The sequence below is a fragment of the Pseudomonas sp. genome (assembly GCF_051660785.1).
Taxonomy (GTDB): Bacteria; Pseudomonadota; Gammaproteobacteria; order Pseudomonadales; family Pseudomonadaceae; genus Aquipseudomonas.
This window is the reverse complement of record NZ_JBOFQE010000004.1, coordinates 1-55309: the sequence shown is the minus strand read 5'-3', so window position 1 is coordinate 55309 and position 55309 is coordinate 1. Positions and strand designations below refer to the sequence as shown.

The 55309-nt window shown below is 58.4% G+C and carries 54 protein-coding genes, 3 tRNA genes and 1 pseudogene (1 of these 58 cut by a window edge); 27 read left to right on the top strand and 31 right to left on the bottom strand.

What is annotated here, in order from left to right:
• Together ACRC4F_RS01255 and ACRC4F_RS01250 are read right to left on the bottom strand one after the other, a co-directional pair.
• Nucleotides 1–651: the 5' portion of an esterase/lipase family protein gene (locus tag ACRC4F_RS01255; protein WP_438657732.1), read on the bottom strand. 231 nt of this gene lie to the left of the window's left edge; 651 of the gene's 882 nt are visible here — the first part of the coding sequence; the start codon lies at nucleotides 649–651; its stop codon lies beyond the left edge, outside the window.
• A 288-nt stretch (nucleotides 652–939) separates the two neighbouring features.
• Nucleotides 940–2028, bottom strand: a complete 1089-nt coding sequence (locus ACRC4F_RS01250) for a 3-deoxy-7-phosphoheptulonate synthase (RefSeq protein ID WP_438657731.1) — start codon at nucleotides 2026–2028, stop codon at nucleotides 940–942.
• 626 nt (nucleotides 2029–2654) lie between these two features.
• On the opposite strand from ACRC4F_RS01250, the gene ACRC4F_RS01245 reads away from it, so the two are divergent.
• The 8 genes from ACRC4F_RS01245 (at nucleotide 2655) to ACRC4F_RS01210 (ending at nucleotide 7560) form a co-directional block, all read left to right on the top strand.
• Nucleotides 2655–3413, top strand: coding sequence for a carbon-nitrogen hydrolase family protein (locus tag ACRC4F_RS01245; protein ID WP_438657730.1), 759 nt, complete (start codon nucleotides 2655–2657; stop codon nucleotides 3411–3413).
• Nucleotides 3413–3856: a GNAT family N-acetyltransferase gene (locus ACRC4F_RS01240; RefSeq protein WP_438657729.1), complete on the top strand. Its 444-nt coding sequence runs from the start codon at nucleotides 3413–3415 to the stop codon at nucleotides 3854–3856. The genes ACRC4F_RS01245 and ACRC4F_RS01240 overlap by 1 nt, the downstream gene beginning before the upstream one ends.
• Before the next feature lie 127 nt (nucleotides 3857–3983).
• Complete coding sequence (gene gacA, locus ACRC4F_RS01235) at nucleotides 3984–4625, top strand: response regulator transcription factor GacA (RefSeq protein ID WP_008015884.1); 642 nt, start codon at nucleotides 3984–3986, stop codon at nucleotides 4623–4625.
• A 9-nt stretch (nucleotides 4626–4634) separates the two neighbouring features.
• Entirely contained in the window at nucleotides 4635–6458 is a 1824-nt protein-coding gene (gene uvrC / locus ACRC4F_RS01230) for an excinuclease ABC subunit UvrC (RefSeq protein ID WP_438657728.1), read from the top strand.
• Between the two features lie 32 nt (nucleotides 6459–6490).
• A complete protein-coding gene (gene pgsA / locus ACRC4F_RS01225) occupies nucleotides 6491–7051 on the top strand; it encodes a CDP-diacylglycerol--glycerol-3-phosphate 3-phosphatidyltransferase (protein WP_109632018.1) in 561 nt (186 codons plus the stop codon).
• A 63-nt stretch (nucleotides 7052–7114) separates the two neighbouring features.
• Nucleotides 7115–7190 (top strand) — tRNA-Gly (locus ACRC4F_RS01220).
• A gap of 46 nt (nucleotides 7191–7236) precedes the next feature.
• Nucleotides 7237–7310: transfer RNA gene (locus tag ACRC4F_RS01215), tRNA-Cys, on the top strand.
• A gap of 163 nt (nucleotides 7311–7473) precedes the next feature.
• Nucleotides 7474–7560: transfer RNA gene (locus ACRC4F_RS01210), tRNA-Leu, on the top strand.
• Nucleotides 7561–7567: 7 nt separating this feature from the next.
• Here ACRC4F_RS01210 and ACRC4F_RS01205 read toward each other — a convergent pair.
• From ACRC4F_RS01205 to ACRC4F_RS01195, 3 genes are all read right to left on the bottom strand, one after another.
• The gene (locus ACRC4F_RS01205) at nucleotides 7568–7768 is read right to left on the bottom strand and encodes a hypothetical protein (RefSeq protein WP_438657727.1); all 201 of its coding nucleotides are present in this window, start codon (nucleotides 7766–7768) and stop codon (nucleotides 7568–7570) included.
• Between the two features lie 571 nt (nucleotides 7769–8339).
• Nucleotides 8340–8798 carry an acyltransferase family protein gene (locus tag ACRC4F_RS01200; RefSeq protein ID WP_438657737.1) on the bottom strand — a complete coding sequence of 153 codons (459 nt, stop codon included), beginning with the start codon at nucleotides 8796–8798 and terminating at the stop codon, nucleotides 8340–8342.
• On the bottom strand, nucleotides 8735–9391 hold the full coding sequence (locus ACRC4F_RS01195; protein ID WP_438657726.1) for an acyltransferase family protein: 657 nt from the start codon (nucleotides 9389–9391) through the stop codon (nucleotides 8735–8737). Before ACRC4F_RS01195 ends, ACRC4F_RS01200 begins: the two co-directional genes overlap by 64 nt.
• 178 nt (nucleotides 9392–9569) lie before the next feature.
• Between ACRC4F_RS01195 and ACRC4F_RS01190 the strand changes: the two are divergent.
• A pseudogene (locus ACRC4F_RS01190) lies at nucleotides 9570–9656 on the top strand (cell wall hydrolase); the annotation flags it as partial.
• Between the two features lie 248 nt (nucleotides 9657–9904).
• Here ACRC4F_RS01190 and ACRC4F_RS01185 read toward each other — a convergent pair.
• On the bottom strand, nucleotides 9905–10999 hold the full coding sequence (locus tag ACRC4F_RS01185; protein WP_438657725.1) for an acyltransferase family protein: 1095 nt from the start codon (nucleotides 10997–10999) through the stop codon (nucleotides 9905–9907).
• Between the two features lie 236 nt (nucleotides 11000–11235).
• Nucleotides 11236–12072, bottom strand: a complete 837-nt coding sequence (locus ACRC4F_RS01180; protein WP_438657724.1) for an NAD(P)H-binding protein — start codon at nucleotides 12070–12072, stop codon at nucleotides 11236–11238.
• Nucleotides 12073–12251: 179 nt separating this feature from the next.
• On the opposite strand from ACRC4F_RS01180, the gene ACRC4F_RS01175 reads away from it, so the two are divergent.
• A complete protein-coding gene (locus ACRC4F_RS01175; RefSeq protein ID WP_438657723.1) occupies nucleotides 12252–12917 on the top strand; it encodes a TetR/AcrR family transcriptional regulator in 666 nt (221 codons plus the stop codon).
• A gap of 45 nt (nucleotides 12918–12962) precedes the next feature.
• Here the strand turns inward: ACRC4F_RS01175 and ACRC4F_RS01170 are convergent, their stop codons facing one another.
• The 7 genes from ACRC4F_RS01170 to modA form a co-directional block, all read right to left on the bottom strand.
• Nucleotides 12963–13247 (bottom strand): hypothetical protein, encoded by a 285-nt coding sequence (locus tag ACRC4F_RS01170; protein ID WP_438657722.1) that lies wholly within the window; start codon nucleotides 13245–13247, stop codon nucleotides 12963–12965.
• 300 nt (nucleotides 13248–13547) lie between these two features.
• On the bottom strand, nucleotides 13548–13778 hold the full coding sequence (locus ACRC4F_RS01165; RefSeq protein ID WP_010460746.1) for a hypothetical protein: 231 nt from the start codon (nucleotides 13776–13778) through the stop codon (nucleotides 13548–13550).
• Between the two features lie 115 nt (nucleotides 13779–13893).
• On the bottom strand, nucleotides 13894–14115 hold the full coding sequence (locus tag ACRC4F_RS01160; RefSeq protein WP_438657721.1) for a hypothetical protein: 222 nt from the start codon (nucleotides 14113–14115) through the stop codon (nucleotides 13894–13896).
• Nucleotides 14116–14187: 72 nt separating this feature from the next.
• Nucleotides 14188–15228, bottom strand: coding sequence for a DNA topoisomerase IB (locus tag ACRC4F_RS01155; protein WP_438657720.1), 1041 nt, complete (start codon nucleotides 15226–15228; stop codon nucleotides 14188–14190).
• A 77-nt stretch (nucleotides 15229–15305) separates the two neighbouring features.
• Nucleotides 15306–16385 carry a molybdenum ABC transporter ATP-binding protein gene (gene modC / locus ACRC4F_RS01150; protein ID WP_438657719.1) on the bottom strand — a complete coding sequence of 360 codons (1080 nt, stop codon included), beginning with the start codon at nucleotides 16383–16385 and terminating at the stop codon, nucleotides 15306–15308.
• Between the two features lie 3 nt (nucleotides 16386–16388).
• Complete coding sequence (gene modB / locus ACRC4F_RS01145) at nucleotides 16389–17069, bottom strand: molybdate ABC transporter permease subunit (RefSeq protein ID WP_131058708.1); 681 nt, start codon at nucleotides 17067–17069, stop codon at nucleotides 16389–16391.
• A complete protein-coding gene (gene modA, locus ACRC4F_RS01140; protein WP_438657718.1) occupies nucleotides 17070–17837 on the bottom strand; it encodes a molybdate ABC transporter substrate-binding protein in 768 nt (255 codons plus the stop codon). It lies immediately after the preceding gene.
• Nucleotides 17838–18074: 237 nt separating this feature from the next.
• Between modA and ACRC4F_RS01135 the strand changes: the two genes are divergently transcribed.
• Nucleotides 18075–18662, top strand: coding sequence for a LysE family translocator (locus ACRC4F_RS01135; protein WP_438657717.1), 588 nt, complete (start codon nucleotides 18075–18077; stop codon nucleotides 18660–18662).
• Nucleotides 18663–18696: 34 nt separating this feature from the next.
• Here ACRC4F_RS01135 and ACRC4F_RS01130 read toward each other — a convergent pair whose 3' ends face one another.
• From ACRC4F_RS01130 to ACRC4F_RS01120, 3 genes are all read right to left on the bottom strand, one after another.
• Nucleotides 18697–22374, bottom strand: coding sequence for a hypothetical protein (locus ACRC4F_RS01130; protein ID WP_438657716.1), 3678 nt, complete (start codon nucleotides 22372–22374; stop codon nucleotides 18697–18699).
• Between the two features lie 160 nt (nucleotides 22375–22534).
• The gene (locus ACRC4F_RS01125; protein WP_438657715.1) at nucleotides 22535–23368 is read right to left on the bottom strand and encodes a helix-turn-helix domain-containing protein; all 834 of its coding nucleotides are present in this window, start codon (nucleotides 23366–23368) and stop codon (nucleotides 22535–22537) included.
• A gap of 35 nt (nucleotides 23369–23403) precedes the next feature.
• Nucleotides 23404–23901: a VOC family protein gene (locus tag ACRC4F_RS01120; RefSeq protein WP_438657714.1), complete on the bottom strand. Its 498-nt coding sequence runs from the start codon at nucleotides 23899–23901 to the stop codon at nucleotides 23404–23406.
• A 265-nt stretch (nucleotides 23902–24166) separates the two neighbouring features.
• Between ACRC4F_RS01120 and ACRC4F_RS01115 the strand changes: the two genes are divergently transcribed.
• Both ACRC4F_RS01115 and ACRC4F_RS01110 read left to right on the top strand, forming a co-directional pair.
• Nucleotides 24167–24415, top strand: coding sequence for a transmembrane sensor/regulator PpyR (locus tag ACRC4F_RS01115; protein ID WP_438657713.1), 249 nt, complete (start codon nucleotides 24167–24169; stop codon nucleotides 24413–24415).
• Nucleotides 24415–25569: an NnrS family protein gene (locus tag ACRC4F_RS01110; RefSeq protein WP_438657712.1), complete on the top strand. Its 1155-nt coding sequence runs from the start codon at nucleotides 24415–24417 to the stop codon at nucleotides 25567–25569. The genes ACRC4F_RS01115 and ACRC4F_RS01110 overlap by 1 nt, the downstream gene beginning before the upstream one ends.
• On the opposite strand, the gene ACRC4F_RS01105 is transcribed toward ACRC4F_RS01110, so the two are convergent.
• Nucleotides 25566–26483: a LysR family transcriptional regulator gene (locus ACRC4F_RS01105; RefSeq protein ID WP_438657711.1), complete on the bottom strand. Its 918-nt coding sequence runs from the start codon at nucleotides 26481–26483 to the stop codon at nucleotides 25566–25568. The genes ACRC4F_RS01110 and ACRC4F_RS01105 overlap by 4 nt on opposite strands.
• A 112-nt stretch (nucleotides 26484–26595) precedes the next feature.
• Between ACRC4F_RS01105 and ACRC4F_RS01100 the strand changes: the two genes are divergently transcribed.
• The 5 genes from ACRC4F_RS01100 to ACRC4F_RS01080 all read left to right on the top strand — a co-directional run bounded on the left by ACRC4F_RS01100 (nucleotide 26596) and on the right by ACRC4F_RS01080 (nucleotide 31707).
• Nucleotides 26596–27441 carry an oxidoreductase gene (locus ACRC4F_RS01100; protein WP_438657710.1) on the top strand — a complete coding sequence of 282 codons (846 nt, stop codon included), beginning with the start codon at nucleotides 26596–26598 and terminating at the stop codon, nucleotides 27439–27441.
• Between the two features lie 368 nt (nucleotides 27442–27809).
• Nucleotides 27810–28265 carry a (2Fe-2S)-binding protein gene (locus tag ACRC4F_RS01095; protein WP_438657709.1) on the top strand — a complete coding sequence of 152 codons (456 nt, stop codon included), beginning with the start codon at nucleotides 27810–27812 and terminating at the stop codon, nucleotides 28263–28265.
• Between the two features lie 25 nt (nucleotides 28266–28290).
• The gene (locus tag ACRC4F_RS01090; protein WP_438657708.1) at nucleotides 28291–30459 is read left to right on the top strand and encodes a molybdopterin cofactor-binding domain-containing protein; all 2169 of its coding nucleotides are present in this window, start codon (nucleotides 28291–28293) and stop codon (nucleotides 30457–30459) included.
• A gap of 1 nt (nucleotide 30460) precedes the next feature.
• Nucleotides 30461–31039, top strand: coding sequence for a hypothetical protein (locus ACRC4F_RS01085; RefSeq protein ID WP_438657707.1), 579 nt, complete (start codon nucleotides 30461–30463; stop codon nucleotides 31037–31039).
• 74 nt (nucleotides 31040–31113) lie between these two features.
• Nucleotides 31114–31707, top strand: a complete 594-nt coding sequence (locus ACRC4F_RS01080; protein WP_438657706.1) for a GGDEF domain-containing protein — start codon at nucleotides 31114–31116, stop codon at nucleotides 31705–31707.
• Here ACRC4F_RS01080 and ACRC4F_RS01075 read toward each other — a convergent pair.
• Nucleotides 31698–32981: an amidase gene (locus ACRC4F_RS01075; protein ID WP_438657705.1), complete on the bottom strand. Its 1284-nt coding sequence runs from the start codon at nucleotides 32979–32981 to the stop codon at nucleotides 31698–31700. The two genes, ACRC4F_RS01080 and ACRC4F_RS01075, sit on opposite strands and share 10 nt — an antisense overlap.
• Entirely contained in the window at nucleotides 32978–33403 is a 426-nt protein-coding gene (locus ACRC4F_RS01070) for a VOC family protein (protein WP_438657704.1), read from the bottom strand. Before ACRC4F_RS01070 ends, ACRC4F_RS01075 begins: the two co-directional genes overlap by 4 nt.
• A 114-nt stretch (nucleotides 33404–33517) precedes the next feature.
• Between ACRC4F_RS01070 and ACRC4F_RS01065 the strand changes: the two genes are divergently transcribed.
• Nucleotides 33518–34384: a LysR family transcriptional regulator gene (locus ACRC4F_RS01065; protein ID WP_438657703.1), complete on the top strand. Its 867-nt coding sequence runs from the start codon at nucleotides 33518–33520 to the stop codon at nucleotides 34382–34384.
• 181 nt (nucleotides 34385–34565) lie between these two features.
• On the opposite strand, the gene fabI is transcribed toward ACRC4F_RS01065, so the two are convergent.
• The 8 genes from fabI to gloB form a co-directional block, all read right to left on the bottom strand.
• Nucleotides 34566–35360, bottom strand: a complete 795-nt coding sequence (fabI, locus tag ACRC4F_RS01060) for an enoyl-ACP reductase FabI (RefSeq protein ID WP_008152082.1) — start codon at nucleotides 35358–35360, stop codon at nucleotides 34566–34568.
• A 21-nt stretch (nucleotides 35361–35381) separates the two neighbouring features.
• Nucleotides 35382–36992: an ABC transporter ATP-binding protein gene (locus tag ACRC4F_RS01055; RefSeq protein WP_438657702.1), complete on the bottom strand. Its 1611-nt coding sequence runs from the start codon at nucleotides 36990–36992 to the stop codon at nucleotides 35382–35384.
• 1 nt (nucleotide 36993) lies between these two features.
• Nucleotides 36994–38013 (bottom strand): ABC transporter permease, encoded by a 1020-nt coding sequence (locus ACRC4F_RS01050; RefSeq protein ID WP_010459784.1) that lies wholly within the window; start codon nucleotides 38011–38013, stop codon nucleotides 36994–36996.
• Between the two features lies 1 nt (nucleotide 38014).
• A complete protein-coding gene (locus tag ACRC4F_RS01045) occupies nucleotides 38015–39088 on the bottom strand; it encodes a microcin C ABC transporter permease YejB (protein ID WP_438657701.1) in 1074 nt (357 codons plus the stop codon).
• Between the two features lie 4 nt (nucleotides 39089–39092).
• On the bottom strand, nucleotides 39093–40934 hold the full coding sequence (locus ACRC4F_RS01040) for an extracellular solute-binding protein (RefSeq protein WP_438657700.1): 1842 nt from the start codon (nucleotides 40932–40934) through the stop codon (nucleotides 39093–39095).
• On the bottom strand, nucleotides 40931–42763 hold the full coding sequence (locus ACRC4F_RS01035; RefSeq protein ID WP_438657699.1) for an extracellular solute-binding protein: 1833 nt from the start codon (nucleotides 42761–42763) through the stop codon (nucleotides 40931–40933). The genes ACRC4F_RS01040 and ACRC4F_RS01035 overlap by 4 nt, the downstream gene beginning before the upstream one ends.
• 320 nt (nucleotides 42764–43083) lie before the next feature.
• Nucleotides 43084–44544 (bottom strand): transglycosylase SLT domain-containing protein, encoded by a 1461-nt coding sequence (locus ACRC4F_RS01030; RefSeq protein WP_438657698.1) that lies wholly within the window; start codon nucleotides 44542–44544, stop codon nucleotides 43084–43086.
• Between the two features lie 99 nt (nucleotides 44545–44643).
• Nucleotides 44644–45411, bottom strand: a complete 768-nt coding sequence (gloB, locus tag ACRC4F_RS01025; RefSeq protein WP_438657697.1) for a hydroxyacylglutathione hydrolase — start codon at nucleotides 45409–45411, stop codon at nucleotides 44644–44646.
• Nucleotides 45412–45476: 65 nt separating this feature from the next.
• Here gloB and ACRC4F_RS01020 point away from each other — a divergent pair, with 65 nt between their 5' ends.
• Nucleotides 45477–46235 carry a class I SAM-dependent methyltransferase gene (locus tag ACRC4F_RS01020; protein ID WP_438657696.1) on the top strand — a complete coding sequence of 253 codons (759 nt, stop codon included), beginning with the start codon at nucleotides 45477–45479 and terminating at the stop codon, nucleotides 46233–46235.
• A gap of 91 nt (nucleotides 46236–46326) precedes the next feature.
• The gene (gene rnhA, locus ACRC4F_RS01015; protein WP_008028618.1) at nucleotides 46327–46779 is read left to right on the top strand and encodes a ribonuclease HI; all 453 of its coding nucleotides are present in this window, start codon (nucleotides 46327–46329) and stop codon (nucleotides 46777–46779) included.
• 111 nt (nucleotides 46780–46890) lie between these two features.
• Here the strand turns inward: rnhA and ACRC4F_RS01010 are convergent, their stop codons facing one another.
• Complete coding sequence (locus tag ACRC4F_RS01010) at nucleotides 46891–47193, bottom strand: DUF2388 domain-containing protein (RefSeq protein ID WP_438657695.1); 303 nt, start codon at nucleotides 47191–47193, stop codon at nucleotides 46891–46893.
• A 188-nt stretch (nucleotides 47194–47381) separates the two neighbouring features.
• Between ACRC4F_RS01010 and dnaQ the strand changes: the two genes are divergently transcribed.
• The 3 genes from dnaQ to ACRC4F_RS00995 all read left to right on the top strand — a co-directional run bounded on the left by dnaQ (nucleotide 47382) and on the right by ACRC4F_RS00995 (nucleotide 51327).
• Nucleotides 47382–48140: a DNA polymerase III subunit epsilon gene (gene dnaQ / locus ACRC4F_RS01005; RefSeq protein ID WP_403097283.1), complete on the top strand. Its 759-nt coding sequence runs from the start codon at nucleotides 47382–47384 to the stop codon at nucleotides 48138–48140.
• Between the two features lie 302 nt (nucleotides 48141–48442).
• Nucleotides 48443–50698: an Orn/Lys/Arg decarboxylase N-terminal domain-containing protein gene (locus ACRC4F_RS01000; protein WP_438657694.1), complete on the top strand. Its 2256-nt coding sequence runs from the start codon at nucleotides 48443–48445 to the stop codon at nucleotides 50696–50698.
• Nucleotides 50699–50712: 14 nt separating this feature from the next.
• Nucleotides 50713–51327, top strand: coding sequence for a GNAT family N-acetyltransferase (locus ACRC4F_RS00995; RefSeq protein WP_438657693.1), 615 nt, complete (start codon nucleotides 50713–50715; stop codon nucleotides 51325–51327).
• Here ACRC4F_RS00995 and ACRC4F_RS00990 read toward each other — a convergent pair.
• Both ACRC4F_RS00990 and ACRC4F_RS00985 read right to left on the bottom strand, forming a co-directional pair.
• A complete protein-coding gene (locus ACRC4F_RS00990) occupies nucleotides 51293–52186 on the bottom strand; it encodes a LysR family transcriptional regulator (RefSeq protein WP_438657692.1) in 894 nt (297 codons plus the stop codon). The genes ACRC4F_RS00995 and ACRC4F_RS00990 overlap by 35 nt on opposite strands.
• Nucleotides 52187–52274: 88 nt before the next feature.
• On the bottom strand, nucleotides 52275–52535 hold the full coding sequence (locus ACRC4F_RS00985) for a hypothetical protein (protein WP_438657691.1): 261 nt from the start codon (nucleotides 52533–52535) through the stop codon (nucleotides 52275–52277).
• A gap of 173 nt (nucleotides 52536–52708) precedes the next feature.
• Here ACRC4F_RS00985 and ACRC4F_RS00980 point away from each other — a divergent pair, with 173 nt between their 5' ends.
• The 3 genes from ACRC4F_RS00980 to ACRC4F_RS00970 all read left to right on the top strand — a co-directional run bounded on the left by ACRC4F_RS00980 (nucleotide 52709) and on the right by ACRC4F_RS00970 (nucleotide 55199).
• Nucleotides 52709–53269 (top strand): NADPH-dependent FMN reductase, encoded by a 561-nt coding sequence (locus ACRC4F_RS00980; RefSeq protein WP_438657690.1) that lies wholly within the window; start codon nucleotides 52709–52711, stop codon nucleotides 53267–53269.
• Nucleotides 53270–53536: 267 nt separating this feature from the next.
• The gene (locus tag ACRC4F_RS00975; protein WP_438657689.1) at nucleotides 53537–53884 is read left to right on the top strand and encodes a metalloregulator ArsR/SmtB family transcription factor; all 348 of its coding nucleotides are present in this window, start codon (nucleotides 53537–53539) and stop codon (nucleotides 53882–53884) included.
• 31 nt (nucleotides 53885–53915) lie between these two features.
• A complete protein-coding gene (locus ACRC4F_RS00970) occupies nucleotides 53916–55199 on the top strand; it encodes an arsenic transporter (protein ID WP_438657688.1) in 1284 nt (427 codons plus the stop codon).
• The last annotated feature ends 110 nt before the right edge of the window (nucleotides 55200–55309 follow it).

The window sequence follows — 55309 nt, the reverse complement described above, 5'->3', positions numbered from 1 at the left end:
ATTGATTGCCTCCAGACCCTTATCGAAGAGATCGCCCTGCAATGTGCCGCTCCAGGAGTAATAACGCACGCCGTTAACCAGCTCCCGGCCCTTGCCGCCCCAGGTTTTCGGCAGCCCTTGCGGGTACTTGTCGTTGAAAGCGCCGACACCTTCAGTGGTCAATGCGTTGAGGGCGGCGATGGCGTTCTGCGGCAAATGCCGATGGCCACTGAGCAACGAAAGAAAGTCGGCAAACAGCGTGGCGACCGTGTCCGCAACATGCTCCGGCAGGCGTCCTGGCGTCAGGGCCTTGCGCAGGAAATCGGCCAGTTCCGAGCCGTGGTTCGGTCCGCTGACCGAGGTCACCGAAGCGATTTTTTCCGGCGCGATCGCTGCGGCGTAACGGGCCGCGAGAGCCCCTTGACTGTGACCGATCAGGTTGACCTGGTGGGCGCCGGTTCCTTCCAGCACCCGTTCGATCTGTGCCAACAGTTGGTCCCCACGCACTTCGTTGCTGTGAGTCGCCGAGAGGTGGGGGATAAACACGCGTGCGCCGGCACTTCTGAGGGCCAGCTTGACGTCATGAAAGAGTTCGACGTTGCCAATGCGATCAAAGCCGAAGAGCCCGTGGATCAGCAGGATTGGATACTGAGTGGTTGCATTCCGTAGCATGTTCATTCCCTTTTTCGCGGTGGTTCAGAGGTGTGAATATGGGCTCACTCTAAAGCACACCGACAGCTCGGCGATGTATGAGGAATCCGCTGTAAGCTGATGAAAAAGGTATAGAAAACGTAGGAAAGTTCGAAAGAGAATGAGGTCCTGTTCGGAATATTTGGACATCTTTTTGTCGATTGCGGAGCACATCATTGCAACGGCCTACCGAGCGCAGGCCGTTTACCCGTAAACCGATTCGCTTTTCAGACGCCCAGCCCTCGAGCGAGGGCTGGAGGTCGGCAGTGGTTATGCCGGTTGTTGAAGGCTGTTCTGCGCCCGCAGCCGGGCAGCGGCCTGGCGCAGCAATTGTTCGGTTGCGGTCCAGCCAAGGCAGCCATCCGTTACCGATACGCCGTAGTGCAGCGAAGCACTCAAGGGCTGGCAGCCTTCGAACAAATGGCTCTCGATCATCATGCCGATCAGCGAACGATCGCCTTGCAGCCGTTGCTCAAGTACATCGTTGAACACGGCCGGCTGGCGTGCCGGATCTTTGCCGCTGTTGGCGTGACTGCAGTCGACCATGATCCGCGCCGGGATCGTGAGACGGGTCAAGTCGCTGTTCACCTGGGCGACGCTGTCGCGATCGTAGTTCGGCCCGCGATGACCGCCGCGCAACACCAGATGGGTGTCGGGATTGCCCGGGGTTTGAATGATCGCTGGGTGCCCTTGACTGTCGACGCCGAAATGGCGATGCGGATGGGCGGCCGAACGCATGGCGTCGCTGGCGACGGCGACGCCGCCATCGGTGCCGTTCTTGAAACCGACTGGCATGCTCAGGCCGCTGGCCATTTCCCGGTGGATTTGCGACTCGGTGGTGCGGGCGCCGATGGCGACCCAGCTCAACAGGTCGTCGAAGTAGCCGGCCGCCATGGGTTGCAGCAGTTCGGTGGCAATCGGCAAGCCGAGGCGCAGCATTTCGCGCATCAGTTCGCGTGACAGCGTCAACCCGCCGGCCATGTCATCGCTGCCGTCAAGTTGCGGGTCGTAAGCCAGGCCTTTCCAGCCGACGGTGGTGCGGGGTTTTTCGACGTAGGCACGCATCACCAGCAGCATTTCATCGCTGACCTCAGTGGCGAGGCGAGCGAGATTGGCGGCGTATTCGAGGGCGGACCGGGGGTCGTGAATCGAGCAAGGACCGACGATGACCAGCAGACGGGAATCTTCACCGTTGAGGATCGCGCGGACCGCATCGCGGTGAGCGGCGACTTGCCGGGTCAGGGCATTGTCGAGGGGCAATTGCTGTTTGAGCTGCAACGAGCTGGGCAGACGCAGGGTCAGCGCTTCATTGGCAGGGTTCAAGGTAGATAGCGGCAAGGCAGAGACGGACGAGTTCATAGTCAGGCTTCCTGGGCTGGCGGCGGGTTCGTTCCCGCGCGCTCGGCCCTACTGGGGTGTTCGACAATTGGCCGGATTGGCTGCGTGTGTGTGCTTGCCACCTGTGGGTGACCGATCGGAGGCGGCAGGCTGTCCCGAGCGGAGGCTGCTAAATCGCCAGGCGGAAAAACTGTCGTGACGGTAATAAGTGGCGTAGTTCATTTCGTGAATCCTCGGTTGTCTGGTGTGTCGCTAAAAATGTGTGGGGCTGAAAAAACAAAACCCCCGGTCGGGAAGCCGACCGGGGGTTGAGAATTCTCTGGTGGCGACCCGTTTAAAGTGGGCGCCGTGTGGGTATCAGGCGCGCCAGTGGCTAAACCAATACCCAAAATAAAAGCTGACCGGAGCACAAACGTCAGTCACCCGGGCAGCCGCAACCGAGCGCGAGGCGCTGGCGGTACGAAGCTGTGAGAGGGCGTTGAACATGGTCTGTCTCCGATGAATGCGCCGAGCTTACTAGAGGCCGGTGCGCGGTTTCAATCAGAAAATGCTATCGCTCGGCGGCGGTGCTTTCTATCGCTTGAGTGCCTCAGGGTTTATGACACACTTCGCCTTCCACCCAATTCGTAACGTCACAAGGGCGAAACATGACGACACTGACCATCGCCGCTGCACAATCAATCTCCATCGCAGGTGATCTTGCCGCGAATATGGCCTGGCATCAGCGCTTTATGCAGGTGGCCGCGGAGCAGGGCGTCCAGTTGCTCGTCTTTCCGGAATTGTCGCTGACCGGATACGAGCGCGGGCTCGCCGCTGAGTTGGCGATTGACCCGAATGCGCAGGTGCTGCAACCGCTGCGGGATTTCGCGCAGGAGATGGGCGTGACGTGTGTGGTCGGAATGCCGATTCGTCTGTCGGATGATTCGCCGGTACTGATCGGTGCGTTGGTCCTGGGCGCCGAGGGTTCGCTCGGGGTGTATAGCAAGCAGCATCTGCATCCGGGCGAGGAGGTGGCGTTTGCGCCTGGCACGGGCGGCTCGACGTTGACGATCGGCAGCGACACGGTCGCGTTGGCGGTGTGCGCCGATTTTTCTCACGCGTGTCACGCAGCCGCGGCGGCGGAACAAGGCGCCGACCTCTATGCCGCCGGCGTACTGATCACCGAAAACGGCTATGCGCCGGATACTGCACTGTTGCAAGGCTATGCCGGCAGTCATTCGATGGCCGTGCTGATGGCTAATCATGGTGGAGTGACGGGAGGTTGGGAGTCAGCAGGGCGCAGTGCAATCTGGGCGGCGGACGGGTCGCTGATTGCAGCGGCACCCGGCACGGGCAACCTGCTGGTCGTTGCTCGCCGAGACGCTGATGGCTGGGAAGGGCAAGTCGTGGCGGTCGTGGAGGCTTGATGGGGTTCGAACTGCGTCCGGCGACCGCCCGGGATCTGGATTTCGCTCGTGACCTGACCTGTCGAACCATGCTTCGCTATTACATTCAGCATGATCTGCTGTGGCAGGACGAGGCGTTCGATGTGGCCTGGGCCGGGCGCGAGAACTGGTTGATCGTCCGTGACAATGTCTTGCAGGGTTATGTGAGCCTCAGTCGCGATGCTAGAGCTTTATATATCCGCGAGTTGCACGTGCTCGAAGCGTTTCAGGGGCAGGGTGCCGGTTCCTGGGCGATCGATCAGGTTTTCGCCATGGCGTGCCAGGAACGGCGTCCGGCTTTACGCCTGACAGTTTTTGAAACGAATCCGGCAAAAGCACTGTACGAGCGAAAAGGGCTGAAGGTGGTCGGCCAAGACGAGTGTTTCCTGAGAATGCAGCGTGATGTCGATGAGCTACTTCGCTGAAACACGCTTGCGACAAGCCTTTCAAGATGTAATGAAACTTTTTATATAGCGCTTGCCGCTAGGTCTGCCAGTCGCTTTTTGCTAAGGTGTCCGGCAACCCAATAAGACCATATCGCGAGGTGTCTGCTTGATTAGGGTGCTAGTAGTCGATGACCATGATCTCGTTCGTACAGGCATTACACGAATGCTGGCTGACATCGATGGCCTGCAAGTAGTCGGCCAGGCTGAGTCGGGGGAGGAATCCCTGCTTAAGGCGCGTGAGTTGAAACCCGATGTGGTGCTGATGGACGTCAAGATGCCCGGGATCGGCGGTCTTGAGGCCACGCGCAAATTGCTGCGCAGTCATCCGGACATCAAAGTCGTTGCGGTCACCGTGTGCGAGGAAGATCCGTTTCCTACGCGGCTGTTGCAGGCCGGTGCCGCAGGTTATCTGACCAAGGGCGCCGGGTTGCCGGAAATGGTCCAGGCGATTCGCCTGGTATTTGCCGGTCAACGCTACATCAGCCCGCAGATTGCACAGCAACTGGCGATCAAATCCTTTCAGCCGACCAATGATTCGCCGTTCGACGCATTGTCGGAGCGCGAAATCCAGATCGCATTGATGATTGTCGGCTGCCAGAAAGTCCAGATCATTTCCGACAAGCTCTGCCTGTCACCCAAAACGGTCAACACTTACCGTTACCGCATTTTCGAGAAGCTTTCGATCAGCAGTGATGTCGAGCTGACGCTGTTGGCGGTGCGTCACGGCATGGTCGATGCCAGCCTCTGAATTCTGAAAATGACTGAAGTCTTTGATCCAGGCGCTTTTCTGTCGACCGTCAGTGGGCGCCCCGGCGTGTACCGCATGTTCGACAGTGATGCACGCCTGCTGTATGTCGGCAAGGCCAAGAATCTAAAAAATCGCCTGTCGAGCTATTTCCGAAAATCCGGCCTCGCGCCCAAGACGGCCGCGCTCGTCGCCCGTATCGCCCAGGTGGAAACCACCATCACGGCCAACGAAACGGAAGCCTTGCTGCTTGAGCAGACGCTGATCAAGGAATGGCGCCCGCCGTATAACATCCTGCTGCGCGACGACAAATCCTACCCTTACGTCTTTCTCTCGGATGGCCAGTTTCCTCGATTGAGCATCCATCGCGGTGCGAAAAAGGCCAAGGGCAAGTATTTCGGTCCGTACCCCAGCGCGGGCGCCATTCGCGAAAGCCTGAGCCTGCTGCAAAAGACCTTTTTTGTTCGCCAGTGCGAAGACAGCTATTACAAGAACCGCACGCGTCCTTGTCTGCAATACCAGATCAAACGCTGCAAGGCCCCGTGCGTCGGGCTGGTGGAGCCCGAGGTGTATGCCGAGGACGTTCGCCACTCGGTGATGTTCCTTGAAGGCCGCAGCAATGCGCTGACGGACGAGTTGTCCGCGGGCATGGAAGAGGCGGCGATCAACCTCGAGTTCGAGCGCGCCGCCGAGTTGCGCGATCAGATTTCACTGCTGCGCCGGGTCCAGGACCAGCAGAGCATGGAAGGCGGCACTGGCGATATCGACGTGATTGCCGCGTTCGTCAATCCGGGTGGTGCCTGCGTCCATTTGATCAGCGTGCGCGGTGGTCGAGTGCTGGGCAGCAAGAACTTCTTCCCTCAGGTCGGTATCGACGAAGACGTGTCCGAGGTCATGGCTGCGTTTCTCGGCCAGTACTTCATTACCAGTCCCGAGCGGGACTTGCCGAGCGAACTGATCGTCAACGTGGTTCACGAGGACTTCCCGACCCTGATTACGGCCATCGAAGAGCTGCGCGGTCGCGAGTTGACCATCAGCCATCGGGTACGCGGTACGCGAGCGCGCTGGCAACAATTGGCGGTCACCAATGCCGAGCAAGCGTTGAGCGCGAGGCTGGCCAACCGTCAGCACGTCGCCGCACGTTTCGATGCCCTGGCAGAAGTGTTGAACCTGGACGAGCCGCCACAGCGGCTTGAGTGCTATGACATCAGCCACTCCAGCGGCGAAGCCACCGTTGCGTCTTGCGTAGTGTTCGGCCCGGAAGGCCCGATCAAGTCCGACTACCGTCGTTACAACATCGAAGGCGTGACCCCGGGCGACGACTATGCGGCCATGCACCAGGCCCTGACCCGACGCTTCAGCAAATTGAAGGACGGGGAGGGCAAGCTGCCAGACATTCTGTTGGTGGACGGCGGCAAGGGTCAGCTGTCGATGGCTCGCGATGTGCTCAATGAGCTGGCAGTGCCGGACCTGATTCTGTTGGGCGTGGCCAAGGGTGCGACGCGCAAGGCCGGTTTTGAAACCCTGTACCTCAACGACGCAGCCCACGAATTTACCTTGCGCGGCGATTCCCCCGCGCTGCATTTGATTCAACAGATACGCGATGAAGCCCACCGTTTCGCAATTACCGGGCACCGCGCTCGCCGGGGCAAAACACGGCGCACCTCGACGCTTGAGGGCGTTGCAGGCGTCGGACCGACACGGCGGCGTGATTTGTTAAAACATTTTGGTGGATTGCAGGAGCTGTCTCGTGCCAGCATCGAAGAGATCGCCAAAGCACCCGGGATCAGTAAAAAGCTCGCAGAGTTGATTTATGCAAATCTGCACAGCGAGTAGAATGCCACCTCACCTCGTAGCCAGTTGTGCCGATGAATATCCCTAATCTGATTACCGTTCTACGCGTCCTGCTTATCCCGATCTTCATTTTACTGTTCTACCTGCCTTACCAATGGAGCTACCTGGCCTCCGCCTCGGTCTTCGCATTTGCCGCCGCTACAGACTGGCTGGACGGTTATCTGGCCCGTCGTCTGGAACAAAGCACGCCGTTCGGGGCTTTTCTCGATCCCGTGGCTGACAAGCTGATGGTTGCCGTTGCGCTGGTGTTGCTGGTGCAAGAACACGGCAACCTGTGGCTCACGCTGCCGGCCGCCGTCATCATCGGTCGCGAAATTGTCGTCTCGGCACTGCGCGAATGGATGGCCGAACTCGGCGCCCGCGCTCACGTCGCCGTGTCGAACCTGGGCAAATGGAAAACCGCCGCGCAGATGCTGGCGCTGGTGATCCTGCTGGCCAATCCATCGGACTTCACCTTCTGGGTCTTGATCGGCTACGCCTTGCTTCTGGTGTCCGCCGGCCTGACATTGTGGTCCATGGTCCAATACTTGCGGGCGGCCTGGCCGCATCTGAAGACCGACGTGGAAAAGAAATAAAACTTTTTTGAATCAAAGGGTTGACGGGGCTTCTGGATTCTATAGAATGCGCCACACCAAGACGCGGGAATAGCTCAGTTGGTAGAGCACGACCTTGCCAAGGTCGGGGTCGCGAGTTCGAGTCTCGTTTCCCGCTCCAAGTTTGTACGCAGTTGGTGTTGAGCAACATGGCACCAAGTGTAAGTGGCCGAGTAGCAAAATGGTTATGCAGTGGATTGCAAATCCACCTACGCCGGTTCGATTCCGACCTCGGCCTCCACTATAAACAAGCTCCGTAGATCTATGATTTACGGAGCTTTTTTATTTGCGCAGCCTTGCAAGATTTTGTCTTGAAAAGGGTATTTGCGAACTTGCTTCACCGGGGCGGGATGTATATATTTCCTCCCTCGGTTGCACATGCCAGACAGCTTCACCGCGCTACCGCCCGAATGGCGAAATTGGTAGACGCATGGGACTTAAAATCCCCCGCTCGTAAGGGCGTGCCGGTTCGATTCCGGCTTCGGGCACCATCTTAAATCAAGGGTTTGCGGACGAAAGCTGATGCAAGCCCTTGATTGCTTCTGGTCCGCTATTTTGGAGTTGGTCGCGGTTCACTTGGTCGGAGAGACTTTCTTGCCCAGCGATTTCGGGCGTATTGCTCAGTCCTAACCATGCCTTGGCGCGTAAATCGCGCACCTGAAATTCAGACTTCGCATCACCGGCCGCTTCGCTGGCCAAAATCGAACCTTTTCAGCAACATCACCACCGTCATCGGTATGCCATCCTCTGTAACGATGAGCCGCGTCGAGCGGACTTTGTTTTCTGTTATTCCCAGGCCTTTAAGGCAGACAACAGGTTTACGGATGGAGACCCGGTCAGTACTCAGGCAACTATAGTCACTGACGATGGGGCAAATGATGTTTAGGTAGAATGCACAATTTCACTGTCCGGCAGATCTGCTGGAGTTGGTCCGAGAGACCTTGGCGCCCCTGTCGTCGCTGGAAATCTCGTTCAAGGGCTATTTTCTAATTTGCTGATAGGGACAACTCGAACACTCGGCTACTCCGCAAACCCGCGGTAGGGCGCACTAAACTCAGTGGCTAATGTGACTTCACGATTCAGTCGGGGGTGTCTATGTGCATTGAATTTGATAATACTACCAAAGAGAAGATCATAGCGGTGTTCGCCAGCCCGCAAGATCCGAACACCCAACTGAATTGCGCTTTGTTGGATACAACGGACGAGCGCTGGCGAGTATTTATGACATGCTAAATTCGTTTCAGCAGAAGATAGTGCCTGGTCAAAACGTCTAGTCGGAAATAATAATTTTGTTTCTGCTGCCCATCGCTCGAATGTAGCTTCGGCACGGCTTCTCTATTAGCGCGTAGGTGAATGCGGAAAGTGCAACGAGTATCGTTATGTAGATATAGAATTCGCTGGTTTTGTCCGTTTGTATTCGTGGGGCGATATAGCTTAAAAATATCAAATACAATGGGAAGTGTAATATGTATAGCGAATAGCTGGCCTCTCCGAGGAATATTGCCGACTTGGAGGATAGGAAGCTTGGGCTTTTGCTGTGTGTTAAAGCCAAAATCAGAATTCCATAAGGAATCATTATTAATGGTAGTCTGAAATAAAGCCAGGAAATTAAGACTACCATAGCCACAGTGACTGATGATGTTGCTGATCGAATAATCGGTGGTATCAAGTTGTGCTTTGCAAGCGCTGCGAGGACGCAGCCTGCAAAGAAGAACGGGAAACTGAGGATGGGAAAGTAGGGTTCGATATAAGTTTTATTGGGTTAATTGGAAGGCTGTTCTTTACAGAATGAATCAAGTACATGTTCAAGGATTCATGTAGAAAGCAAAGCGCTACAGCAATAACGGATGAACGTATTAGATTTCTTCTAGTGAGTAGGAAAAGAAGCGCTGGAAACATCGCATAAAAGAACACCTCCACAGACAATGACCAGCCAGGATTATTCATGGATAGCGCATGCGGTGCCGACCATGCCTGTAACAATGAAACATTTAACGCTAATGTAAGCATGTCTGGGGTCGTCAAGGTCGCAGCTAAGGCCAGTCCAATTAAATAGACTGGGTAGATTCTTGCAAAGCGCGCCACCCAGAATTTTTTTCTGTTGAATTTTTCCGGGGCGTCAGTAGCGTAAACAGTCGCCATGATGAAGCCAGAAAGAAAAAAGAAATATTGAACGGCGTAAGGGCCTTGACGAAATACCCCGCCGAAAAAATCACCATCAAATGGTGTCGTGTTAGCACCGAAATGAAACGCCACAACCATTAATGCAGCAATGAACCTTGTGAAGGTCAATCGAGAGAGGTTCTTGGTAGCCAAGTCCATGCTTAATATTTCCAATAGCGTTTGAAGAATTTTAAGGCGGACTATTTACCATATTTGTCGATGTAACGCCAAAGCACTTCTTGATTAAAACCCGCCACGAGCGGGAATTTGCCTGGAGAAAAGTAAATGAGCGCAACCGAGAAAGCTCTGAGGGTGAGGTTCGCGGCGATCACAGGTCGGCCAGATTGCCGTGGCCCGCACCATCCGCAATCGCGTGAATGATGGCGACGACAAGTTCTGGTGGGGGTATGGGTATGCCGGGGTGAGCCCGCATGTTCAGCGCCCATGTAATCCGCCGTGTACCGCTTTGGACTTCCGTCGCATCCGCCGTCTCCGCCGTCTCCGCCGTATCGCCGTATCGCCGTATCGGGTCGTTGGTTCTATCCTGAAAACCGGATTGAAGTCTCCATCGCCGATGAGCTTTAGCTGCCGCTCCGTATTGCCAGTCAGACGGGCTAGTCCGTCACTGTGAGTTGGCCGACACAGCCTGCCTATAGGATGGACCTTACGATATCAGCCTCTGCTCGGAGTTTTTTCAAGACTGATGCTGTGCTTGGTTTTGCTGCGCGCAAACTCGGTAAGTCGCTTGCCGAGTTTTATAGAATTTATTTCTATGACTCGATGCGCAACGAAACACCCTATGAATAAAAGAAGCGTTATCTGTATTTTTTCATTTGCGTATGGCAGCCCGTACTTGGCGACTCCGAGCGCAATAAATCCCCATGCCCAATTATGGAACAGATAAATTGAATAGGTCATGCTTGATAGAAGGCGCAGACCGCTACTGTCTGCCAGCTTGTTTCGCATCGCCCATGCTGAAATAAAAATACATACTGCTGGTATTGCAAAGTTAAAGGTCGCCCAGGTCGGGTGAAAGACTGGAAGTTTCTTTACAAAAAAAGTGACAATGATCGCGATTGTAGAAACGCATAATAACAGCGAGGCTTTCCGCTCTTGAAGTAAGTAGATGCATACTCCGACAAATAGAAACGGGGCATACAGAGTGAAATATCCAGTTACCCATATGTGCGGGCCGGGGAACTGTGGTAGCGCATAGAGAGCCAAGGTTGAAGTCAGCATGATCAAAGGCAGCCACGTCTGCTTGTCGAGTAGGCCGGTGGCCTTTAAGATCGCCATGAAGGCATAAAACATGATTTCAATTCGAAGCGTCCACTCTACGTTAGCCAGCGCCAAAGGCGTATCGAAGAAGTCACCAATCAGAAGCAGCCTGGGAATCCAGATCGAGAGAGATGCTTCGGTTGTTCCGACCAGTGCATAATATGAAATGTACTCCATGATAACGGCTGCAATATAAAGAGGGTAGATTCTGAATATTCGCTTAATTATAAACTCTGTAGATGATTCCTTCTGAAGTACGTATGTGATTATATATCCAGATGTCAGGAAGAAAACTATTACCCCGGCAGCGCCGCCATAGCAAATGTTATACAGAAATCCGGTGAATGCTCTTAATAGAGGGTTGTCAGCGTAGGCCGAGTGAAGCGCTGCAAGTTCTTCCTGGAATTTGTGGCCGACGAGAACACTTATAAACGCAAAAACTCTCATGTAGTCAAGAAAGACAATGCGTCCCTTCATATTGTCGGACATCTATTCACCGGATATTAGTATTGTTCGTAGGCTGGAGAGCGGATTGTACCCGAATGGACTGACACTGCTCGGAGAAAAAATTATGCCTGTCACCGCGCAGCAATCATTGGCTAGCTAGGTCATAGATTAGGTTCCGGCTTCGGGCACCACACATTTCATAGGAGTGCATGAGGACACTCATGCAGTCCTTTGTCGTTTCTGCTCGGCCATTTTTGCCAGACAATCCGTATCGAACTTCAACCAAGGTGCTGCCAGACGCCTGTAGCAGCGGTGCGCCGAACATAGTCGCTGAAATCACGCGCGGGCCGACCCAGTGCGCGTTGCACGCCATCGGCCAGAGGTGTGTTGCGACCGTCGAGCACCGTCGTGAAGAGATACAGCACCAGGTCGATCAACGGCGCTGGAAGTTGTGCCTGTTCCAGCGCCTGACGATAGGCATCCGGTGGCACAGCGACGAAACGGATATCGCGCCCGGTCCCCTGGGTGATCTCATCGACCGCCTCGGCAAACGTCAGCGCCCGTGGCCCGGTCAGTTCATAAAGTTGGCGTGAGTGTCCGGGGCGGGTCAGCGCCTGGACGGCAATTTCGGCTATGTCTTCCACATCGACAAAGGGTTCCGCGATAGCGCCGACGGGAAGCGCCAGTTCTCCCTGGACAATGGGCTCCAGAAAATGCGCCTCACTGAAGTTCTGGAAGAACCAACTGGCCCGCAGGATCGTCCAGTCGACGCCGCTGTTTTGTATGACCCGTTCGGCTTGTTCCGCTTCGATCTCGCCGCGTCCGGACAGCAGCACCAGTTTGCCGACGCCGCTTTTTACGGCCAGGTCGGTAAACGCCTGAACCGTTTCGAGGGCACCGGGTACAGCGAGGTCCGGCTGATAGGAAATGTACACGGCGTCAACGCCATCAAGCGCTGCATCCCAAGTCGTGCGGTCCTCCCAGTCGAAAGGCGGATTCGCCTCGCGCGATCCGAGGCGCACAGGCAAACCCGCTGCTTTGAGATGTTGGGTGATCCTGCGTCCTGTTTTGCCGGTCGCACCGAGAATGAGGATGGTGTCTTGAGTGTCTTTCATCGCGTTCATCTCCATCGGGTTATGTGAGTGATACTCACGTTTAAAAGATGATAAACGCTCATGTTCTGCCGTCAACCAGCGTCAGAAGGGAAACCGACGTACGGACTCAACCCTTGGGGGCGTACGTAGGTGGTGCTAAGGTGAGTGCTGGTCATGTTTAGTAATCGGGAACCACGCCAGTGCCAAAGAAAGCCGCCGCCGGGCTCGAGCCAGCTGCTTCAGAGTCGACCCGCCGCAATCCCACGCAACAACGCAGTCGCGAGCGGCAGGAGCGAATTCTTGCGGTGGCGACGCAGCTGATCGCGACCAAGGGCAGCGACCAGGTCAAGATGAGCGAAATTGCCGAGCGCTCGGAGATTTCGATCGGATCGCTTTATCAGTACTTCCCCGACAAGAGCTCGGTCATTCGCACGCTGGCCGAGCGCTATAACGCCGCCAGCCGTCGCTGTATCGAAGAGGCGCTGGTGGCGGTCGAGGATGCGCAAGGGTTGGCTGCTGCCTATTCGGACTTGCTGGATCAGTATTACGAGATCGTTCAGGCCGAGCCTGCGATGCGTGATATCTGGTCAGGTATGCAGGCAGACAAGCAGTTGCTGGCGCTGGAGTTGGAGGAGAGTCGTGTGGCGGGCAGATTATTGGCCGATGCGATGCTGCGGGTGTTTCCAGGCAGCGATGCGCAGCGCGTTACTGATTCTGCCTTTCTGATCTGGCAACTCGGTGAAGCGACCATGCGACTGGCCATTTCTTGTGAGCCCGAAGAGGGGCGGCGGCTGTTTGAAGCGTTCAAGCGCATGTCGCTTGCTGAAATCATTGAGCCCGCGTGCACGAATGCGTCAGCCTCTTAACATCGCTGGGTCGAGCAATGTCGACCCAGCGATTGAACCAGCCCTTTAAACAAACGGCTGGCCAGTAAAACCCCGAGGCAATCTTTGCAAACCAGCCATGGCGGTAAGCCGTTCTACCCAGGCGGCGCGCCAGTCACTGGCGGTGTGGGTGACTTTGGCCTTGCGAGCCGCACGGCGTGCTGCGTTGCGCTCCGCTTTGCGCGCTTCCTTGAACGCGTCGGTGTTTCGGCAGCTTCTGCACTTTACGCGGGTCAATTCGCTGGTTGAGGTGAGGTTGCTGCCTTGGTGACCGCAGGCCAGATGCCCGCTGATTTTGAAGTGGGTGACCATGGAACGTCTCCTTCGCGACGTGTGATCGTTTGACCTTGCGCAAACGATGGCGTTCGCTGGCCACCCAGCGTACAAAAAAAAGGCCTGCATGCGGGCAGACCAGGGTATTTCTCAAAGGAGTGCCTCACTGTAGGGCGTGTGTTGTGAACGTTACGTGAAAAGAGGCTAAAAAAAATCCCGGTGGGGCCGGGTGGGTGTGAAGCTCAAGAAAATCAGACAGGCACGGGGGCGGTGACGATGAAGTCGCCGCTCATGCGTCCTGAATCAGGCCCTGTTCTCGAATTTCGCGTCCGGATGAAATCATCTGAACCGCGGAAGAGGCGGGTCGACAGGTTTCAGCGAAGACAGGGTGTTGCGAATCAGTGGCGCGTCCTTCTCGATGTCGTTCAGGCGGTCACGAATTCTGAGGGCTGTCGGGTGCCCCCCTTGATGATCCACCCAGTCGGCAATCTCCTTGCATGCTGCGGCAAGTCGAGCCTGACGGGAGTCGAGCAGGGTGAGCAAGGTGGTGATGGACTCTTTTTCGGACATGGCAAACACCTCCGTTCAAGAAACCTGACAAATAGCAGCAAAAAGCCCGCTTTGTGCGAGCTTTCTGCCGATGGGGTCGCTGGTCCTTCAGCTGTTTTCAGTATAGACCCGGACTTCAGGCTTGTCGGGCCGTCACTTGTGACCTGGCATTGAGCTGCCGGCATTCACGCTGTGCATCCTCTTCAAGATCGTAGCCGTCACCGATGAAGCCAGGAGTGCGGGTATCTTCGATGCGATACCAGACTTCGGCGTCCGGTGGCGGGTGGCCAACTTCTCCGGCCCGGCGGCCATGAATGATGATCTTGTTGCAACGCTTAACAACGAAAATGTCTTCCATGGCGTCACCGCGGCTGATTCATGTCCCCATCAACTATAGAAGTTCTTGACGAACGTGCAAAAAATGGAGGGGTCATTTCGTCGATTCGGCCGCCTCGATCATCTTCTCCAGATACATGGCGAGCCCGACTTCCTCTGCCCTGAGCCCTTTTCGCACCCTCGGTCGGGGCAGTTGGGACAACGCGCCGAGCATGAAACCTTCGAGTACGGCGGGGTGGATGTAGCACTTGCGGCACACCGCCGGGGTATTGCCGAGCTGCTTGGCGACGTTCTTGACCATCTCCACCACGTGCCGTTTCGCATCCGACTCGGGTTCCCACTGCAACTCGCGCAGCACCGACAACGCCAGAGCGCTGCCCGCCCAGGTGCGGTAATCCTTTGCCGTGAAGTCGGCGCCGGTGAGGGTTTGCAGGTAGGCGTTGACGTCTGAGGAGCTGACGGTATGCCGCTCGCCGTTTTCGTCCAGGTACTGAAAGAGGTCTTGGCCGGGAATCTCCAGGCAGCGTTTGATGATGCGCGCCAAACGCCGGTCCTTTACGGTGATCTGGTGCTCGACACCGCTTTTGCCGCGGAACTGGAACAGAATCGCAGTGCCATTGACCTCGACGTGGCGGCTGCGCAGGGTGGTCAGGCCGTAGGAACGATTTTCCCGCGCGTACTGCGTGTTGCCGACCCGGATCAGCGTCGCGTCGAGCAAGGTAATGACGGTGGCCATGACTTTGTCCCGGCTGAAACCGGGAGCGTCCAGCAGTGCTTCAAGCTGTTTGCGCAGTTTCGGCAGGGCCAGGCCAAAGTCCCGCAGCCGCGAGTATTTGTCGGCATCGCGCACTTCGCGCCAGCGCGCGTGATAACGGTATTGTTTGCGGCCGCGCGCGTCACGTCCGGTGGCTTGCAAATGACCGCGCGGGTCGGCGCAGATCCACACATTCGTATAGGCAGGCGGCACGGCGAGGGCGTTGAGGCGCTTGATTTCGTCGGGATCGGTGATGCGCTGGCCCGCTGGATCGAAGTAGCAGAATTTGCCACGTAACAATTTGCGAGTGATACCCGGTTTCGTGTCATCGACGTAATGCAGGTCGGAAGGCAACACATCGGGCAGCGCGATATCGGACATGGCGAAAAATCCTTGGTGACGAAGTCAGGGGGCCTGTAAGCCATTGACCGCGCCCGTGCGCCGTGGTGCCGACAGATTTATGCCAGGACGGCCACCGCTTTGATCTGCGCCCAAAGTTGCTGGCCGGGGTGCACGCCCAGTTGGTCCCGAGAGTAGCGAGTGATGCGTGCCAGCAGCGGCGTGCCGGCAGCGTTCAGGCGGATCAGCACGTGGGCGGCGTTATCGGCGCCGATTTCACTGATCACTGTCACCGGCAAGCGATTGAGGATGCTGCTTTGTCCGTCGCCCTGCAGGCTCAGGCTGACATCCCGTGCCTGGACTTTGCAGCGCAGCGCGTGGCCTTGGGTCATGGGCGCGTGCGTCACGCGAATGCTCAGGTCCGTATCGGGCAGTTGCAACGTCAGCAACTGATAGTGCGGGTCATAGGCGCTGACGTGTCCTTCAATCACTACGCCGGCGTCGTCGCCCAGCGCCAAAGGCAAGTCGAGACGCGCCAGGGTTTCACCGATGGGGCCGCTGGCCAGCGCCTTGCCGTTGTTGAGCAGGACGATATGGTCGGCCAGGCGAGCCACTTCATCCTGTGAGTGGCTGACGTACAGCACCGGGATGTCGAGCTCATCGTGCAAGCGTTGCAGGTACGGCAGGATTTCGTTTTTGCGCTGGCTGTCCAGCGCCGCCAGCGGTTCGTCCATCAGCAGCAGTTTCGGGCTGGTGAGCAGCGCGCGCGCGATGCCGATTCGCTGCCGTTCACCACCGGAAAGGTGCTGCGGATGGCGGTCCAGCAGATGACCGATTCCCAGCAGCTCGGTGGCATGCGCCATGTCGACCCGGCGTTGCTGCTTGGGAATTCGCTTCAGGCCGAATTCCAGATTGGCCAGCACCGACAGATGCGGAAACAGACTCGCTTCCTGAAAAACGTAACCCAGTGCGCGTTTATGCGGCGGTACGAAAATCTTCCTGTCGCTGTCCTGCCAGACTTCGTCGTTGACCTGGATAAAGCCCTGTCCGGCCTGTTCCAGGCCGGCGATACAGCGCAAGCACGTGGTCTTGCCTGAACCGGAGTGACCGTAAAGCGCCGTCACCCCGCGACCGGGCATTTGCAGATCCACCGCCAGGGCGAATCCCGAATAATTCAGTTCAAGACGCATATGAATCATCGATCAGCTCCAGCCCGCTTTGGTTTTACGGCTGGAATAGAGCGCCAGCAACACCACAAAGGAGAACACTAGCATCGCGCCGGCCAGCCAATGGGCCTGGGCGTATTCCATGGCTTCGACGTGATCGTAGATCTGTACCGACACCACGCGAGTCTTGTCGGGAATGTTGCCGCCGATCATCAGTACTACGCCGAATTCGCCGACGGTGTGGGCGAAACCGAGAATGGCCGCGGTGATAAAACCGGGTCGAGCCAGCGGCAGGATCACGCTGAAGAACGTATCCCATGGATTGGCGCGCAAAGTAGCGGCCACTTCCAGTGGGCGGGTGCCGATGGCGGAAAAAGCGTTTTGCAGCGGCTGAACCACGAACGGCATCGAGTAAAGCACTGAACCGATCACCAGCCCCGCAAAACTGAACGTGAGCGTGCCGAGCCCCAATGACTGGGTGAAATGACCGATAAAGCCGTTAGGTCCGAGCGCCAATAACAAATAAAAGCCAATCACCGTGGGTGGCAAGACCAGGGGCAGGGCGACGATCGCCCCGACCGGGCCGCGCAGCCAGGATTGGGTGCGCGACAGCCATAACGCAATCGGAGTACCGATAATCAACAGGATAACCGTCGTCAGCGACGCCAGTTTCAGGGTCAGCCAGATGGCGGAAAAATCGGCACTCGTCAGCGACATTTAGAGTTGGTAACCATAGGATTTGATGACAGCGGCGGCTTTCGGCCCCTTGAGGTAGTCAACCAGCGCCTTGGCAGCCGGGTTGTCCTTGCCTTTGTTGAGGATCACCGCATCTTGTTTGATCGGGTCGTGCATGTTGGCCGGAACGATCCAGGCCGAACCGCCGGTGACTTTGCCGTCTTTGTAGATCTGCGACAAGGCCACGAAGCCAAGTTCGGCGTTGCCGGTGGAAACGAACTGATAGGCCTGGGTGATGTTCTGGCCTTCAACGATCTTGTCTTTGACCTGGTCGGTCAGTCCCAGCTTGCCCAGCACTTGAGTGGCGGCCAGGCCATAGGGCGCGGCCTTCGGATTGGCGATGGAGAGGTGCTTGAATTCGTTCTTTTTCAGGACATCGCCCTTGGCATCGACGTAACCCTCCTTGGCTGACCACAACGCCAGCGTACCGATTGCGTAGGTGAAGCGCGAACCCTTGACGGTGTCGCCTTCGGCTTCGAGTTTTTGCGGGGTGGTGTCGTCCGCCGAGAGGAACACTTCGAACGGCGCGCCATTCTTGATCTGGGTGTAGAACTGCCCGGTTGCGCCAAAGGAAGTCACCAGTTTATGCCCGGTGTCTTTCTCGAAATCTGCAGCGATGGCCTGGATCGGCGCAGTGAAGTTGGCGGCGACGGCCACCTGGACTTCGTCCGCCTGGGCGGGCCCGAACGCGAACACGGCGAGAAAGCTTGCAAGGCAGGTCGGGGCAAAACGTGAGGCACGAATGGTCATGAAACGGCTCCGTTATAGGCAAGTGCAACGAGGTGGTAAAACGCTATATAGGGAAATATATAGCGAAATGCCTGCAAACGGAATGCGTTGGATGCTGGTCTCTGGAGTTGCACGATTCTGTAGGCAGCTGGCGACGTCGCAATTGCTCATTGGGGCATTAGGCAGTTTTCTTCAATACGCAGGGCAAGGCGCTCCGTACCTTGAGCGCTGATTTTCCTGAATTGAAGAAGGTGTGCGATGAGTCTGATTATCTCCATGGCGACATTTGCCCTGGTCGCTTCGATTACCCCGGGGCCGGTGAACATTGTTGCGTTGAGTTCGGGGGCGCAATTCGGTTTTCGCGCCAGTCAGCGGCATGTGGCCGGAGCGACGCTGGGTTTCGTTTTATTGCTGGTGTTGATGGGCCTGGGATTGCATGAGGTCTTGCGGCTGTGGCCTGCGCTGACGCGTGTGGTGCAACTGGTGGGCGTGGCGTTTCTATTGTTCATGGCCTGGAAGCTGGCGGCGGACGACGGGCGGATCAATGCAGAAGAGTCGCGCCGGGCGCCGTCCATGCTGTACGGCGCGGTAATGCAATGGCTCAACCCGAAAGCCTGGCTGGCGTGTGTCGCGGGGATGGGCGCCTTCGTCGCGGACGGCGAGGCGCGGTTGGTCTGGCAGTTTGCGGCGGTGTATCTGGTGATCTGCTATGTGTCTGTCGGCTGCTGGGCGTATGCCGGGACGTTTTTGCGTGGCTACCTGGGTAATCCGGCGGGTATGCGCCTGTTCAACCGGACAATGGCGGTGATGTTGGCGGCGTGTGCAGTGGGCCTGATGTTTTCCTGAGCCCTGTCCACGCCCCGTCACGCGGGGCATGGAGTCAGCTCAAGCCGCTCAGGGCATTTTCAGCGGCGAGGCTGGGTGGGTTAAATCGACCTTTCCTCAGTTCTGTGATCGCATAAATCGCCCGCGCGGTGCGCCCGTTGCCATCGACAAAGCTGTGATAACCCAGGAATGCCCCCAGCAGTTGCCTGGCAAAATCATCGCTGGCGGGATCAAGCGTCGTGAGATGTTTTTCCAGCAGGGCGGCTCCAGAGACGCTGGATGGATAACGTGCCTGCGCCGTAGGGCTTCGGAACTGCCCCGTCGGGCCGGGCGCGATAGCTCGATGCAGTTCGTTGTAGACCAGGGGATCCGTCAGGGAATGGGTGTTGCTGCTGTATTCACGCAGCAAGTCTTTAATCGCGTCGGCCTCGTTTCGAGAGCTGGAAGCCTTGAGAATCCAGGCGCAGGCTCGATCATTGTCGCCAGTCAGTCCGCCCGGATTGAACGCGGCCTCGTCAAGTACACCGTTGTAAGGTGCCTTTCCCAGATCCTGGGTGATCAATGCATTTTGATGGATTCGCATGGCTGTCAGGTTCTTGTACTCCACTTGCAGGGTATGGCCGAAAATCTCCGGCAAATCCGTGTAGCCTGGGAATTGGTGCAAGTTGTCCAGGGAATACTTTGCCGCCTGCTGCCGTACTAATGCCTCGACAACGTCCGACGCCATGACCTCTTTGAGACGGCGGGTCGGCTCGGATTTCAAGGCAATATCCAATAGCGAGTTCTCCAGCAAATGCTGAAGCTCCTGTCCGGGAATGGTCTTGAGCAGTTTTGCGTCTGATGTGCGCAGATGTTTGAGTACCTGATGCGTAGTCTCGATGTCATCAGCCTTGAACACCGCTCGTGCATGACTGACGGTATCCAGCGACATGCGGATCTGCGTAGCGCTGCCGGTATGCTCGACGGCCCGGAGCAGTTCATAGGTATTCGAGCCTGCCAGGTAGCGCAACTGCCGCTGAGCCAGGTGCGGGAAGGAGAGGGCGTGAGCGCCGAGTTTTTTCACGCCTCGACCCAGCAGTTTTCCGCCGCCCTTGAGTAATTGGGGAACGCCGTCAACGGGATTGAAAAGACTGAGGGTGGTGGCCGCGACAACTTTCGATGCGAGTAGCAGTTTCGAGACCAGGGTCGTGGCTTTTGTGCTGATAGCGGCAACTTTGATGCCGACGGCAGCGACGGAAACAAAAAGCGACGCAGCGTCCATCACGCAACCCAGGATGGCACCCCTTTGCCGCGAAGCATCTCCAGAGGACAGTTCCTCGACGCATTCCTTGAACGGAATGATCAGGTTCAGAATGAACGTGAAGAGGGCATCGGTCCTTTCAATGGCCTTCTCACGTTCGGTCTGATCGAGGCCCAGTTGCGTCAGTTCAAGCTCGGTGAAATACGGGTTTTCTTTTGCGATCAAGTCGGCGATAGCGGCTTTTCGCGTGGAGCGAAAATTGCGGTTTGGCGTAGTGGTGTCGGCATCCGCTGATGATGTGTTGAACTCACCAATCTTGCGGATGAAAAAAGCCGATTTGTAATCGCTGCGGGGGGCTGTGTTCGCTCTGAAAGCCTGTATGTCCAGACGGCCTTCCAAGGGGGATTTGTGATCTACAAAAACTGCTTTGGCGGTGGCCCCATCAGTCATTACGAGAGGGCGAAATATTTTACTGAGTTCCTCGCTGTATACGCACTCCATCCTCATCGGGAACAGCTGGTAACAGCGAAGTTCTGAATCAAGTGCCGCACAGATGAGTACACCGTAACGGCCGGTTTTTCCCGGAAGGGGAGTAAGCGGTCTTGTAGCGTGAACCGGATTCGCAATATCAGTGAATCGGGTCGTTGTGTAATCCTGAACGCAATAGAGGCCCAAGTGACCTTCTTCAATAAACTGTCTGTCCAATAAGCCAAGTTGCGAGAATGTAACTTTGATAATGGCCGATAACGCGTCGGTCATTGCGATGTGATGGTTGTGGATTACTTGCTCATATAAACCAGCAACGGGGTAAAGGTGAACCAGGTCAGGATACGTCTGGTAAACACTGCTCCCATTAACCCGATCCCACTCTTCAGTGTGAAGTTCGTCGCCCAGATAGAGATCGACAATCGACACCTTCCTTCCTGCACCTCCACCCGTACCGCGATGTTTGACCAACAATTCATCAGGGTCACAATCAGGTACCCGGGATATCAATTCTTTCAGCGCGAGAGATTTGCGTTGGGGCAATGGACTGCCCAAGTCAGACAATGCGCTTGTCATCATGTCTACCTGTTGCTGGTATTCCTCCATGGCCAAAGTAACGGCTTGCTGACTGAGGTCGCCTTCAGAATTCCGGGCGATCAGGGTGTTCATCAGCGCCCAAGTGATCACCGGGTCAGCCGAGTTCGCGGCGAACACGGCTTTCAACTCAGGCGTCAGTTCCGATGCCTGGGCAAACCCCAGCAGGTGCTGATAGGTCATGCTCCGGGAAACACCGGGTTCGATCGCTTCGGCAAAGTGTACGGCTTGGGTGAAAACGACCCAGGCCAATGTACCGATACGCAGATTGGACGGGTGGTCAAGGGCAAGATATTCCGGCGCCATGCCCCCCAATACCCATTCCGCGACCAACGGCGCAATGACGTTGTCGAGCTTGCATTGGCTGACCAGATGATTTTCAAGTTGCGCGCGCACCTCTGATGGGCGGGCGAGCAAATGGTGTTTCGCGTACAGGTCAAATCCTGCAAACGATGTATTGGCACTGTCCAGATCTGGGTCCAGGTCGAGCAGCATCACCGCAATCAGCAGTTGTTCGATGAACTGTTCCGTGGGTAGGGCTCCTGACTTGTCCGCGAACCAACCCAGGGCGTCGATATAGGCTTGACCCTGGTCAGCCAACAAGACCGTTATATCTATCAGCCGCTTCAAGCGATAACTCTGGCCGCTCGGCAGGGTGTCCGGAGATTCGGCTTCGACTTGCAAAGCTCTGCCGTACAGGGTAGCCAGCGGAATTTCTCCCTCGGTATAAAGTTCGATGGTGTCTCGAATAATGCTGCGATTTTCCTCCGTCAGTTCGAAGGGCGAGTCTTTGGGCGAGTCCAGCAATTGCCAGTAATTTCCATAAGGCGAGTTGTTGGGGAGCGTGGCGAAAGTGAGCAAGTCCAACAGTTCTCTGGCGCCTTCTTCCGTGATGGGAATCGCCACCCCGTGAAAGCGCAGCCACTGACCGATGGCGATTTGTTTGCTCGACGTGACAAACCCGCCGGTCAATCTGGCTGTCTGGGCCAGAAGTTTCAGATCTTCTTCGAAGTCGACGAGACCAGTAAAAGCGTCCGTGATGTCCACCGGTGTGGAAAAGTAAGTAACGGTAACCGTGACTGACTGGTGCTCGCGGCTGCTGAGGTTTTGATAAGCGTATGAAAGCCGACCCTGCTCATCGACCTGAAATACAGCAGTTTCGGGGATGGATTGCTCTTTAAGGATTCTGGAAATTTCGGTTTGCCCGATCAATCTTCTCAGACAAACATGACCTGGACGGTGAGCAGTATCAAATGCCGAGCCGTTCACGCCGGTGGCGGTCAGACGGTTCCATGACCAGCCGATGTTCTCTTTGATGTATTCATCGTCAATGAGGATGGCGAGGGCGTTAATGATCGATTGTTTCTGCTGTTCGTTGATTGAGAGATAAAGGGTGTTATCGGTGGTGTCCAAGTTTGAAGTTCCATCTTCTGATTATTTGATTGTTGCGTACAGCGGCAGATTAGAGGCTGTACCAGAAGTTGGATATTGCACTTGCATTTCATTGTGTTTCGTTTTGCTGGAGTGGGGATTATTACTTGTGCAGTGTGCAGCGTTTATTGTCAGCGAAACTTCAGCCGCGATACTGCCCTGGTGTTGCCGCCAGATGTTGTTTAAATGCCCGCTGAAAGTGCGCCTGATCAGCAAACCCCGCTTCCAGCGCCACATCTGCGATCAACTTCCCTCTGCGCAGTTGATCGCGTGCGAACTGGATCCTCCGGTTGACCAGAAAGGCATGGGGTGTCATGCCGAAATGCTGTTTGAACGCGCGGATCAGGTACGAAGGAGACAGTTGAGCCGCTGCGCAAATATCCTCGAGTTTGAGCAATTGCGTGCAGTTGTCACGGATGAAATCGGCGGCCCGTTCCAGCTTGAAATTTGGTTCGCGCAGTGGTTGATCGATGGGATTGAGCCGCTGTTGCACATCGGTAAAAAACTCCACCGCCGCGCTGTGTTTGCACAACACATCCTGCAGGGGATCAGCCAGTATTTCGTATAAAACGTTGAGGCCGGCGAACAGGTGGCCATCGCGGGTATGGGTGACGGAAAACCGTCTGAACGCCAAGTCCTGGCTGAAGCCGAGCTGATGTTGCAAATCGGTCAGCCAGGGAGTCTCGACATACAGCATCAAATACGACCAGGGTTGGTCGTCAATCGGATTGCAGGCATGGACGTCATCGGGGTTCATCAGCACCACAGTGCCGACGCTGACTTGAAATTCCGATTGTTCATGGAGGTAGGTACTGCGCCCGGCGGTGATCGCACCGATGGAAAAATGCTCGTGGGAATGCCGGGTGTAGCAGACCTCGCGCCCGTCGGCGATGGAGCGGGCTTCAATGAAGGGCAGGGCATCGTCGCGCCAGAAGCGCGGTGCTTTGTCGGCGTCTTTGGCAGCGGTGTGCTTCATCGTCAGTGTCCTCGGCAGGCCAGCAACGGAGTGTATTAGCTCTCGCCGTCAAAGGCTCGCTGCAAGGCGGCGATGTCGAGTTTTTTCATCTGCATCATGGCTTGCATGGCCCGTTGCGATTTCTTCGTGTCGGGGTCTTTGAGCATGTCCATCATGGCAATCGGCACGATCTGCCAGGACAAGCCGAATTTGTCCTTGACCCAACCGCATTGCTCGTTTTCTGGATGGGCGGAAAGTGAGCCCCAGAAGTAGTCGACTTCTTCCTGGGTCTGGCAATTGACCTGAAACGAAATCGCCTCGCTGAACTTAAATACAGGGCCGCCGTTGAGTCCAGTCATAGGCTGTCCATCGAGTTCGAAACTGACCGTCAATACCGAGCCTTCAGGCATGCCATGCACGTCCTGGCCAGCCTTGCCGTAGTGAGTAATGGCGGTGATTTTCGAATGATCGAAGATCGAACAGTAAAACTTCGCCGCTTCTTCGGCCTGATTGTCGAACCAGAGGCAGGGAGTCAGCTTTTGCACGCGTTGCATGGTGATGCTCCTTTACGGGTTACTCATGCTGGATTATCAGCGTAGCCAGCTTGTAGTCGATTGGCTGGACCGTAGATCGACATTTCCCCCGTAGATGGGTAGGGCGTTGAGTCAAAATGACAATGACTAGAGTCATAAAGACCATTATCGAAAATGGTCTTTATGACTCTGGTCGGCTCAGTGTGCTGATTTATAAGGAGTAAATAAGTGGCACGGGACTTGATAAGGAAAACGTACAACTGAACTGCTTCAGGAGTACGGAAAAATGTTCGATTTCTTCAGCAATCCTCAGAACGTTCTGCACCTGTCGAGCCGCATGCTTGGCGCTGGCCTGGCGCTGCTCCTGGCCGGTATCTACGGCGCTTACCTTTACGACGGTCATTTGCCGATTGTCGTCCTGGTGACCCTGCATGCGATGACTATCATTGGGCCAACCTTGATCAAGATTGGTTACGTCATGCGCTTGCTGGCCCAGCATCGCTTGGGTAAAGGCCTGGTCAGGGCGGTGGCCTGATGCGTCGACTCGCCGCTGCGCCAGTCTTCAGTCTCGGCTTCAGACCGTTCTTCTTGGCAGGTGCCGGGTTTGCCGCAATCGCTGTGGCGATCTGGGCGCTTTGGTTGTACGGGCGACTGCCCGGCGCTCAACCTGTCGGCGGGATGCTGGCCTGGCACCGACATGAGATGCCGTTTGGCTTCGCCTCGGCCATCATCGCCGGATTCCTGCTCACCGCCGTGCCGAACTGGACAGGGCGCCCGGGCCTCAACGGCTGGCCCCTGATCGGATTGGTGCTGGTATGGCTGCTGGCGCGACTGGCCTGGTTGCTGCCCATTCCCGATAGCCTGTTACTGGCCTCGCAAGTTCCTTTTCTCCCGCTGCTGGCATGGGCGATCGGACGGGATCTGGTGGCGGCGGGCAAACGCGATAACTATCCGATTCTGTCGGTGATTGCACTGATGGCCGGTTGTCAGGCCATGACGCTGTGGGGCCTCGCGACGGACGACGCGGGTCTGCAAAGGCGTGGCGTGTTGGCGGCCTTGTGGCTGGTGGCGGCGCTGATGACGGTGATTGGTGGCCGGGTCATTCCCTTCTTCATCCAGCGTGGCTTGAACCGTGCCGTTGCACCCGCCGCAAGCCCGCTGCCGACCAAAGTGTTGTTGCTGAGCAGCCTGCTTGCCGCCATGTCTTTTGCTGGCGGGTTGAACGACGCCTCCAGATCCTGGCTGGCGGCATTATTTCTGCTGATGGGTGTATTGCACCTGCTGCGCTTGTGGCGCTGGCATGATCGAGGTATTTGGCGCGTGCCGCTGCTCTGGTCGCTGTACCTCGCTTACGCCTGGCTGGTGGTTGCAGCGCTGGCGATGGCGATGTGGCACGCAGGCCTTATGCCGCAACAAAGTCTTGCCACGCACGCCTTGGCCGTCGGTGGTATCGGTGGGCTGATTCTGGCCATGATTGCGCGGGTCAGCCTGGGTCATACCGGGCGATTGTTGCGGGTCTCGAACTCCGTGGTGCTGGGACTTGCCTTGCTGGTGATCGCCGGTGTGAGCCGGGTAATTCTTGTACCGTTTTCCGGGCTGGGGCTGGGCCTCTCGGCACTGCTTTGGAGCAGTGCTTTCGGCCTGTTTCTCATGCACTACACCGGCATTCTGCTCAAGCCCAGGCTCTAACGTCCCAGGCCACCGCGCTCAGCGATCCACTGCGTGGCCATATCGATGAAGGCGCGCAGTTTCGGTTGAGTCTGGGTACGGCTGGGGAAATACAGGTACAACGCCGAACTGAGCGGCACGAACGGCTGCAGCACCTGCTCCAGCTGACCGTTCGCCAGTTCGTCGATGATCTCCAGGTTGCAGGCGTAGGCTAGTCCGAGACCGTTTCGGGCGGCGGAGACCATCAGTCTGCGATCATTGACCATCACGCCACTTTCAACGCCCACCGTGAAGTCTCGCCCGTCGCGGCGAAACTCCCAGCGATGCGCGTTGCCGGAGTTGGCGAAGCGAAAGCCGATGCACTCATGTCGGGTCAGCTCATCAGGGCTAAGCGGTTTGCGGGCCTTGGCGAAGTACGCTGGCGAGCCGACCACCGACCATTGCAGGTCCGGTGTCAGGCGCACGGCGATCATGTCTTTCTCGATGGACTCCCCCAGCCGGATCCCGGCATCGAAACCGCTCTCCATCAGGTCGACCGTGGCGTCGTCCAGGGAGATGTCGAGGCTGACCTGCGGATAAGCCTGGCGAAACAGCGGCATCAGCGGCTCGATCAACAAGGCGCCGGACAGACGCGGTGCGGTGATGCGCAGCGTGCCCATCGGTTGGTCGCGAAAACCGCTGAGCACCGCCAGGGCTTCATCGATTTCACTGGCGGCCGGGCGCAAACGGGCGAACAGGCTGGTGCCGGCCTCGGTCAATGCCACGCGGCGTGTCGTGCGCTGGAACAGCAACACGCCAGTGCGCCGCTCCAGCAGCTTGATCGCATGGCTGACCGCCGTGGGCGTCACCGCCAACCGGGTAGCGGCGAGGGTGAAGCTTTTGTGCTCGGCCACCGCCAGAAACTCGGTCAAGCCGTCGAAGGGGTCGTGATTCATATCGGCGCCATTATGAAAGACAGTTTCATAGTGCTTGTAACACGAGGCCATTTTTCCGACCAATCTTCCTGCGTACCTTGTGCTCACCCCAACCCAAACAAGGAACTCGATCATGACCACTTCCCACACCTTCAAACGTGTCTGGCTCATCACTGGCGCTTCCCGCGGTATCGGCGCAAAAATCGCGGCCGCCGCACTGGCCAATGGCGACGCGGTGGTGGCCACCGCCCGTGATGCCAGCAGCGTCACCCAGCGTTTTGGCACTCAACCCGCATTGCTCGCCGTGTCCCTGGATGTCACCAACGAAGCGCAAGGCGTTGCGGTTGCCAAGGCAGCCATCGACCACTTCGGGCGTATCGACGTGCTGGTCAACAACGCGGGCTTCGGTTTGCTGGGCGCGGTGGAAGAAGCCAGCGCCGACGAAGTGCGACGGGTGTACGAAACCAATGTCTTCGGCTTGTTGAACATCACTCGCGCCGTCCTGCCGTACATGCGCGCCGCTCGCAGTGGGCATGTGATCAACCTGTCATCCGTGGGCGGTTACGCATCGGGGCCGGGCTTTGGCGTCTACTGCTCGACCAAATTTGCCGTCGAAGGCCTGAGCGAGGCGCTGCACGCCGAGTTGGCGCCATTAGGTGTCAAAGTGACTGTTGTCGAGCCAGGTTACTTCCGCACCGAGTTCCTCGAAGGCAATTCGCTGGTGGAATCCCCGTCCACGATTGCCGACTACGAGAGCACCGCGGGTGAAGTGCGCAAAATTGCCAAGGCCGTGACCCTGAATCAACCGGGCGATCCGGACAAGCTCGCGCAGACCATGATCACCCTGGTGGAAGCAAAAAAAGCACCGCTGCGCTTGCCGCTGGGCAGTGACTGTGTCGTCGCGATCGAAGCCAAGAACGCCTTCGTCGCCGATGAATTGCAGACATGGCGCGAAGTGTCGGTCTCCACTGACTATTGATCACTTTCGTGTGGTGAGGGGGCTTGTTGTGGCGAGGGAGCTTGCTCCCGTTGGGCTGCGCAGCGGCCCCAAAATCTCCAAACCCGGTACATTAGAAATACCGTGCTGGCTGGTTTTACGACGGCTATGCCGCCGAGTGGGAGCAAGCTCCCTCGCCACAAAAGCGCAACTAATCACACAAGCACATTGGCCACAAAAGGTCATTCCAGGGCTGCCCATTGAGGTGGCCTTTTTGTGACCGGTGGTCGATGAACCGGTCTCCGCCGGCATTTTGCGCTTAGCTGTAGGGATAACCCGAGGCGCGCGTGGGCATTTTGTTGACACCGCGACGCCCCCTTCAGAACACCGTGAGTCTGAGGAATTTCGCAATGCTGACCCTGAACATCAATGGCAAGGATCAGGAGCTGGATGTCCCCGCGGACATGCCGCTGCTCTGGGTCCTGCGCGATGTCGCGCACCTGACGGGCACTAAATTCGGTTGCGGCATGGCCCAGTGTGGTGCCTGCACCGTGCACGTCGACGGCGCGCCACTGCGTTCCTGCATTACGCCCGCCACCGCGGTGGCCCACGGGCAAAAAATCCTCACCATCGAAGGCCTGTCCACCGACGGTTCGCACCCGGTGCAGCTAGCCTGGGCCGAACTCGACGTGGTGCAGTGTGGTTACTGCCAGTCCGGACAGATCATGTCCGCCGCCGCGTTGCTGGCGAAGATCCCCAAGCCCACCGACAGCGACATCGATCAGGCGCTCTCCGGCAATATCTGCCGCTGCGGCACCTACCCAAGAATCCGTGCCGCGGTCAAACGCGCCGCCGAGATCGGTTGATGCCACGTTGACGGGAGTCTGAACCATGAACAGCATCAACCCCGTGTCACGCCGCGGTTTTCTCAAGGGCAGCGCATTGCTGGGCGGTGGTCTGGTGGTGGCGTTCGTCATTCCCGGCGCACATCGCTTCGCCCTGGGGGCGGAAAATGAAGGCAACATTTTCGCGCCGAATGCGTTTTTACGGATCGGCAACGACAACAGCGTCACCGTTTTGCTCGGCCATTCGGAAATGGGCCAGGGCATCTGGACCGGCCTGACCATGTTGATCGCCGAAGAACTGGACGCCGACTGGTCGACCATCCGTGTCGAACATTCACCCGCGTCGGCGGCGGATTACGGCATGGCGGGATTCGGCGGGATGCAGATCACCGGCGGTTCGACCTCGACCTGGATGGAGTTCGATCGCTATCGCCAGGCTGGCGCGGCAGCGCGCTTGATGCTGATCGATGCCGCCGCCAAGCGCTTCAATGTCGCGCCCTCGGCGATTCACACCGAGTCCGGCGTGGTCATTGCCGGCGACAAACGTGCGACCTACGGCGAACTGGCGGATGACGCCGGCAAGCTGCCGGTTCCGGACCCGGGTTCGATCAAGTTCAAGGAAGCCAAGGACTGGAAACTCATCGGCAAACCGACCAAGCGCCTGGACACGCCAGAGAAAATCACCGGCCGCGCCAAGTTCGGCATGGACGTGCAATTCGAGGGCTTGATGACCGCCATGGTGGCCCGCTCACCGGTGTTCGGCGGCAGCGTCAAATCCTTCGAAGGCGCCGAGGCGCTGGCCGTACCGGGCGTGCACAAAGTATTGCAGGTGCCCACGGGCGTAGCGGTGATTGCCGATCATTACTGGGCGGCAAAGCTCGGGCGCGATGCGCTGAAAGTCGAGTGGGACCTGGGGCCGAATGCCGGCCTCGACAGTCAGACATTGCTGGAGAGTTTCCGCAAACTCGCGGCTACCCCCGGCGCCTCGGCCAGCAAAGCCGGCGATACCACGGCGGCGCTGGGCAAAGCCGCCAAGACCGTGGACGTCGAATACAGCGTGCCGTACCTGGCCCACGCGCCGATGGAACCACTCAATTGCACGGTGAAAATCAGCAAGGACAAGTGCGAGATCTGGACCGGCACGCAGTTCCAGACCCTGGACCAAATGATCGCGGGCAAGATCACCGGACTCAAACCCGAACAAGTTGAAATCCATACGGAATTTCTTGGTGGCGGCTTCGGCCGTCGGGCCAATCCGACCTCGGATTTTGTCTCAGAAGCCGTGCAGGTCGCGAAAGCGGCGGGCGCGCCGGTGAAAACCGTCTGGTCCCGGGAGGACGACGTGCGCGGCGGTTACTACCGTTCGGCATTCCTGCATCAGGCACGCATTGGCCTGGACGCCAGCGGCATGCCTTTGGCCTGGAAGCATGTGATGGTCGGTCAGTCGATCATGGCTGGCACCATGCTCGAAGCCACCATGGTCAAGGATGGAATCGACAAGACCTCGGTCGAAGGCGTAGCCGACAGCCCTTACCTCGAAGGCCTGGCCAATCACCAGGTGGAACTGCACTCACCGACAACCGGCATCAGCGTGTTGTGGCTGCGTTCGGTGGGGCACAGCCACACCGCATTTGTCATGGAATCATTGATCGACGAACTGGCGGAAGCGGCCGGCAAGGATCCGGTGGAATACCGACGCACCTTGCTCAAGGCGCACCCGCGACATTTGGGCGTGCTCAACCTTGCCGTCGAGAAAGCCAACTGGAAGGCGCCATTGCCGGACGGCCATGCGCTGGGTGTGGCGGTGCATGAGTCTTTTGGCAGTTACGTAGCGCAGGTCGCGGAAGTGTCCCAGGACAACCTGAAAATCCGCGTGCACCGGGTGGTGTGCGCGGTGGACTGCGGGATTGCAGTCAACCCGATGAGCATCGCTGCGCAAATGGAATCCTGCATCACCTTCGGCCTCGGCTTTACCTTGCACAGCAAACTGACGTTCAAGGATGGCCAGGTGGTGCAATCCAATTATCACGACTATCAGGTGCTGCGGCTCAACGAAATGCCGGTGGTCGAAGTGCATATCGTGCCGAGCACCGAAAGATCTGGCGGTATCGGCGAAGCCGGTGTTCCACCTACGGCGCCGGCAGTGGCCAACGCGGTGTTTGCCCTGACGGGGCAGCGCTTGCGGGAGCTGCCGTTGCAACTGTCGGGGGTGTGAGATGAAACGACATCTGATTCTTGGCACGGTGGTGTTGATCGGCCTGGCTGTCTATACCGAGCACGTGTTAGCTGACGACAAGGAAGCCATCAAGGCGTTTGATACGGTGCAGAAGGTGTTCCAGAGTCCGCGCTGCCAGAACTGTCATATACCGGGCGATTCGCCGTTGCAGTTCGACGCTGGCATTCCACACGCGATGAATGTCGTACGCGGCATGGACGGCAAGGGCGCCGCCGGTTTGCCCTGCGCGACCTGTCACGCCGAGGCCAATCCGCCTGCCAGTTACGGGCCGAATGCGCCACCGGGGGCGCCGCATTGGAGCTTGCCGCCCGCCGCACACAAAATGGCCTGGATCGGTCTGCCAGCCAACAAGTTGTGCGCGATGATCAAGGACCGTTCCAGTAACGGTGACCGTGATTTCGCCGCACTGATCAAGCACGTCAGCGAAGACAAACTGGTGCTCTGGGGCTGGAATCCGGGTGAGGGAAGGGCGCCGGTGCCGGTGCCGCACGACATTTTCGTCAGCCAGTTCAAGCTGTGGGCGGACGCTGGAGGGCCGTGTCCGGTGGAGGGCATTTGACCGGCGGTCCGTTAACAGGGAGTCAAACCGGGTATGCACGACTCTAAAGTTCATATCCGCCAATGGAGTAAGTGATGCTGATCCCAGGCAAACCGGGCAAGCGAAGTGCTTGCACCGACCCGACGCGTTCGCCACATCAGGAACGTGAATTGCTGCGCGATCTGGCCCGCAAGGCCGAGCAAGAACTGATGGGCGTGCAGATGGCGAGCATGGACGAGTTGACGTTGCTGCCCAACCGCCACGGTTTTACAGCGCTGGCCCAACAAGGGCTGGACGCCTGCCAGCAGTTGGGAATCCCCGCGACGCTGCTGTTTTTCGACCTCGATAATTTCAAGCAAATCAACTACCTGTACGGGCGGACAGAAGGCGACAACGCCCTGAAAACCTTTGCCGACGTGCTGCGGATCGCCTTTCGCGAAAGCGATGTGATTGGCCGGCTGGGTGACGATGAGTTTGTCGCCTTGCTGACGGGTTCCAGCGTTGTCGAACTGTGCGCGATCATGGCACGCCTCGGAGAAATACTCGGCGAGCGCAATGCCACGGCGAATCGCAGTTTTGCCATTCACTACAGCATTGACCAGGTCGAGTTCGATGCCCGGCTCAACCAGACTGCGCAAGACTTGTTGGCGTTGGCAGACAAGGCAATGCACGACACTCGTCATTCTTGAGCCTGAGTGGTGCTTTGCAAGACCGCTGCAACGTGCCCGGCGGTTCGCAGTAGCCGACCGTCATCCCTGAATTTGCCGATCATCTGCAAACCGATCGGTAAACTGCCTTTTGCGCGGGCCAGCGGAATATTGACCTGCGGCCAGCCAAACGCCCCCCAGAACTTGATGAAATCAGACGGTCCGGTGCTTTCCAGACCCATCGGTGCAACCATCCCGCACGAGGCGCCGAGCATGGCGTCGAAGGGTTGGCAAAGCTCAGTCAAGCGGGGGCCAAGTTTGGCCAGGCGCGCCTTGGCAGCGGTTTCCTGCTCCCAGGTTGTTGCCGCTGCCCGCTCGAACATGGCCAGTATCGAAGGGCTCAATTGTGCCCGGTGTTGTTGAAATTCCTTGGTCAGCGAGCGGGCACCTTCGCAATCGTTGATCAGCAGATGGTCGTCGAATACACCGGCAAATTCGTCGGGCAGTTGCAGTTCGCTCACCTGATGGCCGGCACTGCGCAACTGATCCGCTGCTTGCTCCAAATCGTGGGCTACCTCGGAGTCCACCTGATCCCAGCGCGCCGTGCGGCAGAAACCCAGTCGCAGTGGACGCCGCTCGACGTCCGGCACGGCAAAACCGGGAATCAACACCCGCGCCACAAGGTGCAGATCGCGCACCGATCGTCCATACCAGCCCACGGTGTCGAAGCTCGGCGCCAGCGGTTTTACACCTTCCAGCGATACCAGTCCCAGCGATGGTTTGTAAGCGAAGAGGCCGCAATAAGATGCCGGCTTGAGCAATGAACCTGCGGTCTGGGTGCCCAGCGCCAAGGCAAAGAAACCCGCCGCCATCCCGGCTGCCGAACCCGCGCTGGAGCTGCCTGGCGTGCGAGCGAGGTCGTGGGGATTGCGGGTCGGACCGGTGTGCATGTAGGCAAACTCGGTGGTGTGCGTCTTTCCCATGATCAGCGCCCCGGCCTGGCGCAGCAGGGTCACTACGTGAGCGTCCCTGGACGGTTGATGGTCGGTGTAGATGGGCGAGAAGAATTGCGTAGGGTAGGCCGCGGTGTCGAAGATGTCCTTGATGCCTACGGGGACGCCGGCCAGCAGGCCACGGCCATTGTTCTGCGCAGCATCGGCGCGTACTTGCCGGGCGTCGAAGGCGACGAATGCCTGGATGTCCGGCTCCTGCGCCTGAATGCGCTCAAGAAAGGTTTCGGCGATGGCGACAGCGGTCGTATCACCACTGACCACCGCTTCACTGAGGGAGGTGGCGTCGAGAGTAGGACGGATCATTTGGCGAACAACTGATTGATGTCCTTGAACGCCTTGAACTCCAACGCGTTGCCGCACGGATCGAAGAGAAACATCGTCGCTTGTTCACCCACCAGACCCTGAAAGCGGATGCCCGGCTCGATCACAAAACGCGTATCGAGGTCTTTCAAGCGTTCGGCCAGCGCCTCCCAATCCGCCATCGGCAATACCACACCGAAATGCGGCACCGGCACGTTATGCCCGTCCACGGCATTGGTGTGCGCGGCTTCCTGAGAAGCGTTTTTCGGCGCGAGGTGAATCACCAGTTGATGGCCGAAAAAGTTGAAGTCGACCCAGTGGTCGCTGGAGCGGCCTTCTTCCAGGCCGAACACTTCGCTATAGAAGCGCCGGGCAGCGGCCAAATCGTAAACCGGGACAGCCAGGTGAAAAGGAGAGAGTTGCATGGGGATTCGCCTCTTATTGTCAGGAGATGAGGCTGAGTTTAGCGCTATGCTTTTTGATTGAAAGACGATAGTTTTTGCGCTGAGCTCAAATTATTTAGATCAGTCGGGAACCCAATGTTGCGTGAACTGAAAACCTTCATCGCCGTCACGCGCTACGGCACGTTCGCAGCCGCCGGGATGCACATCGGCCTGACACAGTCGGCGGTCAGCGCGCAGATACGCAATCTGGAACAGGCACTGGGCATCCGCCTGTTCGATCGCACCGGACGTCAGGCGATCCTCAATGCTGCCGGACAACGGGCGTTGCCGATGGCGCGGGAGATCCTCGAGACGTTTAGCCGGATGGCCGTCAGCGATGATGTCAGCGAGTATCGCGGCGAACTGAAAATTGGCGCGGTAGCCACGGTTCAGACCGGCCTGTTGCCTCAGGCGTTGTTGCGGTTAAGGCAGCAGGCGCCGTTGCTGGAGCCAAAACTGGTGCCGGGTGTGTCGCTGAACCTGTTGAGCCAGGTCGATACCGGTGAGGTGGATCTGGCGATCCTGATCAAGCCTCCCTTCGAACTGCCCAAGGAACTGTCGGCGCAGGTTATCCGCCGCGAACCATTTGTGTTGATCGTGCCGATGGAGCATGAGGGCGATGACCCGTTGCAGATCCTCGCGAGCCATCCGCACGTGCGCTACGACCGCAACTCGTTCGGCGGACGCTTGGTGACGCGGTTTTTGCGCGAACAGCAGATTGATGTGCAAGTGGCACTGGAGCTGGATGAGCTGGAGGCCATCGTAAAGATGGTTGAATGCGGACTCGGCGTCTCACTGCTGCCCGAGGCCGGGTTATGGCTTGAACATGGGGCGAAGGTCAGGATCATCCCGTTGGGCGAATTGACGTTCTATCGGGAGATTGTGCTGTTGCAGCGCTACAGTCAGCGGGCACAGCCGATTCAGCAGCTGTTTGCCCGGTGCCTCACCCAAATCGAAAGCTAACCACAAACCCATGTGGGAGTGAGCCTGCTCGCGATAGCGGTGTATCAGTCGAGATCATTATTGAATGTGATTCCGCTATCGCGAGCAGGCTCGCTCCCACAGGGGATTTGCAGCAAGTCTGAAACTGCAGGCATAAAAAAACCCGCCAAAACTGGCGGGTTTTTTAGTGGCTAGCGAAAGATCACTCTTCCAGGCTACCCATCGCAGTGGTGTTGAAACCACCGTCTACATACATGATTTCGCCGCTGATGCCGGACGCCAGGTCCGAGCACAGGAAGGCGCCGGCGTTGCCGACTTCGTCGATGGTGACGTTGCGACGCAGCGGGGTTTGCGCTTCGTTGGCGGCCAGCATCTTGCGGAAGTTCTTGATACCCGAAGCAGCCAGAGTACGAATCGGGCCGGCCGACACGCAGTTGACGCGGGTGCCATCCGGGCCCAGGGAACCGGCCAGGTAACGCACGCCAGCTTCCAGCGAAGCCTTGGCCATGCCCATCACGTTGTAATTCGGCATGGTGCGCTCGGCGCCCAGGTACGACAGGGTCAGCAGGCTGCCGTTGCGGCCTTTCATCATTTCGCGGCCAGCCTTGGCCAGGGCCACGAAGCTGTAGGCGCTGATGTCGTGAGCAATGCGGAAACCTTCACGGGTGGTGGCTTCGGTGAAGTCGCCGTCCAGTTGGTCGCCCGGGGCGAAGCCTACGGAGTGCACGATGCAATCCAGGCCGTCCCACTTTTTGCCCAGCTCAACGAAGACCTTGGCGATTTCTTCATCGCTGGCCACGTCGCACGGGAAGCACAGGTCAGGGTTGGAACCCCAGCTCTGTGCGAACTCTTCGACACGACCCTTGAGTTTGTCGTTCTGATAAGTGAAGGCAAGCTCAGCGCCCTCGCGATGCATGGCGGCAGCAATGCCGGATGCGATGGACAGCTTGCTGGCGACACCGACGATCAGTACGCGCTTACCGGCGAGAAAACCCATGTGTTGCTCCTCTCTTTCAGGTTATTGCGCAGTGGCCGGTGCCAAAAAAGCGGCTTCCAGCAACTGCTGTGTATACGGATGTTGGGGGGCGGCAAAGATACTTTGCGCGTCTCCCTGTTCGACCACTTGGCCTTGCTTGACCACCATCAGCTGGTGGCTCAGCGCCTTGACGACAGCCAGGTCATGGCTGATAAACAGATACGTCAGGTTGTACTTGGTTTGCAGTGAACGCAAAAGCTCCACCACTTGGCGTTGCACGGTGCGGTCGAGGGCCGACGTCGGCTCGTCCAGCAAAATCAACGCCGGTTTTAGCACTAATGCCCGGGCAATGGCGATTCTCTGCCGCTGCCCACCGGAAAATTCGTGGGGGTAGCGGTTCCGGGTTTCCGGGTCCAGGCCTACCTCCTTCAATGCCGCAATAATCGCTTGTTCCTGTTCCGCCTCGGTGCCCATCTTGTGGATCCGCAGGCCTTCGCCGACGATCTGGCTCACGCACATCCGCGGGCTCAGGCTGCCGAACGGGTCCTGAAACACCACCTGCATCTCCCGACGCAGCGGTCGAACCTCGCCCTGCGTCAGGCAGTCTAGCTGCTTGCCTTCAAAACGGATGGCGCCTTTGCTACCGATCAGCCGCAAAATCGCCAGACCGAGCGTCGACTTGCCCGAACCGCTTTCTCCCACAATCCCCAGGGTCTGGCCCTGAGGCAGGCTGAAATTGATCCCGTCCACCGCTTTGATGTGGTCGACGGTCTTTTTCAGAAAGCCTTTCTTGATCGGGAACCAGACTTTCAGGTCCTCGACCTGCAGCAATGGCGGGCCAATCACGTTGGTCGCCGGCTTGCCGCTGGGCTCCGCTGCGAGCAGTTCTCGAGTGTACGGATGCTGCGGCGCGCGGAACAACTCTTCGCACGATGCCTGTTCGACGATGCAACCGCGCTGCATGACACATACGCGATGCGCAATTCTTCGCACAAGGTTCAAATCGTGACTGATCAGTAGCAATGCCATGCCCAGACGGGCCTGCAATTCCTTGAGCAATTCGAGGATTTTCAGCTGAACGGTCACGTCCAGCGCGGTGGTCGGTTCGTCGGCGATCAGCAGCTCCGGCTCGTTGGCCAGGGCCATGGCGATCATCACCCGCTGACGCTGGCCGCCGGACAATTCGTGGGGCAGGGCCTTGAGGCGCTTGTGCGGCTCCGGGATGCCGACCATTTCCAGCAGCTCCAGCGTGCGTTTGGTCGCGACTTTGCCGATCAGGCCTTTGTGAATGCCCAAGACCTCGTTGATCTGCTTCTCGATCGAGTGCAGCGGATTGAGCGAGGTCATCGGCTCCTGGAAAATCATCGCGATCCGGTTGCCGCGGATGTGGCGGATGGTTTTCTCTTTCAGGCTCAGCAGGTTTTGCCCGGAATACTCGATGGTCCCGGACGGATGCCGGGCGAGCGGGTAGGGCAGCAGGCGCAGGATCGAGTGCGCGGTCACCGATTTGCCGGAGCCGCTTTCGCCGACCAGGGCCAGGGTTTCGCCACGTTTGATGTCGAAGCTGACGCCTTCCACCACCCGCTGACAGTGATCGCCGACGACGAATTCGACGGCGAGGTCGCGCACTTCGATCAGATTGTCCTGATTCATTTCACTTCCTCGGGTCGAAGGCATCGCGAGCGGACTCGCCGATGAACACCAGCAAACTCAACATCAACGCCAAAACGGCAAATGCGCTCATACCGAGCCACGGTGCTTGCAGGTTGGATTTGCCCTGGGCCACCAGTTCACCCAATGACGGCGCGCCCGGCGGCAAACCGAAACCCAGGAAATCGAGGGCGGTCAGGGTGCCGATGGCGCCGGTCAGGATGAACGGCATGAAAGTCATGGTCGAAACCATGGCGTTGGGCAGGATGTGGCGGAACATGATCGCACCATTCTGCATCCCCAGCGCCCGGGCCGCGCGCACGTATTCAAGGTTGCGCCCGCGCAGGAACTCGGCGCGGACCACGTCCACCAGGCTCATCCACGAGAACAACAGCATGATCCCCAGCAGCCACCAGAAGTTAGGCTGCACGAAACTGGCGAGGATGATCAGTAAATACAGGACGGGCAGCCCGGACCAGATTTCCAGGAATCGCTGCCCGGCCAGATCCACCCAGCCGCCATAGAACCCCTGCAAGGCGCCGGCAATCACGCCGATGATCGAGCTGAGAATGGTCAGGGTCAGGGCAAACAGTACGGAAATCCGGAAGCCGTAAATCACCCGCGCCAACACATCGCGGCCCTGATCGTCGGTGCCTAAAAGATTGTCGGCTGACGGTGGCGCGGGCGCCGGGACTTTCAGGTCGTAATTGATGCTCTGGTAACTGTAGGGGATCGGCGCCCACAGCACCCAGGCGTCTTTGGCCTTGAGCAATTCGCGGATATACGGGCTCTTGTAGTTGGCCTCCAGCGGGAACTCGCCGCCGAACGCGGTTTCCGGGTAGCGCTTGAGCGCCGGGAAATACCAGCCATTGTCGTAATGCACCACCAGCGGTTTGTCGTTGGCAATCAGCTCGGCACCGAGGCTCAGGCCGAACAGCACCAGAAACAGCCACAGCGACCACCAGCCACGCTTGTTGGCCTTGAACAGTTCGAAACGTCGGCGATTGAGAGGGGACAGATTCATCTCAATGCTCCCGGCTTTCGAAGTCGATGCGCGGATCGACAAAGGTGTAGGTCAGGTCACCGATCAATTTCACCACCAGGCCGAGCAAGGTGAAGATAAACAGCGTGCCGAACACCACCGGGTAATCACGGTTGATCGCCGCTTCGAAACTCATCAAGCCGAGTCCGTCGAGCGAGAAAATCACTTCCACCAGCAGCGAGCCGGTGAAGAAAATCCCGATAAACGCCGACGGGAAGCCGGCGATCACCAACAGCATGGCATTGCGGAAAACGTGACCGTAAAGCACGCGGTGATTGGTCAGGCCTTTGGCCTTGGCGGTGACCACGTATTGTTTGTTGATTTCGTCGAGGAAGCTGTTTTTGGTCAGCAGGGTCATGGTCGCGAAGTTGCCGATCACCAGTGCTGTCACCGGCAATGCCAGGTGCCAGAAGTAATCGAGGATCTTGCCGCCCGTGCTCATTTCATCGAAGTTGTTCGACGTCAGTCCCCTGAGCGGAAACCAGTCCAGGTAGCTGCCGCCGGCAAACACCACGATCAGCAGGATGGCGAAGAGGAACGCCGGGATCGCGTAGCCGACGATGATCAACGAACTGGTCCAGACGTCGAAGTGGCTGCCGTGTCGCGTGGCCTTGGCGATTCCCAACGGGATCGACACCAGGTACATGATCAGCGTGCTCCACAGCCCGAGCGAGATCGATACCGGCATCTTTTCCTTGATCAGGTCGATGACCTTGGCGTCGCGAAAGAAGCTGTCGCCGAAGTCCAGCGTGGCGTAGTTCTTGATCATGATCCACAAGCGTTCCGGCGCCGATTTATCGAAGCCGTACATGTGCTCGATTTCCTTGACCAGCATCGGGTCCAGGCCTTGCGCGCCGCGGTAGGCGGAACCGGCCACCGAGACTTCGGCACCGCCGCCGGCAATGCGGCTGGTGGCGCCTTCGAAGCCTTCGAGCTTGGCGATCATCTGCTCCACCGGCCCACCGGGGGCGGCCTGGATAATCACGAAGTTGATCAGCAAAATGCCGAGCAGGGTCGGAATGATCAGCAACAGTCGCCGAAAAATATACACCAGCATCTGATTACTCCGTGCCCGCAGGGTCGGCTTGCAGTTGGGTTTCGACTTCTATCGCCGGTGTCGCGTCAGGCTTGACCCACCAGGTGTTCGTGCCGATGTCGTACTTGGGCGAGACTTTCGGGTGACCGATGTGGTTCCAGTAAGCTACGCGCCAGGTTTTGATGTGCCAGTTGGGGATCACGTAATAGCCCCATTGCAGCACGCGGTCCAGTGCCCGGGCGTGGGCGACCAGGCTTTTGCGCGAATCGGCATTGATCAGTTGCTCGACCAGTTGATCGACTACCGGATCCTTGAGGCCCATGGAGTTTCGGCTGCCGGGTTTGTCGGCGGCGGCGGACATCCAGAATTCGCGCTGTTCATTACCCGGCGAGTTGGACTGCGGAAAGCTGCCGACGATCATGTCGAAGTCCCGTGAGCGCACGCGGTTGATGTATTGCGAGACATCGACCCGACGGATCACCAGGTCAATGCCCAGGTCGCTGAGGTTGCGCTTGAACGGCAGCAGCACACGTTCGAATTCGGTCTGGGCGAGCAGGAACTCGATGGTCACCGGCTTGCCGTTGGCGTCGACCATCTTGTCGTCGACGATCCGCCAGCCAGCCTCCTGCAGCAGCTGGTAGGCCTTGCGCTGCTGGGTGCGGATCATGCCGCTGGCGTCGGTCATCGGGTTCTGGAACGCTTCGCTGAACACCTGCTCGGGGATCTTGCCGCGGAACGGGTCGAGGATCGTCAGTTGGTCCGCGTCGGGCAGGCCGGTCGCGGCCATTTCCGAGTTTTCGAAGAAACTGCGGGTGCGCACATAGGCGCCGTTGAACAGTTGCTTGTTGGTCCACTCGAAGTCCAGCAACAACGTGAACGCCTGGCGCACGCGCACGTCCTGGAACACCGGGCGGCGCAGGTTGAACACAAAGCCCTGCATGCCGGTCGGGTTGCCGTTGGGGATCTGTTCCTTGTTCAATCGGCCTTCGGTGACCGCCGGGATGTTGTAGGCGTTGGCCCAGTTCTTCGCACTCATTTCCAGCCAGAAATCGAACTGCCCGGCCTTGAGGGCTTCCAGCGCCACGGTGTTGTCGCGGTAGTAGTCGGTGGTCATCACGTCGAAGTTGTAGAAGCCACGGTTGGCCGGCAGGTCCTTGCCCCAGTAATCCTTGACCCGCTCATAGCGTATCGAGCGCCCGGCCTTCACTTCGGTGACCTTGTAGGGGCCGCTGCCCAACGGGATTTCAAGGTTGCCCTTGTTGAAATCGCGGTTCGTCCACCAGTGCTTCGGCAGCACCGGCAACTGGCCGAGGATCAGCGGCAGTTCGCGGTTGTTGCTGTGCTTGAACTTGAACAGCACGGTGAGCGGGTCTTCGGCGACCGCTTCCTCGACATCACTGTAGTAACCGCGATAGAGCGGGGCGCCGTCCTTGGTCAGCATCTGGAAGCTGAACACCACGTCCTCGGCGCGGATCTGGTGACCGTCGTGGAAGCGCGCTTCAGGACGCAGGTAAAAACGTACCCAACTGTTGTCCGGGGCTTTCTCGATCTTGCCGGCGACCAGCCCGTATTCGGTGAACGGTTCGTCCAGACCCTGTTTGGCCAGGGTGTCGTAGATCATGCCGATGTCGTCGGCCGGCACGCCTTTGCTGATGAACGGGTTGAGGCTGTCGAAGCCGCCGAACCCGGCCTGGCGAAAGATCCCGCCCTTGGGGGCGTCGGGGTTCACGTAGTCGAAATGTTTGAAATCGGCCGGGTATTTCGGCGGCTCGTTGTACAGGGTCACGGCATGTTGCGGGGCGGCGCAGGCCAGCCCGGCGAACAGCAGACCGCTGGCCTGCAACAGCAGGGCGCGTACGGGTTTCATCGATCTTTCTCCGAAGATTTCAGCCACCACGCGGAGAGGCCCAGGGTGTAGGGCGGCGTGGCGACAAAGGCGAACCGGTTGCGGTAGGCCAGGCGGTGATAATTGATATACCAGTTGGGAATGATGTAGTGCTGCCACAGCAAGACCCGGTCCAGGGCTTTGCCGGCGGCGACTTGTTCGTCGCGGGTCTGCGCGGCGAGTAATTGTTCGAGCAAGTGATCGACCACCGGGTTGGCGATGCCGGCGTAGTTTTTACTGCCCTTGACCCCGACCTGGCTGGAATGGAAATACTGCCATTGCTCCAGGCCCGGGCTGAGGGTCTGGTTGAGCGTCATCAGGATCATGTCGAAATCGAACTGATCCAGGCGTTGTTTGTACTGGGCGCGATCGACCGTGCGCAGCCGCGCGTCGACGCCAATGCTGGAGAGGTTCTCGACGTAAGGTTGAAGGATGCGTTCCAGGTTCGGGTTGACCAGCAGGATCTCCAGCTTGAGCGGTTGGCCTTTGGCGTTCTCGATCCGTTGCCCGTTGAGCTTCCACCCAGCCTCGGCGAGTAGCGCCAGAGCTTTTCGCATGGTTTCCCGGGGAATGCCGCGTCCATCGGTCTTCGGCAGGCTGAACGGCTCGGTGAGGAGTCTGGCGGGCAACTGCTCGCGGTACGGCTTGAGCATCAGCCATTCGTGACCGACCGGCAGGCCCGTCGCGGAAAACTCGCTGTTGGGGTAGTAGCTCATGGCGCGTTTGTAGGCGCCGCTGAACAGCGTGCGGTTGGTCCACTCGAAGTCGAACATCAGACCCAGCGCTTCACGGACTTTGGGCTCGGAGAAGGTCAGGCGCCGGCTGTTCATGAACAGGCCTTGGGTCTGGGTCGGAATCTGGTGCGGGATCTGCGCCTTGATCACGTCGCCGCGGCGCACGGCCGGGAAGTTGTAACCGTTGTCCCAGTTCTTCGCCTGGTGCTCGATGTAGATGTCGAATTCGCCGGCCTTGAACGCTTCGAAGGCCACATCACTGTCGCGGTAGAACTCGACTTCCATGCGGTCGACGTTGTATTTGCCGCGATTGACCGGCAGGTCTTTGCCCCAGTAATCCTTGACCCGTTCGAAAATGATCTGACGCCCTGGCGTTACCGACGTGATGCGATACGGCCCACTGCCCAGTGGCGGTTCGAAGGTGGTGGCCTTGAAGTCACGACCTTTCCAGTAATGCTGCGGCAATACCGGCAACTCGCCCAGGCGCAGGATTTGCAACGGATTGCCGGCGCGCTTGAAGACGAATCGAATGCGCTGCGGGTTGAGGATGTCGACCCGCAACACTTCCTGAAGGCTGGTGCGGTATTGCGGGTGACCTTCCTTGAGCAGCAAACGGTAGGAAAACGCCACGTCGTAGGCGGTGATGGGCGTGCCATCGTGGAACCGCGCCTCGGGTCGCAGGTTGAACACGACCCAGCTGCGGTCTTCGCTGTATTCCACCGACTGGGCGATCAGCCCATAACTGGAGGTCGGCTCATCGCCGGACGGCGCGTACTGGCCAGTGCCGACCATCAACGGTTCATTGAGCTCGTTGATGCCGTATTGCAGGAAATTGGGGGTGGAAACCGGGCTTGAACCCTTGAACGTGTAGGGATTGAGCGTATCGAAGGTGCCAAACGCCATCACCCGCAAGGTACCGCCCTTGGGCGCTTGCGGGTTGACCCAGTCGAAGTGGGTAAATCTGGCCGGGTACTTGAGCGTGCCGAATTGCGCATAACCGTGGCTTTCGCTGATCGTCGCGCTTGCGGGGGAGCTCAAGGCCAGGCTGATCAGGAAGAGGAGGAGGGGACGCTTCAAGTCAGAGATCCGATCCAGGCGGCTTGGGCTTAGTGGGCCGTACAGTAACAGCTTGTATCGACAGGAAAAAGACGGGGGGTTAATGCGTTGTTATTTACACATGCGGCCCCTGTAGCAGCTGGCGAACTGTGGCGAGGGGATTTATCCCCGTTCGGCTGCGCAGCAGTCGTAAACCCTATAAATGCGTAGTGCGAATGAAATGCTGAGGGCCGCTTCGCAGCCCAACGGGGATAAATCTCCTCGCCACACTTCGCCAGGTGCTACAGGGGCTTGAGCAAGACTTTGGGGCAAAAAAAACCCCTGAAGTCAGGGGCTCGTTTTTAGCGTGGCGAAGATACGGTCAACATCTGCCCAGGCTTCAGCGCCTGGCCAACGCGCGGGTTCCAGCGCTTGAGATGCTGCATCTCGACGTTGAAACGTTTGGCAACCATATACAGCGAATCGCCTTGCTGGACCTTGTATTGGGTCTGCGGCTTTTCCTTGGCGGCTTTGCTGTTGGTCTTGCTGTTCGCCGCCACGACGGTGTTGACGCGACCGCCGCTGCTGCTGCGCTTGTTGGTGTCTTGCATCACCAGCGTCTGGCCGACCTTTAAGTTCTTGCCGGTCATCTTGTTCCAGCGCTGCAGGTCCTTGACGTCGACCTTGTTGGCCTTGGCGATGGCGGCCAGGTTGTCGCCGCGTTTGACGCGGTAGGCACGTTTGAGGCTGGCGATTTCAGATTCATCAGCGCCTTCGAAAACCGGCTTCAGTGCTTTCTTGCTGATCAATTCCTCGGGACGCATGGTCGAGAGGCTGGCGGTCAGCAGTTGCGCCTTGGAGGTTGGCACCAGCAAATGCTGGGGGCCATCGATGGTGGTGCGCTGTTTGAAGGCCGGGTTGAGCTGGAACAACTCGTCTTCGTCGATGTTGGCCACCGCGGCAACCTTGGACAGGTCCATGCGCTGGTTGATTTCGACGACCTGGAAGTAGGGTTCGTTGGCGATAGGGTTGAGGTTCACGCCATACGCTTCGGGGGCCAGCACGACCTGGGACAAGGCCAGCAGTTTCGGCACGTACGCCTGGGTTTCGGCGGGCAGCGGCAAGTTCCAGTAATCGGTCGGCAGGCCGAGCTTTTCATTGCGTTCGATCGCGCGACTGACCGTACCTTCGCCAGCGTTGTAGGCCGCCAGGGCCAGCAACCAGTCACCGTTGAACATGTCGTGCAGGCGGGTCAGGTAATCCATGGCAGCGGTGGTCGAGGCGGTGATGTCGCGACGGCCATCATAAAAACGGGTCTGACGCAGATTGAAGTAACGGCCGGTAGAAGGAATGAACTGCCAAAGACCCACCGCGTCGGCCCGGGAATAGGCCATGGGGTTGTAGGCACTTTCAATCACTGGCAGCAGCGCCAGCTCCAGCGGCATGTTGCGTTCTTCAAGGCGTTCGACGATGTAGTGAATGTAGAGGCTGCCGCGTTCGCCGGCGTTTTCAAGAAAGGACGGGTTGCTGGCGAACCACAGGCGCTGTTGCTCGATGCGCGGGTTGACGCCCAGGTTGTCCTGCAGCTGGAAGCCCTGGCGCATGCGCTCCCAGACATCCTGTGGAATTTGCGGTGTGGGTTTTTCGGTGAGCCAGATTGGTTTCTGCTTGGCTCGCGCGGCAATATTCGGAACGTGTGTCGCTTCGGTTTGCGGCACATGGCTGGAACAGCCCGCCAGAGTGGCGGACACAGCCACCGCTATGGCTTGAGCCAGGCGGGTCAATGCGTCTGAATTGATGGCTTTTCGAATAGGTGACGACATTGGCTGGAAGTAAGTTCCGGGCAAAAATGTCGGGCGATTCTAGAAAGCGCACCCCTTGCGGTCAACCATTCAGAATTTTTGTACCAACGAGGTGGCTACTTAGAACTTATCTTTCCAAGCCCGAAGAGCAGCAAAGACCGCACTCGGAGCCCGGTTTTGGGTTCCCATCCGTTCGTCCACTTTTTCTTTAACGGATGTTTCTTCAACACGCAAAAACGGGTTGGTAAGCTTTTCAAGCGCCAAAGTAGAGGGCAGCGTCATGATTCCGGCTTCACGTTGCGCGGTGACTTTTTCCAGACGTACGGCCGTGTCATGATTGCCAGGTTCGACCGCTGCGGCAAACTTCAAATTACTCAGTGTGTATTCGTGGGTGCAGTAAACCAGCGTATCTTCCGGCAGACCAGCGAGGCGGCTCAGCGAGGTGTGCATTTGCTCCGGCGTGCCTTCGAACAAGCGCCCGCAACCGGCGGCAAAAAGAGTGTCGCCGCAGAACAGCAGGCCGTGATGGTAGTAGGCAATATGTCCCAGGGTGTGTCCGGGAACAGCGAAGACGTCGAAGTCCCAGCCCAGCACGCTGACACGGTCGTTATCCTTGAGCGCGACGTCCCGCGCCGGGATGGTTTCGCTGGCCGGGCCGTAGACTTTCGCGTCCGTCGCTTTTTTCAGCTGCTCGACGCCGCCGACATGATCATGATGGTGATGAGTGACCAGAATATCGCTCAACACCCAACCTGGATGCGCCGCCAGCCAGGCTTGCACGGGCGCGGCATCACCCGGATCGACCACGGCGCAGTGCTGGGTGCTGTGGTCTTGTAACAACCAGATGTAGTTGTCGGTGAAGGCGGGCAGGGCACTGATCTGTATCATCGTCGGATTCGCCAAGCGGAAAACAATGGCGCATCTTAGAACTTCCTGGCGCGTTGGAGAATGCAATGACCGATAAAGCGTTCGCTCAGGCCGATCCTGAGTGGCTGAATTTGATCAGCGCGGCCCGTGAATGGCTGTCCGGGCCCATCGGGCAATTTTTGCTGGACGAAGAGCGGCGCATGCTCGAAGACGAGCTGGGGCGCTTCTTCGGTGGCTACCTGGTGCATTACGGTCCGTCGGCCCAGACGCCGCCGTCTGCACCGCAAGTACAACGCAATGTGCGGCTCGGTGCGCCGTTGCCGGGTGTCGAGATCGTCTGCGAAGAGCAGGCCTGGCCGTTGAGCGAGCACGCCGCTGATGTGGTGGTGATGCAGCACGGTCTGGATTTCTGCCTGTCGCCCCACGGTTTGCTGCGTGAAGCGGCGAGCAGCGTGCGGCCCGGCGGGCACTTGCTGATCATCGGGATCAATCCCTGGAGCACTTGGGGCTTGCGTCACGTGTTCGCCCATGACGGCTTGCGCAAGGCGCGCTGTATCTCGCCGTCGCGGGTCGGCGACTGGCTGAATCTACTGGGCTTCGCGCTGGAGAAACGCCGCTTCGGGTGCTATCGTCCGCCGCTTGCGTCACCCGCCTGGCAGGCTCGTCTGGCCGGCTGGGAACGCAAGGCCGGTGACTGGCAATTGTCTGGCGGAGGCTTCTATTTGTTGGTGGCGCGCAAGATCGTCGTGGGCCTGCGCCCGGTGCGTCAGGAACGTCGCGAACCGATGGGCAAACTGATCCCGTTGCCAATGGCCAAGGTCAATCGTCGTAACATCGAACCGTAATACATTTTTTATTTCCCGGCCGGGTTCGCCCCGGCCTCGGGCATCGTCGGTCACTGATCGGCGAGCCACCGCATTTTCTGGATAGATTGGCATGAGCGATAGCGTAGAACTCTTCACTGACGGCGCCTGCAAAGGCAACCCTGGCCCAGGCGGCTGGGGCGCATTGCTGGTGTGCAAAGGCGTTGAAAAGGAACTGTGGGGCGGCGAAGCCAATACCACCAACAACCGCATGGAGCTGATGGGCGCGATCCGCGGCCTGGAAGAGCTCAAGCGCTCTTGCGACGTGTTGCTGGTGACCGACTCCCAGTACGTGATGAAAGGCATCAACGAGTGGATGGACAACTGGAAGAAGCGCGGCTGGAAAACGGCAGCGAAGGAACCGGTCAAAAACGCTGACTTGTGGAAATTGCTGGATGAGCAGGTCAACCGCCACAACGTCACCTGGAAATGGGTGCGCGGGCACATCGGCCACCACGGCAACGAACGGGCTGACCAACTGGCCAACCGTGGCGTGGATGAAGTGCGCGGGTACAAGCAGGCTTGATGATTCCACCGATCCCTGTGGGAGCGAGGCTTGCCCGCGAAGAAGGCGCCGCGGTGTAACTGAGAGGCCGCATTATCGTTCTTCGCGAGCAAGCTTCGCTCCTACGGGGCGTCACAGCATCAGGATGGCGGTGGCCAGTTGTTGATCCGAATACTCCTCGGCGACTGCTCCGCGAATCCGCAAAAACGCCGCCTCGATCCGCGCCCCGCGAATCGCCCCCTCGCTTGCCACAAACGCCGCCGCATCGTCCTTCGTCGCCAGCACAATCTTGTCGTCGCTGAATGAACCGCTCGTGCCCTTGGTCGAGCTCATGGTCAGACTCACCGTCACGTCCGTGCTGATCACGAAGCTTGTAGCCTGGGCTCCTGTTCCCAGCAGACAGGTACTCAATAATAGAATTCGTGCGATCTTCATGGCGGACTCAATCCCTTGGAAACGAGCCCGCAAGCTATCAATCCGTTCTGTTCCAGACTTTATGAACATTGCTAACGATTGTTAAAAACTGCATGAGCGGCAGTCACTTGGCTGTGCGCGCGCTGAATCCCGCGAGCGTGTTAACATCGCCGCTTTTGCACGATTGACCCGTTGAGAGCTGAGCACTGATGGCCACCAGATCCGTTGTACTCGATACCGAAACCACCGGCATGCCGGTGACCGACGGCCACCGGATTATCGAAATCGGTTGTGTCGAGTTGATCGGTCGGCGCCTGACGGGCCGGCATTTCCACGTTTACCTGCAACCGGATCGCGAGAGTGACGAAGGCGCTATCGGCGTCCACGGCATCACCAACGAATTCCTCGTGGGCAAACCGCGTTTCACTGAAGTGGCCGATGAATTTTTCGAGTTCATCAAGGGCGCGCAGCTGATCATCCATAACGCGGCGTTCGACGTTGGCTTTATCAACAACGAATTCGCCCTGATGGGCCAGCACGATCGTGCGGACATCACGCAACACTGCTCGATCCTCGACACCCTGATGATGGCCCGGGAACGTCACCCGGGGCAGCGCAACAGCCTCGACGCATTGTGCAAACGGTATGGCGTCGACAACTCTGGCCGTGAACTCCACGGCGCCTTGCTCGACTCCGAGATCCTCGCCGACGTTTACCTGACCATGACCGGTGGCCAGACCAGCCTGTCGCTGGCCGGTAACGCCTCGGACGGCAACGGTTCCGGTGAAGGTGCGGACAACTCGGCCACGGAGATCCGCCGCTTGCCGGCCGATCGTCAGCCGACTCGCATTATCCCCGCCAGCGAAGACGACCTGGCCCGGCACGTGGCGCGACTGGAAGCCATCGCCAAGTCCGCCGGCGCCCCGTCACTGTGGCAGCAACTGGCCGAGGCCAAGGCGCAGGCTTGACCTGTCAGATGTTGGTACGGTGAGAGCTTTTGTGGCGAGGGAGCTTGCTCCCGTTGGGCTGCGAAGCGGCCCCCAGCATTCCTTCAGATGCACAGAGTTCGCAGGATTGGCGGCTGCTTCGCAACCGAGCGGGAGCAAGCTCCCTCGCCACAGATCATTACCGACAGCATCAAGATTGATGGCCACATGATGGTGCACTCATTGACCCGCTTCGGGGCATCGACGCTCGCCACATGCGCTTGAACCCTCTACCCTGAGGTTATTGGCAGGCCTCGGTCTGCAGCCTCAGGACACTGAGCCTCATGTATAAAGATTTGAAATTTCCGGTCCTTATTGTCCACCGCGACATCAAGGCCGACACCGTCGCCGGTGACCGCGTGCGTGGTATCGCCCGGGAGCTCGAGCAGGAAGGCTTCAGCATCGTTTCGGCGGTGGATTACACCGAGGGGCGGCTCGTCGCTTCGACCCATCACGGCCTCTCCTGCATGTTGATTGCCGCAGAAGACGCCAGCGCTGATTCTCATTTGTTACACAATATGGCTGAGCTGATCGGCCTCGCGCGGGTGCGTGCGCCGGACTTGCCGATCTTCGCGCTGGGCGAACAGGTCACGCTGGAAAACGCCCCGGCCGATGCCATGGCCGAGCTCAATCAGCTGCGCGGCATTCTCTATCTGTTCGAAGACACCGTGCCGTTCCTGGCCCGGCAAGTGGCCCGGGCAGCCCGCAAATACCTTGATGGGTTGCTCCCACCCTTTTTCAAGGCGCTGGTGCAGCACACGGCTGATTCCAATTATTCCTGGCACACTCCCGGTCATGGCGGCGGAGTGGCGTACCACAAAAGCCCGGTCGGGCAGGCGTTTCATCAGTTTTTCGGGGAAAATACGCTGCGTTCGGACCTGTCGGTATCGGTGCCGGAACTGGGCTCCCTGCTCGATCACACAGGCCCTCTTGCTGAAGCGGAAGCCAGGGCTGCGCGCAATTTCGGCGCCGATCACACGTTCTTCGTGATCAATGGCACCTCGACCGCCAACAAAATCGTCTGGCATTCGATGGTCGCTCGCGACGACCTGGTGCTGGTGGATCGCAACTGCCACAAGTCGGTGCTGCACTCGATCATCATGACCGGCGCAATTCCGCTGTACCTGTGCCCGGAGCGCAATGAGCTGGGGATCATCGGCCCGATTCCGCTGAGCGAATTCAGCCGCGAATCGATCAAGACGAAAATCGACGCCAGCCCGCTGACCCGTGGCCGTGAGCCCAAGGTCAAGTTGGCGGTGGTGACCAATTCCACCTACGACGGTCTGTGCTACAACGCCGAGCTGATCAAGCAGCAATTGGGCAACAGTGTCGAGGTGCTGCATTTCGACGAGGCCTGGTACGCCTATGCAGCGTTCCACGAGTTTTTCGCCGGCCGCTACGGCATGGGCACCTCCCGTGGCGAGGACAGCCCGCTGGTGTTCACCACGCATTCCACGCACAAACTGTTGGCCGCGTTCAGCCAGGCCTCAATGATTCATGTCCAGGATGGCGGCGCGCGGCAACTGGACCGCGACCGCTTCAATGAAGCGTTCATGATGCACATATCGACGTCGCCGCAGTACAGCATCATCGCGTCGCTGGACGTTGCATCGGCAATGATGGAAGGCCCGGCGGGGCGTTCGCTGTTGCAGGAGATGTTCGACGAGGCCCTGAGCTTTCGCCGGGCACTGGCCAATCTGCGTCAGCACATCGCTGCGGATGACTGGTGGTTTTCCATCTGGCAGCCGCCTTCCGTGGAAGGCATCGAGCGTGTGGTTACCGAAGACTGGCTGCTGCAACCCGACGCCGACTGGCACGGTTTTGGCGGCGTGACCGACGATTACGTGTTGCTCGATCCGATCAAGGTCACCCTGGTCATGCCCGGCCTGACCGCGGGTGGTGCACTGAGCGAGCGCGGGATTCCGGCGGCAGTGGTCAGCAAGTTTCTGTGGGAGCGAGGCTTGGTGGTCGAGAAGACCGGCCTGTATTCATTCCTGGTGCTGTTCTCGATGGGCATTACCAAGGGTAAATGGAGCACGCTGTTGACCGAGCTGCTGGAGTTCAAGCGCAGTTACGACGCCAACGTCAGTCTGGCAACGTGCCTGCCGTGCGTGGCGCAACAGAATGTGGCGCGTTATCAGGGCATGGGTTTGCGCGATTTGTGCGATCAACTGCACGCCTGTTATCGCAGTAATGCCACGGCCAAACACCTCAAGCGCATGTATACCGTGCTGCCGGAAATCGCCATGAAGCCGGCTGACGCCTATGATCAATTGGTGCGTGGTGAAGTGGAGGCGGTGTCGATCGATGCCCTGGACGGGCGAATTGCAGCGGTGATGCTCGTGCCGTATCCGCCGGGCATCCCGTTGATCATGCCCGGTGAGCGGTTTACCGAGTCGACCCGGTCGATCATTGATTACCTGTCGTTCGCTCGCACGTTCGACAGTAGCTTCCCCGGGTTTGTCGTAGATGTGCATGGACTGCAACACGAAGACGAGGGCAATGGACGGCACTACACCGTTGATTGCATCAAGGAATGAGGACCTTCCCGAGTATGCAACCGATCATGAATCCCAAATACCCAGGCCTCTCGGTGCGTGTCGCCGATGAGGGTTTCGCGCCCTATATCTGGGGCAGCGATTTCAGTTTTGAAGTCGCGGCCTATGGCGCAGCGCAAGTCGGCAAACCGGTGGAGCAGTGGCCGGTAACGCCGATCACCCCTTATCGAAAGTGCTACGGCATTGATCCCGAGGAATTCAGCAGCTTCCGCGAGGCCGCCGACAGTGCGATTTTCATGGCCTACCTCGATGACGCGCCTGTCGGCCATCTGGTAGTGAGCACCAATTGGAACGGCTTTGCCCATATCGACGAGTTGGCCGTGCATGCACCGGCGCGCCGGCATGGGGTGGCCAAGGCGTTGCTGGACGTGGCGCAGTTCTGGAGTCGCAAGAAGAAGCTGCCGGGCATCATGCTAGAAACCCAGAACAACAATCTGGGGGCCTGTCGACTGTATGAGCGCTGCGGTTTCGTGATTGGCGGGATCGATCATCTGCGTTATCGCGGTATCGACCCGAACACGGCTGAAGTGGCGCTGTTCTGGTATCGCTTGTTCGATAATCCGCTGGAAAACCCGCTCAGCTCGACAACATCGCCGCGGCTTGTTCCGTGATGATCTCCAGCAACACCTGAACGGCCGGCATTGGCTCGCCGTTCTTCAGGGTCAGGGCGTACATGCTGATCGGCACCGCAGGCGCCAAGGGGCAGGCATCCAGGCCACTGGATTTGGCACCGAGGGCGGTGAACGGGTCGACGATCGCCAGGCCTTCACCGGCCTCGACCATGCTGCGCATCATCTGATGCGTCTGCACCCGGGTCTGGATGACCGGGGCAGGGCGCAAGGCATGCAGCTTGTTTTCGAGCGCCGGACTCAACGGGTCATGACCTTCCAGGCCGACCATCGACTGTCCGGCCAGATCCTGCAACGAAATGTATTTCTGTTTGGGCTGTAGCCAGCCATGGGGCGCCAATAGCTGAAGTTTGCCTTGGGCGATCACCTGGCAATGAATGTCGGCGTGGTCGGGATCATGCAGGCTCAGCCCCAGATCGCTTTCACGCAGCAGCAGGCTTCTGACGATCTCGCGGGTGGGTTGGCTCAGCAGAGTGCAGGGCGCATCAGGAAGGCGTCGGCGCAGTGCGGCGATGCTGTGGGGCAATAATTGTTGAGCCAGCGGCGGGGTGCAGATGATGCGCAGCGGGTGCGCCTGATATTGCTTGAGGCTGCTGGCCAGACGCTGGACTGGCTCAAGTGCATCGTAGACGTGGGCGATTTCGACCTGCAGCTCCCGCGCCTCACGTGTTGCCTGCAGACGTCCACGCACGCTGGAAAACAGCATGAATCCCAACTGATCCTCGGCGTCGCGCAAAATGCCTTCGACTTCGGCCACCGGCAACTGCAGCCATTCGGCGGCGGTGCCCAGGTGACCGGTCTGCAAGAGCGCGTGGATCACTTCGATATGACGTAGACGCATGCGTGAAGTCCATGTTCAGCAGGTGAGGGAGTCAGTGACTGAATCCTAACTCAAGTGCGCGCATATGACTTCTGCTCATAACGCAGGGTTATGAAGCGGTAGTGATTTCCGGCCGGCTGCCGACGTAGGTGTCGGGTTCGCGCACGATGGTGATGTTCGATTGCACCAGCAGAAACTGGTTGTCGTCGAGCTTGTTGACGCGATCGCCAATGGCCAGTTTGTAGGTGGTCACAGGCACCGAGCCAGTGAGGCCGTCAGGCGAGGGGGTGGATTCCTGGAACTCATGCACGGAATAAACGCGGCCTTCCGCGTCTCTTGCATGGAACTGACCGACGAGTACTGCTGCCATCTGCTTAGAACCTCTGGAGATAAATCACTCAATTTGCGGTTCTGTAGACCGTGGTTAAGCGAAGTAAGTTTTCCTACAGGAAAAAAATAGTCAGGGGCGTGAATTCATCAGCCCACTGGGTGATTCGTCATCTATAACTACAAGTCTTTCCATCGAACAGTCGAGAATCTTCCATGAGCAACGTCTACACGATCGCCGTACTGGTCGGCAGCTTGAGAAAGGAATCGATCAACCGCAAGGTTGCGCTGGCCCTGGCCGACCTGGCGCCTGCCAATCTCAAGCTCACTATCGTCGAAATCGGCGATCTGCCGCTCTACAACGAAGATATCGATGGAGCTTCACCGCCGGCAGCCTACAGCACTTTCCGGCAACAAGTGAGTTCATCCGACGCAGTGCTGTTCGTCACCCCAGAATACAACCGCTCGGTGCCGGCGCCCCTGAAGAATGCAATCGATGTGGGATCGCGTCCGTATGGCAAAAGCGCCTGGAGTGGCAAGCCCGGGGCGGTGATCAGCGTTTCGCCGGGCGCTGTCGGCGGATTTGGGGCCAACCATCACTTGCGCCAGTCCATGGTGTTTCTGGACGTGCCGTGCATGCAACAACCGGAAGCTTATCTGAACAATGCCGGCTCGGCGTTCGATGAGGCGGGCAAATTGTCTGAATCAGTGAGGCCGTTTTTGCAGAAATTTATCGATGCTTATGGCAAGTGGGTCGAACAGCACAAAAAAGAGTGACCGGAAATCTCTGTAGCAGCTGCCCTGTGGCGAGGGGATTTATCCCCGTTCGGCTGCGCAGCAGTCGTGAAATCAAGCGACGCGGTGCATCAGACAGACCGTGCGTTCAGGATTTACGACTGCTGCGCAGCCGAACGGGGATAAATCCCCTCGCCACAGCGCGCTGCTCGGCAGCTGCTACATAATCCGCGCATCTCAGTCTTTGCTTTACTGAATATTCGAAATTCCATATATTCACGCCTCGTTTGTCCAGAGGCGTGTCCCGTCATGTCCAGCTCCCGCAGTCCTGTCGATATTTTCAAGGCCCTGGCCGATGACACGCGCAGTCGCATCGCACTGCTGATCGCCCGTGAAGGCGAGTTGTGCGTGTGTGAATTGACGGCCGGGCTGGACCTCAGCCAGCCAAAGATCTCTCGTCATCTGGCGCAGTTGCGCAGCAATGGCCTGCTGGCGGATCGTCGTCAGGGGCAGTGGGTTTTTTATCGCCTGCACCCGCAATTGTCGCCGTGGGTCATCACGCTGTTGCAAGGCGCATTGGCTGATCACGCTGAATGGCTGGCCGCTGATGTCGACCGTTTGCAGTCAATGGCTGACCGCCCGGTTCGCTGCTGCTAATTCCCGATTTTTCTTTTTAAGGCTGCTCCGCATGCTCATCGCGTCGCTGATTTTTCTGCTGACCATCACCTTGGTGATCTGGCAACCCAAAGGCCTGGGTGTGGGCTGGAGTGCGGTATTCGGCGCAGTGCTGGCGCTGATTTTCGGGGTCGTGCATCTGGGTGACATCCCGATCGTGTGGCAGATCATCTGGAACGCCACCGGCACCTTCGTGGCGCTAATCATCATCAGCCTGCTGCTGGACGAGGCGGGGTTCTTTGCCTGGGCAGCGTTGCACGTCGCCCGTTGGGGGCGAGGCAGCGGGCGCAAACTCTTCGCTTATATGGTGCTGCTCGGGGCGCTGGTGTCGGCGTTGTTCGCCAATGACGGTGCGGCGCTGATTCTGACGCCCATCGTGATTTCCATGCTGCTGGCGTTGCGCTTTTCCCCGGCGGCGACCCTGGCGTTTGTGATGGGTGCCGGGTTCATCGCCGACACCGCGAGCCTGCCGCTGGTGGTGTCGAACCTGGTGAACATCGTTTCGGCGGACTTCTTCAATATCACCTTCAACCGCTATGCAGCGATCATGATTCCGGTCAACGTCGTCAGTGTCGCCGCCACGCTGGCGATGCTGATGTGGTTTTTCCGTCGCGACATTCCCAAGGATTACGACCCCGAACAACTGGAACATCCGTCGACCGCGATCCACGACAAGGCGACGTTTTATGCCGGTTGGGCGGTACTGGTGATTCTTCTGCTCGGCTGCTTTGCCCTTGAACCGCTGGGTATTCCGATCAGCGCCATTTCCGCCGTGTGCGCGGCGTTGCTGCTGGCCATCGCCGCCCGTGGACACAAGATTTCCACGCGCAAGGTGATGAAAGAAGCGCCGTGGCAGATCGTGATTTTCTCGTTGGGCATGTACCTGGTGGTGTATGGCCTGCGCAACGCCGGACTCACCGGGTATCTGGCGGGATGGCTGGACGCGTTCGCGAACTACGGCGTTTGGGGCGCGGCCATGGGCACGGGCGTGCTGACGGCGCTGTTGTCGTCGATGATGAATAACTTGCCGACGGTATTGATTGGTCTGCTCTCGATCGATGCAAGCCAGGCCACGGGCGTGGTGAAGGAGGCGATGATTTATGCCAACGTCATTGGCAGCGATCTGGGGCCGAAGATTACCCCGATTGGTAGCCTGGCGACGTTGCTGTGGTTGCATGTACTGCAGCGCAAGAATATTCAGATTGGCTGGGGGTATTACTTCAAGGTCGGGATTGTGTTGACGGTGCCGGTGTTGTTGGTGACGTTGGCGGCGCTGGCGTTGCGGTTATCCATTTAGGCCGAGGTGGCCCCATCGCGGGCAAGTCGAATCGTCGCACCGCCGCTCCCACAGGTTTTGTGCCGTTCTCCCATTTTGCATTCGACATAAACCCTGTGGGAGCGGCGGTG

Coding starts and splice junctions, on each gene's coding strand:
- ACRC4F_RS01250 (WP_438657731.1), bottom strand. CDS start 2,028: ATGAACTCGTCCGTCTCTGCCTTGCCGCTATCTACCTTGAACCCTGCC.
- ACRC4F_RS01245 (WP_438657730.1), top strand. CDS start 2,655: ATGACGACACTGACCATCGCCGCTGCACAATCAATCTCCATCGCAGGT.
- ACRC4F_RS01240 (WP_438657729.1), top strand. CDS start 3,413: ATGGGGTTCGAACTGCGTCCGGCGACCGCCCGGGATCTGGATTTCGCT.
- uvrC (WP_438657728.1), top strand. CDS start 4,635: ATGACTGAAGTCTTTGATCCAGGCGCTTTTCTGTCGACCGTCAGTGGG.
- pgsA (WP_109632018.1), top strand. CDS start 6,491: ATGAATATCCCTAATCTGATTACCGTTCTACGCGTCCTGCTTATCCCG.
- ACRC4F_RS01195 (WP_438657726.1), bottom strand. CDS start 9,391: ATGGACTTGGCTACCAAGAACCTCTCTCGATTGACCTTCACAAGGTTC.
- ACRC4F_RS01185 (WP_438657725.1), bottom strand. CDS start 10,999: ATGTCCGACAATATGAAGGGACGCATTGTCTTTCTTGACTACATGAGA.
- ACRC4F_RS01180 (WP_438657724.1), bottom strand. CDS start 12,072: ATGAAAGACACTCAAGACACCATCCTCATTCTCGGTGCGACCGGCAAA.
- ACRC4F_RS01170 (WP_438657722.1), bottom strand. CDS start 13,247: ATGGTCACCCACTTCAAAATCAGCGGGCATCTGGCCTGCGGTCACCAA.
- ACRC4F_RS01165 (WP_010460746.1), bottom strand. CDS start 13,778: ATGTCCGAAAAAGAGTCCATCACCACCTTGCTCACCCTGCTCGACTCC.
- ACRC4F_RS01160 (WP_438657721.1), bottom strand. CDS start 14,115: ATGGAAGACATTTTCGTTGTTAAGCGTTGCAACAAGATCATCATTCAT.
- ACRC4F_RS01155 (WP_438657720.1), bottom strand. CDS start 15,228: ATGTCCGATATCGCGCTGCCCGATGTGTTGCCTTCCGACCTGCATTAC.
- modC (WP_438657719.1), bottom strand. CDS start 16,385: ATGATTCATATGCGTCTTGAACTGAATTATTCGGGATTCGCCCTGGCG.
- modB (WP_131058708.1), bottom strand. CDS start 17,069: ATGTCGCTGACGAGTGCCGATTTTTCCGCCATCTGGCTGACCCTGAAA.
- modA (WP_438657718.1), bottom strand. CDS start 17,837: ATGACCATTCGTGCCTCACGTTTTGCCCCGACCTGCCTTGCAAGCTTT.
- ACRC4F_RS01135 (WP_438657717.1), top strand. CDS start 18,075: ATGAGTCTGATTATCTCCATGGCGACATTTGCCCTGGTCGCTTCGATT.
- ACRC4F_RS01125 (WP_438657715.1), bottom strand. CDS start 23,368: ATGAAGCACACCGCTGCCAAAGACGCCGACAAAGCACCGCGCTTCTGG.
- ACRC4F_RS01120 (WP_438657714.1), bottom strand. CDS start 23,901: ATGCAACGCGTGCAAAAGCTGACTCCCTGCCTCTGGTTCGACAATCAG.
- ACRC4F_RS01115 (WP_438657713.1), top strand. CDS start 24,167: ATGTTCGATTTCTTCAGCAATCCTCAGAACGTTCTGCACCTGTCGAGC.
- ACRC4F_RS01110 (WP_438657712.1), top strand. CDS start 24,415: ATGCGTCGACTCGCCGCTGCGCCAGTCTTCAGTCTCGGCTTCAGACCG.
- ACRC4F_RS01105 (WP_438657711.1), bottom strand. CDS start 26,483: ATGAATCACGACCCCTTCGACGGCTTGACCGAGTTTCTGGCGGTGGCC.
- ACRC4F_RS01100 (WP_438657710.1), top strand. CDS start 26,596: ATGACCACTTCCCACACCTTCAAACGTGTCTGGCTCATCACTGGCGCT.
- ACRC4F_RS01095 (WP_438657709.1), top strand. CDS start 27,810: ATGCTGACCCTGAACATCAATGGCAAGGATCAGGAGCTGGATGTCCCC.
- ACRC4F_RS01090 (WP_438657708.1), top strand. CDS start 28,291: ATGAACAGCATCAACCCCGTGTCACGCCGCGGTTTTCTCAAGGGCAGC.
- ACRC4F_RS01085 (WP_438657707.1), top strand. CDS start 30,461: ATGAAACGACATCTGATTCTTGGCACGGTGGTGTTGATCGGCCTGGCT.
- ACRC4F_RS01080 (WP_438657706.1), top strand. CDS start 31,114: ATGCTGATCCCAGGCAAACCGGGCAAGCGAAGTGCTTGCACCGACCCG.
- ACRC4F_RS01075 (WP_438657705.1), bottom strand. CDS start 32,981: ATGATCCGTCCTACTCTCGACGCCACCTCCCTCAGTGAAGCGGTGGTC.
- ACRC4F_RS01070 (WP_438657704.1), bottom strand. CDS start 33,403: ATGCAACTCTCTCCTTTTCACCTGGCTGTCCCGGTTTACGATTTGGCC.
- ACRC4F_RS01065 (WP_438657703.1), top strand. CDS start 33,518: ATGTTGCGTGAACTGAAAACCTTCATCGCCGTCACGCGCTACGGCACG.
- fabI (WP_008152082.1), bottom strand. CDS start 35,360: ATGGGTTTTCTCGCCGGTAAGCGCGTACTGATCGTCGGTGTCGCCAGC.
- ACRC4F_RS01055 (WP_438657702.1), bottom strand. CDS start 36,992: ATGAATCAGGACAATCTGATCGAAGTGCGCGACCTCGCCGTCGAATTC.
- ACRC4F_RS01050 (WP_010459784.1), bottom strand. CDS start 38,013: ATGAATCTGTCCCCTCTCAATCGCCGACGTTTCGAACTGTTCAAGGCC.
- ACRC4F_RS01045 (WP_438657701.1), bottom strand. CDS start 39,088: ATGCTGGTGTATATTTTTCGGCGACTGTTGCTGATCATTCCGACCCTG.
- ACRC4F_RS01040 (WP_438657700.1), bottom strand. CDS start 40,934: ATGAAACCCGTACGCGCCCTGCTGTTGCAGGCCAGCGGTCTGCTGTTC.
- ACRC4F_RS01030 (WP_438657698.1), bottom strand. CDS start 44,544: ATGTCGTCACCTATTCGAAAAGCCATCAATTCAGACGCATTGACCCGC.
- gloB (WP_438657697.1), bottom strand. CDS start 45,411: ATGATACAGATCAGTGCCCTGCCCGCCTTCACCGACAACTACATCTGG.
- ACRC4F_RS01020 (WP_438657696.1), top strand. CDS start 45,477: ATGACCGATAAAGCGTTCGCTCAGGCCGATCCTGAGTGGCTGAATTTG.
- rnhA (WP_008028618.1), top strand. CDS start 46,327: ATGAGCGATAGCGTAGAACTCTTCACTGACGGCGCCTGCAAAGGCAAC.
- ACRC4F_RS01010 (WP_438657695.1), bottom strand. CDS start 47,193: ATGAAGATCGCACGAATTCTATTATTGAGTACCTGTCTGCTGGGAACA.
- dnaQ (WP_403097283.1), top strand. CDS start 47,382: ATGGCCACCAGATCCGTTGTACTCGATACCGAAACCACCGGCATGCCG.
- ACRC4F_RS01000 (WP_438657694.1), top strand. CDS start 48,443: ATGTATAAAGATTTGAAATTTCCGGTCCTTATTGTCCACCGCGACATC.
- ACRC4F_RS00995 (WP_438657693.1), top strand. CDS start 50,713: ATGCAACCGATCATGAATCCCAAATACCCAGGCCTCTCGGTGCGTGTC.
- ACRC4F_RS00990 (WP_438657692.1), bottom strand. CDS start 52,186: ATGCGTCTACGTCATATCGAAGTGATCCACGCGCTCTTGCAGACCGGT.
- ACRC4F_RS00985 (WP_438657691.1), bottom strand. CDS start 52,535: ATGGCAGCAGTACTCGTCGGTCAGTTCCATGCAAGAGACGCGGAAGGC.
- ACRC4F_RS00980 (WP_438657690.1), top strand. CDS start 52,709: ATGAGCAACGTCTACACGATCGCCGTACTGGTCGGCAGCTTGAGAAAG.
- ACRC4F_RS00975 (WP_438657689.1), top strand. CDS start 53,537: ATGTCCAGCTCCCGCAGTCCTGTCGATATTTTCAAGGCCCTGGCCGAT.
- ACRC4F_RS00970 (WP_438657688.1), top strand. CDS start 53,916: ATGCTCATCGCGTCGCTGATTTTTCTGCTGACCATCACCTTGGTGATC.